Here is a 57,165-nt window from a genome sequence, read left to right as displayed (position 1 = left end):
CCAGACACATATAGTCATTCATCTGCCCCATAGCGCCAAAGGCCGATTTGCGCCCCAGCCAGATTTTCGCGCTTTCTTCCGCCGACTGGCTTTCGCGCAGTTCGACCGGGTTGTGGCGTTTGGCAATCTCGATGATTTTCGACAGCTGGTAATCGATCTCAGCGTCCGAGCCTTCGACCTCGACGATCAAAAGCGCGGTGCACTCCGGATACCCCGCATGCGCAAAATTCTCACACGCCTTGATACAAAGCGTATCCATGAATTCGATCGCCACGGGCAGAATTCCGGACTTGATGATGTCCGACACGCATTGCCCGGCCACCTCATTGTCATCAAACCCCATCAGCACGGGGCGCGCGTCCTCGGGCTTGCGCAGAATACGCAGCGTTGCCTCGGTCACGACGCCCAACTGCCCTTCTGATCCGCAGATCACTCCCAGCAAGTCCAGACCACCTGCATCCAGATACGCACCGCCGATTTCGACCACGCTGCCATCCATCATGACCATTTTGACACCCAACAGGTTATTGGTGGTCACCCCGTACTTCAGACAATGCGCCCCGCCGGAATTCATTGCGATGTTACCCGCAATAGCGCAGGCCAACTGCGATGATGGGTCGGGGGCATAAAAGAAGTCTTCATCCTCGACCGCGCCTGTCACGCTCAGATTGGTGCGCCCAGTCTGAATCCGGATGAACCGGTTGTCATAGTCGGTCTCGAGAACTTCGTTCATCCGCGCGATGCCCAAAATCACGCAATCGGCCGTGGGAAGGGCGCCGCCCGCCAGCGATGTGCCCGAGCCGCGCGGCACAACCGGCACACCTTCGTCATGACAGATACGCAAGACCTCCGAGACTTCCTCCGTGGTCGACGGCAGAACCGCCAGCATTGGCGGGCATCTATACGCTGTCAGCGCATCGCATTCATAGGCCCGGGTTTCTGCCGGATCATGAATAACAGCGTCCGTTGGCAGGACCTGCTGCAACCGCTCAAGCACGCTTTGCTTTCGGGCAAGCACATCGGGATTTGGCCGGGGCATTTCCATCGCTGATCCTCCATTTGGTAAAATAATATTACCAATTTCTCCATCTGGCAAGTTCTGATATCCGGACGTACTGTCGCGGGCATGACCTGGATCGACCGCGCCCTGTTGTTTTCATCACTGGACTATGCCGCTGTTTTGTTGCTGCTCGGCGCATGGCAGTGGATCGGTTGGAAGATCGAACACCCGTCGCCGAACAAGCCATCGGTGTCGATGATGATGGATGACTTTCGCCGCAACTGGATGCGCGAGATGGTCACGCGCCAGCCCAGGATGTTCGACGCACAGGTCGTCGCCGCAATGCGTCAGGGCAGCACGTTTTTTGCCTCGACAACCATGATCGCCATTGGCGGTGGTCTTGCCTTGCTGGGGAACACAGAACGTTTGGCCGGGGTTGCCAGCGATCTCGCCATTGGCAGCGCGCCAGCCCTGGTCTGGGAGATCAAGATACTGGCCGTGATTTTACTGTTGGCCAATGCGTTCCTGAAATACGTCTGGGCACATCGGTTGTTCGGGTATTGCGCAGTGTTGATGGCCGCGGTTCCCAATGACCCGGAGGATCAGCAAGCTTATCCCCGCGCCGCACAGGCCGCCGAAATCTGCGTGACCGCTGCCCGCAGTTTCAACCGCGCATTGCGTGCCACCTATTTTGCGCTGGCCACATTGGCTTGGATATTAGGGCCTGTTGCGCTGATTTTGGGCACCGCTATTACCGTTGGGGTACTATATCGGCGGGAATTTGCATCGCATTCTCGTGCGATCCTTTTGACCCTGCCCCCAAACACAGAGTCGTGATTCCCATGGCATTCGCCAACCATTATGGTCAGCCCATGCGATATTTGATTCTCAGCGCCTTTCTGGCTGCACCCGCTTTTGCCGACCCGTCGGTTATCGAGAAGGTCTCGGCCAACCGAAGTGGCGAGACTTGGCGTTTCGATGTGACGATCAGGCATCCCGACACTGGATGGGATCACTATGCTGATGGCTGGCGGGTTCTTGATATGGAGGGCACTGAGCTCGGCATGCGCGTGCTGCACCACCCGCATGAGAATGAGCAGCCGTTTACCCGATCCCTAAGCGGCGTGATTATTCCGGAAGGTGCCACGCAGGTTCAAATTCAAGCGCGCTGCAATGTCGACGGCTGGAATACCGAAACGACGCTTGTCACGCTGAACTGAGCTTCAGAAGATCCCAAGGCTAAGACCCGCGGACATGGCGGCCCCGATCTCGCGACAAGAACCAAGTTGGTTTTCGGGGATGGTCTTTGCGGCCAAAATCGCCTCTGGTGATTGTGCGTGGGTGCAGATGATCAACGGCGGCTGCACCTCTTTCAAGCGCCAGCCGGTCGCGATCCGCGCCATTTGACGGGCTGCGTTTTCGCCGTCTGATCCGGCGCAGACCATCAGCGCATAGGGCCGCCCTTCAATGCGACCCAGCGCAGGGTAATAGTTGCGGTCAAAAAAGTCCTTCATCACACCCGATATCGCCGCAAGGTTTTCGGGCGCGCAAAAGATATAGCCATCTGCCTTCAGCAGATCATTAGGGCCTGCGCTATCAGCGGTTTTCAAAATGGTTTCTGCGTCATCCCGCGCGGCTTCGGCGGCCGCCTCGGCCATTTGCCGACTGCCGCCGGTGCGCGAATGGTAGACGATCAGAAGCTGCGCCATGTCAGACCCGGTGATACGGCCCACCAGAAAGTATGGTCGCGGCCCTGTAAAGTTGCTCGGCCAGCATCACACGGACCAGCATATGTGGCCAGACCATTGACCCGAGTGAGATCGAAAAATCCGCCTCGACCCTTAAAGACGGGTCAATCCCATCCGCACCGCCGATGACCAAGGCCAGATCCTGCCGCCCGGCATCACGCCAGCCACCCAGTTTCTGTGCAAAATCAGGCGAAGACATCACCCGACCGCGCTCATCCAAGGTGCAGATCACCGCGCCTTTGGGCACCGCTTTGCGCAACAGCGCCGCTTCGGCGCCCATGCCTGCGTTTTTCTTGTCCTCAACCTCGACCACGGACGCAGGTCCAAGGCCCAGCGCGCGGCCGGTTCGGTCAAATCGGGTCAGGTAGTCGTCAAGCAGGGTCTTCTCCGGTCCGGCACGCAATCGCCCGACCGCACAAATGCTGATACGCATGTCTCTCTCGCCTCCGGCCTTTCAATACAGGCCGGGATGGCGCCTCAGTTGGCTGAGGCGCTACCGCCCTGAGGCAGCCACATCTTTTCCAGCTGATAGAATTCGCGTACTTCGGGGCGGAAGATATGGACGATCACGTCGCCCGTATCGATCAGCACCCAATCGCCGGCATCCTTGCCTTCGACCTTCGAAGTGAAACCGAATTCCTGCTTGATGCGATCCGTCATCTTTTCCGCCATGGCCGAGACCTGACGTGTCGAACGACCGGACGCAATGACCATGTGATCCGCGACAGACGATTTGCCCTGCAGGTTGATCTGCACGACGTCTTCGGCCTTGTCATCGGAAAGTGAGGAAAGGATACGTTCAAGCAGCTTGTCGCTGATTGACTGAGAGTGGGCCATCATTTTGGCCCCATCATCGGCGGGCAAACCCGCCTGAGTATGTAGAGACAGGACATAGTCCTCCTTTGCTGCGCGCCGACAAATCCCCGGCGCAGGGGTACATATAAGGTAACAAGCGGATTGCAACATTTCAATGAAGGGCCACCGGGGACCAGACACGACGGATCATTCTTTGGCGAGTTGTTGCCCGTCTGCGTCGTCAGATTCTCCGCCTAGCAGGCGAACCTCACGCTGTGGGAAGGGAATTGAAATGTTTTCGGATTGGAAAGCATCCCAAAGCGCCAGATAGACATTGCCCCGGATATTGGTCAGCCCTTTGGTCGGATCACTGATCCAGAACCGCAAAACATAATCGACGCTGCTGTTGCCAAAACCGGTGATATGGCAGACAGGTTCGTGCTTGCCACCGCTGAGCACACGATTGACGGTTTTAACCGACCGGATGGCCGTTGCACGGACCTTGTGGGGATCGTCCCCGTAGCTTGTTCCGAAATCCAGATCCAACCGCACGAAACGGTCCGAATGTGACCAATTCACAACCTGATTGGTGATCAGGTCCTCGTTCGGGATCAGGTACTCGCGCCCGTCGCGGGTTACGACCGAGACATAGCGCGCGCCCAGCGCATTGATCCAACCAAATGTATCCCCAAGCGAGATCACATCGCCCGGTTTAATCGAGCGGTCCATCAAAATGATGATGCCAGAAATCAGGTTGGACACCACTTTTTGCAGCCCAAAGCCAATACCGACACCGATCGCACCGGACAAAAGCGCAATGCCGGTCAGGTCAAAGCCAAGCGTTCGGATTGCCGCCATGAAAACAGCGCCAAACAGCAATACCTGAATGCCTTTGGCCAGCAAGACCTGCATCGACGGCGAGATATCGTCATTACTTTTCAGGCCCCGCTCGGCCGCACCAGCCCCAATGCGGGCAAGGGTCAGTAGAACCCCGATCAGCAGAACGGCCTTGAGTATACCCAATGCTGTGATGTTCAGATCACCAATCGAGACGGCCACGCCATCCAGAAATCCGGCGACATCATCGGTCAGGCTCAACGCAATCAGCGTTGCATAGATCCACATGCTCCATTTGAAGATCCGCCTGATCGTCCGGTTGCGAACCAGTCGGGCCAGCAGCGCGATGACCAGCCACGCCACGGCAAGCGTAGCAAACACCCCGATCAAATAGCTGCGCGACGGCCACGTGACCTGCTGCATTATCAGATACAGACCCCAGGACAGGATCACAAAATAAACCAGCGTCAGGCGGCGCATCAGCTGAACCAGAATGCGCAAGCGCCATTTGGGCCAACCTGTCCGCGACCGAGCCCATGCCTCCCAGCTGCCCTGGGTCATCAGCTTCAGGCCGAAGGCCAAAACCCACAGAAACACGATGATGATGATTTGATACTGCCGCCAGCCCGGCGTGATGACCAGTTCGATCAGGTTTTGGAATTGCGAAGAAAAGGCCGCCGTCATGTTGGCGTAGAGGTCCGAAAGCGAGTCCGGTAGCAGATCCTGGTTCATGCACGTCTCCTGACGAACAACTTGGACAAGGCGCGCGTGTGATGCAACCCAAAGCCATAGGGACAAGCAGAATAGGGATTGAACCTTGATTGACGCGAACGCCCGATATATCTGGTGCGTATGAGAGTCTTTTTGGCCCCAGCTCCGACATTGCAAGACCGCACGCGCCTGCGTGAACGGTTCTTTGGGGCCGCCCGTACGATTCTGGCCCGCCTATAAGCGGCGCCCAGCCACTCGCCAGCTATTTCTCATTATCTCGGGAGAGGACCGATGTCCCCCAAAACACTCTATGACAAGATTTGGGATTCCCATGTCGCGCACGAAGCCGATGATGGAACCTGTTTGCTGTATATCGACCGCCATCTGGTGCACGAAGTCACCAGCCCGCAGGCCTTTGAAGGGCTGCGTATGGCGGGACGGCCAGTCCGTGCACCGGAGAAAACCATCGCCGTGCCGGATCATAACGTACCAACCACGCCAGACCGCGTGAATGGGATCGAAAACCCGGAATCGCGTATTCAGGTCGAAGCGCTGGACAAGAATGCCAAGGATTTCGGCATTCACTACTATCCGGTGCATGACGTCCGTCAGGGCATTGTTCACATCGTCGGCCCTGAACAGGGTTGGACTTTGCCGGGTATGACCGTTGTCTGCGGCGACAGCCACACCGCCACCCACGGCGCGTTTGGCGCCCTGGCCCATGGTATCGGGACATCCGAGGTTGAGCACGTTCTGGCCACGCAGACGCTGATCCAGAAGAAGTCAAAGAACATGAAGGTGGAAATCACTGGCAAACTGCAGCCGGGTGTGACCGCCAAGGACATCACTCTGGCCGTAATCGGCGAAACCGGCACAGCCGGCGGTACCGGCTATGTCATCGAGTATTGCGGTGAAGCGATCCGCGATCTGTCGATGGAAGGCCGCATGACCGTCTGCAACATGGCCATTGAAGGCGGCGCCCGCGCCGGTCTGATCGCGCCGGACGAGACAACCTATGAATACGTCAAGGGCCGCCCGCACGCGCCGAAGGGCGCGCAATGGGAGGCCGCTCTGAATTGGTGGAAGACGCTTTACACCGATGACGACGCGCATTTCGACAAGGTCATCACCCTGCGCGGTGAAGATATCGCTCCGGTCGTGACCTGGGGAACCAGCCCCGAGGATGTTCTGCCAATCACCGCAACTGTGCCCAGCCCCGAGGATTTCGAAGGCGGCAAGGTCGAAGCGGCCCGTCGGTCTATCGAATATATGGGTCTGGAAGCGGGTCAGAAACTCAGCGATGTGGAAATCGACACGGTCTTTATCGGGTCTTGCACCAATGGTCGGATCGAAGATCTGCGCGCTGCGGCTGCTATCCTGAAGGGCAAAAAGGTCAAGGATGGGATGCGCGCTATGGTCGTGCCCGGTTCGGGCCTTGTGCGCGCGCAGGCCGAGGAAGAGGGTCTCGCCGAGATCTTCAAAGAGGCCGGGTTCGAATGGCGTCTGGCCGGGTGTTCGATGTGTTTGGCAATGAACCCCGATCAATTGGAGCCGGGCGAACGCTGTGCCGCGACCTCAAACCGCAACTTTGAAGGCCGTCAGGGACGCGGTGGACGCACCCATCTCCTGAGCCCTGCAATGGCTGCCGCTGCGGCAATCACAGGACGGCTGACAGATGTCCGAGAGTTGATGTAAGCTGCTCTCATAAATCAACCTTTGAGGGAATTGAAATATGAGTGATTGGATCAAATGGCTGCTACTGGGGCTGCTATCTATCGCGTTCGGCATCTTTGTGCTGGGCGCGCCTCAGGTCGCATCGATTGCCGTGACGGTGGTAACCGGTGTGTTACTGCTGGTGTGCGGTGCGCTGCAGGTTGTTGGTGGGTTCACCGTTGCGGGAGCCGGCAACAAGATCCTGTCACTCATCATGGGGGCAGTGATGCTGTTTCTAGGCTGGTCCTTTCTGGATCATCCCTTGCAGGGAACGCTGACTCTGGCAACTGTGGTGCTGATCCTGTTTATGGCAGGCGGCATTGCGCGGATCATCCTGTCGTTCCAGATGCGCGGAACACAGTTTTTCTGGCCCACGCTGATCTCGGGCATCTTGTCGATCATCCTCGCAGGTATCATCTGGTCTTATGCAAGCAGCGACCCTGCCGCTTTGCTGAGCCTTCTGGGTATCCTGCTGGGCATCGAGATGCTGTTTAACGGGTTCGGATTGGTGTTTATGGCGTTCTTCGTGAAGAACGCACCCGACCAATTGAAAGAGGCTTAAACGCGAGGCTTGGGCGCGGCCCTCTCTCGCAGGAGTGTAGACATGGAAAAGTTTGAAAAAGTCCACGGGGTGGCCGCCCCAATGCCATTGATCAATATCGATACCGATATGATCATTCCGAAGGTGCACCTGAAAACCATCAAACGGTCCGGCCTTGGCGTCGTGCTGTTTGACGAGATGCGCTATCACGATCACGGCGGTGAGAACGAAGAGTTTGTCCTGAACAAACCTGCCTACCGCAGCACCGAGATTCTGGTGGCCGGTGACAACTTCGGCTGCGGATCATCGCGTGAACACGCACCTTGGGCGATCAAGGATTTCGGCATCAAGGTTGTGATCTCGACCAGCTTCGCCGATATCTTCTTCAACAACTGCTTCAAGAACGGCATCCTGCCGATCGTGGTCGAAGAAGACCATCATGCTGTTTTGATGGACGACGCGCACAAGGGTGAAAACGCCCGTATGACCGTACACCTCGAAGATCAGCAGATCACCACTTCAGATGGCGTTGTGATCGAATTCGACATCGACCCCCATCGCAAGCATTGCCTGATCCATGGTCTGGACGATATCGGGCTGACGATGGAAAAAGACCATCACATCGACAAATTCGAAGATCACGCAAGCCAAGCCCGCCCCTGGGTCTGATTCTTGGGGACGAATCTGTGGACACTCAACCTGACGGGGTCGCCGAGGCGGCCCCGTTCGCATTCTAGGGGTTAAACCCGATACACCCACAACATGTAGTGAGTCGAATCTTTTACACGTCGAATTTACGACGGCAATGATGCAAAGCCGCACCACTTTTGCCATCATTTTGCCCGAAATCAGGTGTCTTCTGCGCCATGGCTTGAGCGAAATGTCGCTTATCGCCAATGTGTCGTTAGACAGGCAACCGCCAAGAAAAAATCGGCGGAGACAAGTTGGAAAGTAAGTCGGCAGAGATCGGCTACTCCGGTTTGAAAAAAGGGTTCGGAATTGTGATTGCGCGCACATCAGGGGCGGCGATACGTGGAATATTGGTGGCACTCATGGTGCTTACCCCCGCGTTGTACCTCCCAGTATCATCGACGAACGGGACCGAGATCGTGGTCTTTCTCGCGATACTTGCGTTTATCTTGACATTTGCCGAATACAACTCTGCCTTTCCCAGCTTTATTGAATTTCGTGATGCGCCGCCGGTGAACCGGCTACGATTCGTTGGTCTGATGTCGATGATCACGTTCCTGACGCTGATCTGTAAGAACGCTTACGCGCCGACAGAACTGACCACGTTCTTCTATTCAATGGGTCTGTCCGTCGCCAATGTGGTCGACTTCCCGTATTCGCCGGTTCGCCTGATTGTTTTGATGCTGCCAGCCGACTCAAGCCTGGCGCTTGTTGAGCTGGTTCGCATCACGGCCAGTGTTGCTTATGTTGCCGCCTTGGTGACGATCGCCAGCTTTGCATATGCCGTCAAGTTAAAGGGGTGGCCCACGGGCAACGGAGCCTTCAACGTGTGGACCAATTTACCGCTGTTTGACCCAACCAAAGGTGGGGATGTCGTGGCGCGCCTGCAGCGCGATGGACGTTTGAACATCTGCATTGGCATCTTGCTTCCTTTCCTTATCCCTGCCGCGATTGAGATGCTGACGAATTTCGCCAACCCAATCTCGCTGAGCAATCCTCAGACCTTGATTTGGACGCTAAGCGCGTGGGCCTTTTTGCCCGCCAGTATGATCATGCGGGGAATGGCGACACTGCGTATCGCAGGTTTGATCGTTGAAAAACGCCGCGCCTATTCCACGAACGAGACAACTCAGGCCGCATGATCCGCTCCCTTGTTCTGTGTTTGCTGCCCTTTGCGGCGCAAGCAGATGTAATACGCGTCGCCACCTTCAATACCGAACTCAGCCGAAAAGGTCCGGGGCTTTTGCTGCGGGACATTCAGCGCGACGACGCACAAGTCCAGGCTGTTGTCGCGGTGCTGGTGGCTGCGCAGCCAGACATTGTGGCGCTGCAGGGCTTCGACTGGGACATGGATGGCCTCGCCCTGACCGCTTTGTCCGAGAAACTGCGCGAATCCGGACTGGATTTCCCCCATCACTTTGCGGCCCAGCCGAATTCGGGCTTGGAGTCTGGCCTTGATCTGGATGGGGATGGTCGCACGCAGGGTCCTGGCGATTCGCAAGGCTGGGGGTTGTTTACTGGTCACGGCGGGTTGGCCGTGCTCTCAAAACACGAAATTCTGCGCTCCGACATCCAGGATTTTTCTGACCTGCTATGGCGTGACCTGCCCGGAGCCGAATTGCCAACGGTAAAGGGTGAACCTTTCCCTTCGAACAAGGCCCAGGCCGCGCAACGCCTGTCCTCTACCGGGCATTGGGTGGTCCCAATCGCCACACCGATAGGTCGCCTCAGCCTTATGACGTTTCACGCCAGTCCGCCGGTCTTTGACGGACCCGAAGACCGCAACGGACTGCGCAACCGGGATGAGATTCGACTGTGGTCATTGCTGATGAACGGTGACCTCGGACCTATGCCCGAAGCCCGTTTTGTGGTCGCCGGGGATGCCAATCTGGACCCGGATCAGGGCGATGGTCGCAAAGACGCAATCCGATCTCTTCTGGCCAATCCGCACCTGCAAGACCCGCAACAAAGGGGCGCGGCTGGCGCCCTGACAACGGTTCACTGGAAAGCCGTTGGACAGATGCGAGTGGATTACGTCCTGCCGTCGGTCGACCTAAAAGTCGTTGATGCGGGCGTCTTTTGGCCGGCACCCGGCACCGACCTGCGGGACAGTGCCGAAAGCGCCAGCCGTCATCGTTTGGTCTGGGTGGACGTAACTGCGCGCTAGCCCGCTCAAACCGCCACTGCTTTGGCCGCGCGAGACGGCTCTGCCAATGTCTCGGGAATTGCGGATCGCAAGACATCATCCAACCCAGTGTGTTGAACCTCCCCCAGTAGCTCGGCCATCAGGCTGCCATCCAACCGATGCGGTACATCCCACAGATACCGCATCTCAAGCAAATGCGGGGCCAGTCGCCAGAATGGTCTGGCAAGGTGAAGGGGCCACCAGCTCATCTGTTTGATCGTTACGGTCTGAGCGGTGACTCGAGACAACGCCTGAGCTAACTCCGCTCCTGTCAGAGTGTGCCCGGTGAAGGGGACGTCACAGAATCGAGGCAGGCTATCACGCATCTCGGCCAACGCGACGGCTGTTCGCGCCAGATCTGGAAGGTAGGCCCAGGCATGAGGGATCTCTGGGTTGCCGGGATAAACCAACCGACCACGCGACAGGTGTTTTATCATGACCCGATCAAACCAGTTCGCCGAGGCGGAGGTATCAATGAAATCCCCCGCCCGCAGGATAATCGTTCGCACCGATGAGCTGCGGTAAGCCTCTTCCATTTCTATTCGGATACGACCCAGCGGGTTTGTCGCCAGATGCGGTGTGTCACCCGACCAGGGGCACGGCGTATTGGCACCAAACACGTAAACGTTCCCCGGAACAATGACGGTTGCACCGGTTTTCGAGGCAACGTCGATCACCTGTTGATGCAGTTTTGGCACCAAAAGCGCCCAGTCCGGATAGAGCGGATTCCAGGCATTGACGATGACATCTGCCCCTGTCGCTGCTGCTTCCAGCACGTCGGTCTTACGGTCAAATTTGCGAACCGGCCAACCTGCATTGCGAAAAGCCAAAGCAGCGTTGCGGCCAAAGCGGCCTGATGCGCCCAAAATTAGAACGGTCTGTGTCATGACATCCTCCTGTTGGCAGAGAATGTAGCCATTCAGGCAAATTAAGGAATTGCCGGTCGGTGTAGATTGTGTATTCATTTTTGAATGGACAGAACCTTAACACACGCGGACTGGTCCCTGATTCAGAGCTTTCTGGCCGTTGCCGAAACCGGATCACTGTCCGCTGCGGCACGGCAGCTGGATCGCAGCCAGCCAACATTGGGACGACAGGTCCAGGCGCTTGAGGCCGAGTTGGGCGTGTCCCTGTTTGATCGGCACGCCCGGGGGCTGAAACTCAGCGAGGTTGGGTCCCAGCTTTTGCCGATGGCACAACAGATGCACAGCGCCATGAGTGCGTTCAGCATGACCGCAGCGGGGCAGTCGCAGCAATTGGAAGGCTCTGTTCGGATCACAGCGTCTGTCTTTGCCTCACACCATCTTTTGCCGTCTATTCTAGCGGGCATACGCCGGCAGGAGCCAGCGATTCAGCTCGAACTGGTGGCCACCGATGCCAGTGAGAACTTGTTGTACCGCGAGGCGGATATCGCTGTACGCATGTACCGCCCCGAACAGATGGATATCGTGTCCCGTTACATTGGAGATGTCCCGCTGTGCTTTTGCGCGGCCAAATCCTATCTGGACCGGGCGGGCCGACCTGAAACCCCAGAAGACCTGTTCAGCCACGATCTGGTTGGATTTGACGCCAACAAGCAGATCATCGAGAAGATGCGGGAAAAGGGTTGGCCAGCCAATCGCGATATTTTTGCCACCCGCTGCGATCTGCAAAGCGCTTATTGGGAGCTTATCCGGGCGGGCTGCGGTATTGGTTTCGGTCAGGTTCAGGTCGCCCAAGCAGATCCCAAAGTAGAAGTCGTGCGCCTGGACGTTGAAATTCCGGTGCTGCCGGTCTGGTTGGCCGCGCCTCAGGCCATGCGCCAGACCCCGCGCATCCGCCGGGTGTGGGACCTACTGGCTGAAGGGCTAAAAGCCAGCCTGTAGGCATTTTTGGCAAGATTGATGCCATGCGGCGACCAAACCGTCGCCAACCTACGCTTTCGGAGTGAATCGGTTAGATCGTCTCATTGACCCGATGCGGCACAGACGCTAGGGCCATTGCGACAAAACGCAAGGAGACCCTTCATGTCCAACCCCTCGCTCCTCATCCTGCCCGGAGATGGAATTGGCCCCGAAGTCATGGCCGAAGTGCGCAAGATCATCGACTGGTTCGGTGCCAATCGCGACCTACAGTTTGATGTAAGCGAGGACCTTGTGGGCGGTGCGGCTTATGACGCTCATGGCGCTCCGTTGTCGGATGAGACGATGGCAAAAGCTCAGGAAGCGGATGCCGTTCTGTTGGGGGCCGTTGGTGGCCCTAAATACGACGATCTGGATTTCAGCTTGAAACCGGAACGCGGCCTGCTGCGCCTGCGCAAGGAAATGGACCTGTATTCGAACCTGCGCCCGGCGCAATGCTTTGACGCGCTGGCCGACTTCTCATCGTTGAAGAAAGACATTGTCGCTGGTCTCGATATCATGATCGTGCGCGAGCTGACGTCAGGTGTTTATTTCGGCGAACCGCGCGGTATCTTCGAAGAAGGCAACGAACGCGTCGGGATCAACACCCAGCGCTACACTGAGTCCGAAATCGAACGCGCCGCGCGCTCGGCCTTTGAACTGGCGATGCGCCGGAACAAGAAACTGTGCTCGATGGAAAAAGCCAACGTGATGGAATCCGGCATCCTGTGGCGCGAGGTCGTAACCCGTGTCGCTGCCGATTATCCCGAGGTTGAGCTTTCGCACATGTATGCTGACAACGGCGCCATGCAGCTAGTCCGGGCGCCTAAGCAATTCGATGTGATCCTGACTGATAACCTGTTCGGTGACATCCTGTCTGATTGTGCTGCGATGCTGACTGGCAGCCTGGGCATGCTGCCCTCTGCAAGCCTTGGTGCGCCGATGGCCAATGGTCGCCCCAAGGCGATGTACGAGCCGGTGCATGGGTCTGCGCCCGATATCACCGGACAAGGCAAGGCCAACCCGGTCGCCTGTATCCTCAGCTTTGCCATGGCACTGCGCTACAGTTTTGACGAAGGCGCAGAAGCTGACCGTCTGGAAGCCGCTGTCGAGAAAGTGCTGGCGGACGGAGTGCGCACTGGCGATCTTCTGGCTGATGAAGGTGTCGAGCCGGTCTCGACCACTGAAATGGGCGCTGCAATCATCGCGGCTCTGGACGAAAGTCTTTAAGACCTGTTTGGGAGGTGCGGCGCACCTCCCAACCCTACGCGAACATTAGTTCCCGCCGAATATATCCTTCAACAGACTGTCGACTGCCTTGGCAAATCCGCCACCTTGTCTCTGGCGCGGCTGGCTGGGCTGGGACACCTGCACCGGCGGTGCGGGCGCCAGCATTGGCAGCGGCGTCGGGGTCATGCCTTCGGTGACACGCAGCATCGTTTCCCGCCAGATTTCCGCAGGCAGACCACCCCCGGTCACACCTGACAGCGGCGTATTGTCGTCATACCCCATCCAAACACCCGTCACGTAATCGGCCGTAAATCCGATGAACCAGGCGTCGCGCGCAGCCTGGGTGGTCCCGGTTTTGCCAGCAACTTGCCAGCCGGGCAATTTGGCGCGCCCGCCGGTCCCCTGGGACACGACACGCTCCATCATCCAGGTCAGTTGCTTGGCGGCCTCGTCCCGGATCACCCGCTCTCCAATCCCTGTCGTTGTCACCATGACCGGCTTGTCATCCCCCAGCAGCTTAAGCTCGGTCAGACCATAAGGCTCCACAGCCGAGCCACCATTCAGGATCCCTGCATATGCCCCGGTCATCTCAATCAGCGTGCTTTCAGATGCGCCCAGCGCCAGCGCCAGACCCTGCGCCAGATCGCTGGCAATGCCGAACTCATTGGTGACTTTGCGAACGTTCTCCAGCCCCGAAATCTCGGCCACTTTCACTGCTGGAATGTTCAGCGAGTTCTTCAACGCATCGGCCAGCGACACCCGGCCATAATACTTGTTCGTGTAATTCTTGGGGCACCACTGACCAGACCCGGCGATGTTCCAACATGTGGGCTCATCCATCACTGTATCCAGCGGGGAATACCCCAGCTCAAGCGCCGTTGCATAGACGAAGGGCTTGAAGGATGACCCGGTCTGTCGCAGCGCCTGCGTGGCACGGTTGAACGCACCGGACACACGCGTCTTGCGACCGCCGACCATCCCGCGTACCGCCCCATCCGCCGACATCACAACAATCGCAGCCTGTGCCTTCGACCCTTCGCGCACCTTTTCCTGAAAGATGAATTTCAGCGCCTCTTCTGCGGACTTCTGAATACGCTGATCCAAAGTGGTGCGGATCACCACATCTTCGGTCGTATTGCGCGTAAAGAACTCTGGCCCGCTGGCCATCACCCAATCTGCAAAATAACCCCCGGCTCGCGCCGCAGCAGCTTCGGACAATTGTGCCGGCCTGCTGCGGGCTTCGCTTGCCTGGGCGCCCGATAGATAACCCTGAGTTTCCATCAGGCCCACAACAAGCCGCGCGCGGTCCTGGGATCGCTGCAGGTTGTTTGTGGGCGCATAACGCGTCGGTGCCACCAGCAGACCAGCAAGCATCGAAGCCTCGGCAGGTGAAACTTCGGCGGCGGATTTACCAAAATAGCGCTGGCTCGCAGCTTCGAACCCGCGCGCGCCTGCACCTAGGAAAGCGCGGTTCAGATAGATGGTCAGGATCTCATCCTTGGAGTATTTGACCTCCATCGCCATTGCGTAAATGGCCTCTTTGCCTTTGCGCCACAGCGACCCTTGCCGACAATCGGATTCATACGCGCCCTCGGACTCCCACTGGTCAGGTTCATAGGGCACGCCAAGACACAGTAGTTTCGCCGTCTGTTGCGTGATGGTCGAGCCGCCATGGCCAGACAACGGCCCCCGCCCTTCGCTGAGGTTGATGCGCACAGCGCTGGCCACACCACGCGGGCTGATCCCGAAATGACGGTAAAATCGTTTGTCTTCGGTCGCGACGACGGCGTTCTTCAGGTGGGGTGAGACTGTGTCAGCTGTGATTACCCCGCCGAACTGATCCCCGCGCCAGGCAAAGACCTTGCCGTCACGGTCCAGCAGCGTCACCGACCCGCGCGCGCGCCCGTCTAACAGCGCGTCGACATCCGGCAATGTGGTATAGACAATGCCCACCGCTAGCGCGACCAACATGCCTACGATAGCCCCGACGCGCCATGTCAGGCCCCAGATCAATCGCCATATCCAGCGGAAAAGACGGCGAAAAATACCACCGCCGTTGCCGCCAGAGCGTTTGCGTGTTTTCTTCCGTGCGGTCTTGCGCGTTGTTGTCTTGCGCGCGGTCGACTTCTTGCCCGCCGGTTTCGCAGCACGCTTGGTCGCCGTGGGCTTGCGCCTCTTCGACGGGTATCTTTTATCCGCGACCAATGTCGATTTTCGACGTCTGGACTCAGTCATGCTCAAACTCTGCCCGATTATGCTTTTGCGCCACCATACTCCGGTGATCCGGGTATGTAGAGGTCAGAAATTCCGGAATTTTCCCTCTCACTGACGATTAAATTTTAATCTCCTCGCGCAATTTGTGCAAAAAATGTGCAATTTTGCGTCATTTCACGGCGCTTTTACGTCCCGCGACCGTTCCCTACGGCGGCCTGTCACGCTCTTTTTCTGCAGGTGCAAACAAACCGGCCCAGCCGGGGAAGCAGAGGGGAATGACGTGAAACTGATTATTGCGACAATCAAGCCGTTCAAGCTGGAGGAGGTGCGCGAAGCACTGACCACAGCCGGGGTGCGCGGCATGATGGTGACTGAAATCAAGGGATTTGGCTCGCAATCTGGCCACACGGAAATTTACCGTGGGGCCGAATATGCCGTGAACTTCGTGCCCAAGATCAAACTGGAAATCGTAGTGCCCGCCACCATGGCCGACCAGATCGTCGAGACGATCACCAAGAACGCCAAAACCGGCAAGATCGGTGACGGCAAGATTTTTGTCCTCGATGTCGAGCAGGCGCTGCGCGTGCGGACCGGGGAAACCAACGAGGAAGCGCTGTAGGCGCCCTTACTCCACATCATTCGAGGACTGACAATGAACCCGATGAAATCTCTCATCCCTGCTGCTGCGATCATCGTGTTGCCGCAGATGGGTCTCGCGCAAGAGGACGCCGCAACCGGCGAAGCTGCGCTGCATACACAATACATCTTCACCACCTTGCTGTTCTTGATGGCGGGTTTTCTGGTGTTTTTCATGGCCGCTGGTTTTGCCATGCTCGAAGGCGGGCTGGTGCGGTCAAAGAACGTTGCCATGCAGATGATCAAGAACGTGGCGCTGTTTTCCTTTGCCGCGATCATGTACTGGCTGATCGGCTTCAACCTGATGTACCCCGGCGATGCCTGGACCATCACAGGCTGGGTCGGCCCGTTTTTCTCGACTACATCGCTGGATTCTGTGGGCGTAGACCCAGCCGAAGCGGCGTTGGACTACGCGTCGATTGGCTCGGACTTCTTTTTCCAACTGGTATTTGTTGCCGCAACCGCCTCGATCGTATCGGGTGCTGTGGCGGAACGGATCAAACTGTGGCCCTTCTTGATCTTCGTGATCGTGCTGACCGGTGTGCTCTACCCGATTTCCGGCTCGTGGCAGTGGGGCGGCGGCTGGTTGTCCGAAGCAGGCTTCTCTGACTTTGCTGGCTCAACTGTTGTGCATTCGGTCGGTGGCTGGGCCGCTCTGGCGGGCTGTCTCATCCTTGGCCCGCGTATCGGCAAGTATAAGGACGGCAAGGTCCACCCGATGCCCGGTTCAAACCTGGCGCTGGCCACTTTGGGGACGTTCATCCTTTGGCTGGGCTGGTTCGGCTTTAACGGCGGTTCGCAGCTGGCGATGGGCACGGTGGGCGACGTATCTGATGTGTCGCGCATCTTTGCCAATACCAACATGGCCGCAGCAGCGGGCGCAGTCGCCGCGTTGATCATGACCCAGCTTCTGTACAAAAAACCCGACCTGACCATGGTGCTGAACGGCGCGCTGGCCGGTCTGGTGTCGATAACCGCCGAGCCGCTGGCCCCGACCCTGTTCGGTGCCCTGTGGATCGGTGCAGTTGGTGGTATCATCGTGGTCTTTGCGGTTCCGATGCTGGACAAATTCAAGATCGACGACGTTGTCGGTGCCATCCCGGTTCACCTGTTTGCCGGTATCTGGGGCACCATCGCCGTGATTTTCTACGGTGAGGCCAGCCTGGGCACACAGTTGATGGGCATCGCGGCCTATGGAGTGTTCACCTTTGTCGGCGCACTGATCCTGTGGTCGATCCTGAAGGCCACCGTCGGCATCCGCGTCAGCGAAGAGGACGAGATCAACGGTCTGGATATGGCCGAACTGGGTATGGAAGCCTATCCCGAGTTTTCCAAAGGCTAAGACCTGAAACAATGCAACAAAAAAACCCGGGCATTCTCGCCCGGGTTTTCCTTTTGTTGCTGAAGAGATCAGCCTTTAAACGCCAACTTCCACAATCGCCTTGGCCAGAATCGGCACTGTTGTCGCATTCAAGCCGGCGATGTTCAGGCGGCTGTCACCGACCATATAGATGCCGTGATCAGCCCGCAGCTTCTCGACCAGTTCCGGGGCCGCGCCAAGGCGCGAGAACATGCCGCGATGCTGCGCGACAAAGCCGAACCGGTCCGAGCCGCTGTGGCGTTGTAGCTCAGTCGCCAGTTGCTGTCGCAGGCCCAGCATCGACAGGCGGATCTCTTCCAACTCGGCCTCCCAGTCGGCCCGCAGGGCGGGGTCGGTCAGGATCGTGGTGACCACGCGCGCGCCGTGATCGGGCGGGAAGGAATAGTTCTGGCGGTTCAGAAACGCCAATGTGCTTTGGTTCAAAGCTGTCTGCCCGGCGTCGGCGCTGATCGCCATCAAAAGGCCGGTGCGCTCGCGATAGACACCAAAATTCTTGGAACAGGAAGCAGCGATCAGGCATTCCTTGACCGATGATGCGATCAGACGGGTCGCCTTGGCGTCTTCCTCAAGTCCATCGCCGAAGCCCTGATAGGCAATGTCGATCATCGCCACGAGGCCAAGCTCGTTGATAACGCTCACGACCTCTTGCCACTGCACAAGGTTCAGGTTGGCGCCGGTCGGGTTGTGGCAGCAGCCATGCAACAGCACAACATCGCCAGCTTTGGCGGTTTTCAGATCGGTGATCATGCCGTCGAAATCGACGCCCCGGGTTTCACTGTCGAAGTAGCGATACTGGACCTTCTCCATCCCCAGATAGTTCAGAATCGACAGGTGGTTGGGCCAGGTCGGGTTCGACACGAACACCCGGGCCGAGGGGTTGGCCATGCGGATCATCTCAAACGCCTGACGGCAGGCGCCTGTACCGCCCGGAGTGGCCACGGCGGCGATGTTGCCGCGCGGAACCGATATGCCAAGGATCAGACCGATCATCGCATCCGCATAAGCGGGATCACCAGCCAGACCGGTATAGGCCTTGCTGTCCTGCTCCTCCAAAATGCGCTTTTCGGCGGCTTTCACCGCGCGCATCACAGGGGTGATGCCCTCAGCGTTCTTGTAGACGCCCACGCCCAAGTCGATCTTTTGATCGCGCGGGTCTTCGCGGTACATCTGCATCAACGCCAAAATCTTGTCGGCAGGCTGCGGTTTGAGGTTTTCGAACATCAGGTCTCTCCGGTAGCGACGGGCAGGGTTGGGAACGCACCCCATTCAGCCCAGGAGCCGTCATAAAGCGAGTGATCTTTCTTGCCCATGCGTTCAAGCGCAAGGCTGAGGATCGCAGCCGTCACACCCGATCCACAGGATGTAATGGCCGGTTTCGACAGGTCCACACCGGCGGCCTCGAACACACTCCGGCAGTCGTCGGGTGACTTCATCGTGCCATTCTTGTTCATAAGCGTGCCAAAAGGCACATTGCGGGACCCAGGGATGTGGCCCGAACGTAAGCCTTCGCGCGGCTCTGTGTCCTTGCCGGCGAAACGACCCGCCGAGCGGGCATCGATGATTTCATGGTCAGCCAGCTTGGCCGCGGCAGAGACCTGCGTCACATCCCGCACCAAGTGGTTTTGAACACGCACCGTCATATGGCGGTCCCGGATGACCGGGGGCAGATCCTCGATTTCACGCCCTTCAGCCGCCCACTTGGGCAAGCCACCGTCCAGAACGGCGATGTTTTCCTGTCCCATCAGGCGGAACAGCCACCAAACGCGCGCGGCCGACATAAGACCGGCACCATCATAGACCACGACCTGATGACCATCGCCCACGCCCATTGCCCGAAGGCGCGACATGAACTTTTCGACCGGTGGCGCCATATGCGGCAACTCGGACCGATGATCGGAGATGTCGTCGATATCGAAAAACCGAGCGCCGGGGATATGACCCGCGTCATACTCGGCCTTGGCGTCACGCTGCTGTTGCGGCAGATACCACGACCCGTCCAGAATCCGCAGATCCGGATCTTTCATATGAGCGGCCAGCCATTCGGTAGACACCAGGGTTTTTGGATCGTCCAGCATCAACGCCTCCCCTTAACACGCAGGGTTTCCCTATACTTGGGCGGATGCGTATTCAAGGCTGGATGGAACTGTTAACGTTCTCATTCGGCGCGGCGTGGCCTGAAATGCTGAATAATCCCGATAAAGCTAATTGCGATCCAGAAACTCTCGATCAGCATCGAAGCTAGGTTGAAGTTCTGCAGAAGGGAATAGACGATCAGAATGGACCCCATCAGGTTAACAACCGGAAAGGCCAGATCATCGGAGTTCATCATACGCATCTGAGTTGCGAAATAGGCCCCGACCACAACCAACGCACCAAACGACCCGATGGCATCTGCCCAGGTCAGCGTGTCAAAAAAAGCAGCCATCCGTAGCCCTCATTATCAATTCAGCAATTGGGAATTTGGTTCAGGTCACCGGCTCTTGGGCAGCCGTTTGCCCGTAGTGATGCATATTCAGGAACATCGCGCCTGTTTGCCCGGCGCGGTACCCGTGTGCGACATCGGCCGAGAATCGCAAACCTTGCCCCGCCTGCAACGGGACCCATTCATCATCGCGCAAAACGTCGAGGGCGCCATCAAGGACAAAAACCTCTTCGGTCACTCCGGCAGCATGGGCCGGCGATTCGTGGCATTGGTTCGGGGTCAAGGCGACGTGAAAGGTCTCGGCCCCCAGAACCGGATCAAAGGGAAAGACGATTTTGACCTCGATACTGCCCGGAAAAGTCACCGTTCGAAACACACCCGCATCTGAGGAATCACGCAAAACAGACGTTCCAATCAGCGCAGAGAGAGGCAGCTGAAACCCTTTGGCGATCTTCCACAAAGTGGCAATTGTCGGGCTTGATTCGCCACGTTCGATCTGACCCAGCATCGCCTTGCTGACCCCTGTCAAATCTGAAGCTTTCGACAGACTCAACCCCGAGGCTGCCCGAACATCCCTCAATTTTAGCGTGATTTCGCCTGTTTCAGCCGATGTTTCCATGCCAGTGCCCTGCGAATTTCCTTGTACGTTATAACGCACATATGGTACGTGCGCTATAACATACGCACCCAAATACCGTAGGTAGGGCAAAAGGGAAACAGCATCATGCCATTGTACCGATCCAGAACCTCCACCCATGGCCGCAACATGGCCGGTGCCCGTGGCTTGTGGCGCGCCACTGGTATGGGCGATGACGATTTCGGCAAACCGATCATCGCCATCGTCAACTCGTTCACCCAGTTCGTACCGGGCCATGTCCACCTGAAGGATCTGGGCCAGATGGTCGCGCGCGAGGTTGAGGCCGCGGGCGGTGTCGCCAAAGAGTTCAACACCATCGCGGTGGATGACGGCATCGCCATGGGCCATGACGGCATGCTGTATTCTCTGCCTTCGCGCGAGGTAATCGCGGATAGCGTCGAATATATGGTCAACGCGCATTGTGCTGACGCGATGGTCTGCATTTCGAACTGCGACAAGATCACCCCGGGCATGTTGATGGCCGCGATGCGCCTGAACATTCCGGCGATCTTTGTTTCGGGCGGCCCGATGGAAGCTGGCAAGATCGACATCGCCGATCTGGATGCGAAAAAGATCGATCTGGTCGACGCGATGGTGGCCGCCGCTGACGACAGATTCACCGACGAGCAGGTCCAGCATATCGAGGAAAACGCCTGTCCTACCTGCGGATCATGCTCGGGCATGTTCACCGCGAACTCAATGAATTGTCTGGCCGAAGCGCTGGGTCTGGCCCTGCCGGGCAACGGCTCGACTCTGGCGACCCATGCGGACCGTAAAGAGCTGTTCCTGGAAGCCGGGCGCAGAATTGTCGAAATCACTAAGCGCCACTATGATTTGGATGAGAAAGGCTTCTTGCCGCGCGAGATCGCCACATTCGAAGCGTTTGAGAACGCCATGAGTCTGGATATCGCCATGGGTGGATCGACCAATACGGTCCTGCACCTGCTGGCCATCGCCTATGAAGGCAATGTCGATTTCACCATGACTGACATGGACCGGCTCAGCCGAAAGGTGCCATGTCTGTGTAAGGTCGCGCCCAATACCGAGAACGTGCATATGGAAGATGTCCACCGTGCGGGCGGCATATTCTCGATCCTAGGAGAACTGAGCCGTGCCGGATTGTTTCACGATGATTGCAGCACGGTCCACTCGCCCACGATGGCCGAGGCCATCGCCAATTGGGATATCAAAATCGCCAACAACCCAAGGGCCCAGGATCTGTTCAAAGCTGCACCGGGCGGCGTCCGCACCACACAGGCGTTCAGCCAGTCCAACCGGTACAAAGAACTTGACACAGACCGCGAAGGCGGGGTGATCCGCTCTAAGGAGCATGCGTTTAGTCAGGATGGCGGCCTTGCTGTCCTGTTCGGCAACATCGCCCGCGATGGGTGCATCGTGAAAACGGCTGGTGTCGACGAGAACATTCTGAAGTTCACCGGCTCGGCCTATGTGTGCGAAAGCCAGGATCAGGCTGTCAGCGATATTCTGACGGGTAAGGTGAAAGAGGGGGATGTTGTCGTCATCCGCTACGAGGGTCCGCGCGGCGGACCAGGGATGCAGGAGATGTTGTATCCGACCTCGTACCTGAAATCCAAAGGCCTCGGCAAAGCCTGTGCCCTGTTGACCGATGGCCGTTTTTCGGGCGGCACGTCGGGCTTGTCGATCGGTCATGTTTCCCCCGAAGCCGCCGAAGGTGGCGAGATTGGACTGGTGCAAACCGGCGACAGGATCGAAATCGATATCCCCAACCGCACGATCCATCTTGCGGTATCTGATGAAGACCTTGCGGCGCGGCGCAAATCTCAGGACGAAAAAGGTTGGGTTCCTGCGGCACCGCGAAAGCGCAAGGTCTCTACTGCGCTCAAAGCCTATGCCAAGCTGACGACCAGCGCGGCAAAAGGTGCCGTTCGAGAGCTTTGAACAGTCCGACCCGCTGTCACAGCGGGTCGGTTCCTGAAGTATTCAAACCCAAACGCTCCCGGGCCCAACCAGAGGAGATGGCTCGCAAGAGACATTGACGATGGGCGGGAGAGTTCGCCTGCGATCAGTCGCCCAATTTGGCGTGAACCTCGTCCAGATCAATCTCGCCAATTGGCATTTTGTTGGAGGGGTCATGAAAATCGTATTTGAACAGCTCGAAATCCTGTTTGTAGATCTCATAGACCAGATGCATCGACAGGTCGTCGAAATAATCTTCGACAGCATGCGCTCGCTTGGGCCCGTGCCCTTCAGATTCGTTGAAGCGAGGAATATCTGACAAGGCTATCGCATGCTGAGTGTCGGTTTTGTCCAAAACACCTTGCATGCCGTCATTGAATTTCTCGGTCCAGAAGATTCTATCATACTGCCCACCATTCACGATGAAGGTCGAGACGTGGCCCGACATGGCAGACCAATGAATGTCCGGATCCATGGGCCTGCGCCACCGGATCGTGTCGCGCGCAAACAGCAAAAATCGGCGGAAACTGGCGATCTGGTCGAATTCACCTTTGCCATCGTCGCCACCAACTTCGATCCCGTAGTTGTAAATCAGCGTCGGCACCAGATTGCCCCGGTATCTTTTACCGTTGCGCTGGATGCCACAGATCTTGTCGAAAAATGAACTCAGGATTCGCGTGTAAGGATTGCGCACGCAAGTGAAGGAAAACGATGCGTGATTGCGCACGTTTGTGGAAATCAAGCCCTGACTCTGATCAAACGCCCATTTGTGCATACCGCCTTTGGCATCATGAATGTCGCCGTCAAAAAACTGACCATGATCCGAAAAATACATGATCTGACCAATGGTCGAGCAAGCACATTTCGGCACCACACGGTAAACCATGCTCTCGCTCTCGGTCATCCAGGTACCGGGAAAACCCATCTGCTGCGCCTCCTTACTGGCCGGGTCTAAATTGGACGTGCCAGCATTTGAGACCAAAGAACCAAAAATAATCTGTTTATTCAATCGTTCATCCTCAGTATCACGGTTGGAAACGGGCAGAAACGGAAATTGCGTAAACGTCATGGCAAAGATTGCCTATATTTTGCTGTGCCACAAAGACCCCGATGCGATCATAGCGCAGGCGGAGCAGCTAACTGCGGTCGGGGATTGCATGGCGATTCACTTCGACGCCCGCGCCAATGCCGCGGATTATGATCGCATCCGCAGTGCGCTGAAGGACAATCCGAACGTCACCTTCGCCCTCAAGCGCATTAAATGTGGCTGGGGGGAATGGTCGCTGGTTCAAGCCACGCTAAACGCCCTGCAGGCCGCAGTTGACGCTTTTCCCCGCGCCACGCATTTCTACATGCTTTCCGGTGATTGCATGGCAATCAAGACAGCTGAGTACGCGCATCAGTTCCTTGACCAGAACGACATGGACTTCATCGAAAGCCATGACTTCTTCGAGAGCAATTGGATCAAGACCGGTATGAAGGAAGACCGCCTGATCTATCGGCATTATTTTAACGAACGCACACAAGGCGGCCGGTTCTACGCGTCTTTCGAGATGCAGAAACGGTTCAGTCTGACCCGGGACATCCCCAAAGACATTCAGATGATGATCGGCAGCCAATGGTGGTGCCTGCGCCGCAGAACCATCGAGATGATTCTGGATTTTCTGAACCAGCGCCGCGATGTGATCCGGTTTTTCTCGACCACCTGGATCCCGGATGAGACGTTTTTTCAAACACTCGTTCGCCACCTGATCCCCAAAGGTGAAATCGAAAACCGCACACCCACCTTCCTGATGTTCTCGGACTACGGAATGCCTGTCACGTTCTACAATGACCACTACGACATGCTGTTGGGGCAGGACTACTTGTTCGCCCGCAAGATCAGCCCCGAGGCGCATGAGCTGAAGGACCGACTAGGGGTGCTATACGCCAGCGAGGGTGTTGATTTTCCAATTTCGAACGAGGGCCGCAATCTGCATGCGTTCCTGACAGGACGGGGGCGTGTTGGTCGCAGGTTTGGCCAGCGGTTCTGGGAGACTGAAAACACACTGGGACCAGAGCGTGAGTTGTTTCTGGTTGTCTGCAAGAAGTGGCATGTTGCCAAACGGCTGGTGGATCAGATTGCGTCTGAAACGGATATTCCGTGTGTCGAATATCTGTTCAACGAACAAGATACCCCGCTGCCGGATCTTGGCGGGATCGAGACGACATTGACGAAACGGTCCAGACACAGGCGGTCTGTCGTTCGCATGTTGTTCGAAGGGTTTGCGACGGACCGGCTGGTTTTATGCCTGGATCCCGCTAATCTGGACATCATCCGCGATTTTTGCAGTGACAAAGCCAAAACGCGAGTGCTGGAGATCGAATGCGAATACTCGGACGAGTATTTGATCGGCCACGCGCGGCGCGTCGGATTGGCCGGTGAAAACAGCCCGTCAGAAACCGTATCGCGCCTGTTGCCCACACTCCGCAATGATCTGGCGTATGAATCTGAACAGATCCGCAACGCCGAGTTTGACGGCTATCTGCGCATTCGCGAAACAGCGGGTCGCGCTGAAAACGAAGCGATCATCAGCAAGTTTTTGGGGATAGCGCCCGAAAAAGCCCAGGCTGTGATGCGGCTGGACTATCTGTTTTCCGATTGACCGCGAGACTTCCGGCGGCGTGAGGTCACGCCGCCCGAAGTTTCTTCAGATATCGAATTTGACACCCTGCGCCAGTGGCAATTCGGCCGAGTAATTCACCGTGTTTGTCTGACGACGCATATAGGCCTTCCACGCATCCGATCCGCTTTCGCGCCCACCGCCGGTTTCTTTCTCGCCGCCAAACGCGCCACCAATTTCAGCGCCCGAGGGACCGATATTGACGTTGGCGATACCGCAATCCGAACCAGCGGCCGTCAGGAATTGCTCGGCCTCGCGCATGTTCAGGGTAAAGACACAAGACGACAGACCCTGAGGCACGTCATTTTGAATTTCCAAGGCCTCATCAAAATCGTCATAGCCCATGACATACAGGATCGGGGCAAACGTCTCGGTCTTCACAGTGGCGGATTGTCCGGGCATTTCGACAATAGCCGGTTCCATGTAAACGCCAGCAGGTACACCTTCGGTCACACGATTGCCGCCGAACACTGACCCGCCCTCGGATTCGGCGGATTTCAGGGCTGCGGTCATTGCAGCACCCGACGCCTCATCCACCAGCGGTCCGACCAATGTGCCTTCTGCCAGCGGATCACCGATCGGCAAACCGGCATAGGCCTTTTTCAGGCGCGCGACCAACTCGTCTTTGATCGAGTTGTGAGCAATCAGCCGGCGCAATGTGGTACAACGCTGTCCTGCGGTGCCAACGGCGGAAAACACAATGGCGCGCACAGCCATTTCCAGATCGGCAGACGGGCCGACGATCATCGCGTTGTTGCCACCCAGTTCCAGAATGCACTTGCCAAACCGCTGCGCCACGATTGGGGCAACCGCACGGCCCATACGGGTGGAGCCGGTGGCGGAAATGACCGGCACGTCCTCGCTGGCAACCAGCGCCTCGCCCAGCGCAGCGCCGCCAATCAGCGTTTGCAACAGACCTTCTGGCGCATCACCAAACCGGACCAAAGCACGCTCAAAAATCTTCTGACAGGCCATCGCGGTCAGCGGTGTTTTCTCGGACGGCTTCCAGATCACCGGATCACCGCACACCAAAGCCAAAGCTGCGTTCCAGGACCAGACCGCAACCGGGAAGTTGAAGGCCGAGATCACACCTACGGGTCCCGTAGGATGCCAGGTCTCCATCATCCGGTGGCCAGGGCGTTCCGAGGCGATGGTCAAACCGCAAAGCTGGCGCGACAGGCCGACGGCGAAGTCGCAGATATCAATCATCTCCTGCACTTCACCCAGCCCTTCGGAGGTGATCTTACCCGCCTCCCAACTGACCAACGCACCCAGATCGTCTTTGGCTGCACGTAATTCTTCGCCCAGCAGCCGGATAAGTTCACCCCGGCGCGGGGCTGGAACAATGCGCCACGCCTTGAAGGCCGCCTTGGAGCAGGCAAATACCGCGTCCATGTCGCTGATCGGTGTTTCATGTACTTCGGCCAGCAAGTCGCCGTCGATGGGCGAGGTCACCCGCAATGTGCCGCCGGTCAGTTCCGCTGCGGTCATGTCCAGTTTTGCAAAGATAGTTTCTGCAGTCATTACAACGTCTTTCATGTCTCAAGCTGCCTTGTTTTGTTGGGTCACATCGCCAGCGCGGTACAGCTGGCCAAACTCGGTGTTCAGGAAATCGGAAAGCTTGACCTGTTCTTGCCGAACAAAGCCGCTGGCCGGTAATGCGCCGGTGCGCATCAGATCAACCACGCCCAGCACCCCCGCGGCGGTGGTGACCTGGATAGCGCTCCAAACTTGTCCGTTGATCGTGCGGGCAAAGGACTTGTTGATTAGAGATTTCTCTCGCAGCTCGCCGTCGATCTGGCCTTTGGCGGTGCAATAGACCAACACAACGTCCTGATCGGTGCGTGGCAGGGCAGATTCGAAAATCTCTTTCAACAGGTCGCGACGGTTTTCGAGGCCAAGATCCTTGAGCAGCAGCTTCAAGATATCACAATGCCCTGGGTACCGGATCGAGCGATAGGATACGGCGCGTGCCTGCCCGTCCAACGTTTCAGGCAAGGTGCCCAGACCGCCTGAGGTATTGAAACACTCGTATTCTACGCCGTCATGGCCCAGAACTTCGTAATCCTCCAGCGGTGCTGTTTTGACCAGCTTAGCATTCACGATGGCATCGCAAGGATTGCAGTATTCATTGATCAGCCCGTCGGTTGACCAGGTCAGATTGTATTTCAATGCGTTGGTCGGATAGAGAGGCAGCGCCCCCACACGCATATGCAGGCTGTCGATTTCATCGAATTCCGCCGCAAGCGACGCGCCAGAAATCCCCACAAAGCCCGGCGCCAACCCGCACTGCGGCATAAACGCCGTTTCACTGTCATCGGCAAGGGCACGGACGGCGTTGGTGGCGGCCACATCCTCGGTCAGGTCAAAGTAATGCGCGCCCGCGTCTTTGGCCGCCTTGGCGATTGTTGGTGTTAGAAAAAAGGGCGCAGCAGAAATCACCGCATCAAATCCGGTCAGACCTTGCGCCAGCCCATCCGCATCCTTGGCGTCGATCTGTTTCGTGGCGACGCCCAATTTGGCGATCTCGCCCAGCGCTTTCAGATCATGATCCGCGACTGTGACGCTGTAGTTTGGTGAGCCTCTCAGCAAAGTGGCAATCATCTGCCCGATTTTGCCAGCCCCAACGACACATACATTCCACGACATTGCGTGCCTCCTTTTCCTGTTTTTTGAAAGAATGAAGCAGCAAGCGTCCGTTTCAGAGGGCCAATCTTGACGAAATCAACTGTTGATTCGTCTAAATGACGGATATATTGACAAATTGACTGCGCCTGTTATTCGAGCAAGCCCCAAAAGACAATTGGTTCAGGCATCACGAAATGCCTTGAGTGTATCGGACCTGATCCACCCAAGGCTTTCTATTGTTCTCGATCTAACGCAGGGCTTGGCTTAAAGCCTTTTCCCGTCCTCGCCAAAGGACAGCACTTTGGCCTGATCAAAGCTGATACCAACTTCCGCTCCGGGCAAGACGTCGTGCTGGCCAAAGGCACGAACCGTAAAGGGCTTGTCAGTGCCAATATTGATCATTGCATTTGTATCCGCGCCCAGCTTTTCAACATGGATCACAGTGCCGTTTATCTGCCCGGTCTGACCAAGCTGAGCGTATTCCGGGCGAATGCCAACAAACGTCCCTTTGTTGCCACCAATCATATCCGCAGGCACAAAGTTCATCGCGGGCGATCCGATGAATTCGGCGACAAAGCGATTGGCCGGGTCGTTGTATAGTTCCATCGGGCTGCCGATCTGCTCAACTTGGCCATCGCGCAAAACAACGATCTTATCGGCAAGCGTCATTGCTTCGGTCTGATCGTGGGTCACGTAAATCATGCTGGCGTCAAGCTGACGGTGAAGATTGGCAATCTCGACCCGTGTATTCAGGCGCAGCGCCGCGTCGAGGTTGGACAGCGGCTCGTCAAACAGGAACAGTTTGGGATTGCGCACAATTGCGCGCCCAATGGCGACCCGTTGACGCTGTCCGCCGGACAGCTCGGCCGGGCGACGGTCCAGATAGGGTTCCAGCGACAGCATCCGGCTGGCCTCAGCGATCCGCCGCTCGATCTCATCCTTGGGATGACCCGCCTGTTTCAGGCCCAGCACCATGTTGCCCCGCACGGTCAGATGCGGATAGAGCGCGTAGGATTGGAACACCATGGCGATCCCGCGCTTGGCGGGTGGCACGTCATTGACCTGCTGGCCGTCGATTTCAACCGTGCCGGACGAGGCGTCTTCCAGCCCGGCAATCACCCTAAGAAGGGTTGATTTACCGCACCCCGACGGGCCGACAAACACGACGAATTCGTTTTCCTCAACGGTCAGATCGATGTTCTTCAGAACGTCCACCTGTCCAAAGGACTTGCACACATTGCTCAGCGTCAGGGCGGTCACGTCATGTCTCCTTCAGGTCGACCGGCTGGCCGGTTCGTATACTTTCGTCAGCGGCAAGGCAGATGCGCAGCGATTGCACTGCGTCGCTCATATGGCGAGTCAGGTCGATGTCTTGGGCAATCGCCTGCAGCATGTAGGCCTGCTCGGCGTCGCACAGCTGTTGATGACCCGGTTCGCCGTCCATTTCGATCAGGGTGTCTCCGTCAGGTCGATGGACCAGAATGCCCCCAACCTTGGTGTGGCCGTCCACATCATCCGAGTCACCCTTGTTGCCTTCGGTGATCGACACGGCACCGTTGGGTGAGACGATGTCTTTCACGAAGAACGCCGTTTCAGACATCATCGGGCCCCATCCGGCCTCGTACCAACCGACCGAGCCATCTTCGAACACCACCTGGAACTGGCCGTAATTGTACATATCCGGCGCAATTTCGTCAGACAGGCGCAGACCCATTCCGTTCACACGTATGGGCAGCGCATCTGTGATCTGGCACATCACATCGACATAGTGGACGCCACAATCGACGATGGGGGAAGTGGTCTGCATCAGCGCCTTATGAGTTTCCCATGTCGGGCCAGTCGATTGCTGGTTCAGGTTCAGGCGAAAGACATATGGCCCGCCCAGATCGCGCGCCTCGGAAATCAACCGCATCCAGGACGGGTGGTGGCGCAGGATGTACCCAACGACCAGCTTACGATTGGTCTCAACTGCTTTGGCCACAACACGACGAGCATCCTCAACCGTCGTTGCCAGCGGCTTTTCGACGAACACATGCGCGCCGGCTTCCATCGCCGCGCAGGCATAATCAGCATGGCTGTCCGAATAGGTCGCAATCACAGCTAGGTCCGGTTTGGTCTCGGCCAGTGCGATGTGGAAATCGGTGTAGACTGGATAGCCCCGCAGGTCGGCGTGACTGACCTCACCTGATCGGTTCACCACGCCAACAATTTCCGCGTCGGAATGGTGGTGATGCGCCAGCGCGTGGCTAAGGCCCATATTGCCCAGACCCGCGATCAGAACCCGGATCATTTGACCGCCCCTGAGGTGATGCCGCGGATCAGTTGCCGCGAGAATATCACGTACAGAACCATGACCGGCAGGATCGCCATGCTCAGCGCAGACAGAACCGCGTTCCAGTCCGTGACGAACTGTCCGATGAAGACCTGGCTGCCCAGTGTCAGCGTCTTGGTTTCTTCTGCCGGGGCCAGGATCAGCGGGAACCATAAGTCGTTCCAGATCGGGATCATGTTGAACACCGCCACAGTTGCCATGGCCGGACGGACCAGCGGCAGAACCAGCCGGAAGAAGATGGTGTATTCGCTCAGCCCGTCAATGCGGCCTGCGTTTTTCAGATCGTCACTGACCTGGCGCATGAACTCGGACAGGATGAATACGGCCAGCGGCAAACCTTGCGCGGTGTAAACAAGGATCAACGCCATCAGCGAGTTCACAAGCCCCGTTGCCACCATCATATCAAGGATCGCAACCGTGCCGATACGGATCGGAATCATGATGCCCAGCGCCAGATAGAGACCCATCAAAGTATTGCCCTTGAACCGATATTCGCTAAGCGCAAAAGCCGCCATCGCCCCAAACAACAGGATGAAGAACAGCGATGCCACCGTCACGATCATCGAGTTCTGGAAGTACAGGAAGAAGTCCCCCTGTTTCATCACCGTCTGGTAACCGATCATCGAAAACGTGTCGGCGTCAGGCAAAGCCAGCGGCTCGCGAAAGATCGCCTTACGGGATTTGAAGCTGTTGATCACGATCACAAAGACCGGGAACAGCGCGATCAATGTGTACAGGATCAGCGCGCCGTGCATGGCGGCAATATTGAACGGATTTCTGCGGGCTTTGTTCATGATCATTCCCTCAGAACTGATACCGGCGAATGCGGGTCTGGATCAGGAACAGATACATGCAGACCCCTGCCAGGATGATGAAGAACATACCGGTTGCGATGGCCGACCCCATATGCGGATCCCCCAATTGCAGCTGGAACCCGAAGAAGGTGCGGTACATGAAGGTGCCAAGGATATCGGTCGAGAAATCCGGCCCCGCCAGCGCGCCCTGTGCGGCATAGATCAGGTCAAACGCGTTGAAATTGCCAACAAACGTCAGGATCGAAATGATGCCGATCGATGGCAGGATCAGCGGCAGTTTGATTTTCCAGAACGCGGCCAGACCGGTGATACCTTCAACCTCGGCTGCCTCCAGAATTTCTTCGGGAATCGACAGAAGCGCGGCATAGATCAGCATCATCGGGATACCGATGAATTGCCAAACCGAGACCAACGCCAGCGTGGTCAGCGCGTATTCTTCCTTGCCCAACCAGGGCGCATAAAGGGATTTCAACCCGATCGCGGACAACATGTCCGGCGCAATACCCCAGATTGGAGACAGGATCAGTTTCCAGGCAAAGCCAACGATCACAAATGACAGGATTGTCGGGATAAAGATGGCGGATCGGTAGAAGGCCGCAAATCGCAAACGCGGGTGGGACAGCATGGCAGCCAAAACGATCCCGATTGGATTTTGAACCAGCATATGGATGAAGAAGAACCAGAAATTGTTCCCCAAGGCATTCCAGAACGCATCAGACCACAGCGGGTCCCCAAACAAGGTGCGGAAGTTGTCCAACCCGACAAACACGCGGGTCTGATCGACCTCGGTATACAGCGCCAGGCGCAATGTATTGAAAAGCGGAAAGACCATAACGGCCGAGTAGACGAGCACTGCGGGCGCAAGAAAAACCACGATGTGCCATTTGATACGGCTGCTGCCCATAACGTGCCTCTACGGTTCGGAGTGGTTCCGGCCTTCTGGCCGGAACCGGTTTCAAGTGAGTGGTGGATTATTGATGAGGCGCGTACCAGGTAGCCAAGCCATCCTGCAGCCGCTTGCCTGCATCCTCGGGGCTTTCTTCACCTTTGATCACCTGAACCGAGGCGTTCCAGGTTTCGTTTTCAAGGTTCGGCGTTCCGCGCGACAGGATTTGATAGGTCGAACGGATGGTCGACCCACACTCGCCGCGCCAGCTGACGAATTCCTGAGCCAGCGGGTCCTCCATGGCCACATTGAAATTCGACAGCGAGAAGAAGCCCGGCAGGGCGTTTGCATAGATCGTTGCAAATTCTTCTGACCCAACCCAGTCAAGGAAGGTCCGGGCAGCCTCGGCATTGGGAGAGGCGGCGTTCATACCAATGGCAATGTCCGTGTGATCCGAGATATAGCAATCGTCGCCTGCATTCGGAACCGGCGGCTTGAAGGCACCCATCTCGAAATCAGCCAGATTGTTGAAACCGCTGATTTCCCAGCTGCCCGCTGGATAGACGGCGGCCCGACCCAGTGTGAACAGGTTCTGACTGTCGGGATAGGTCTGTGCTTCATACCCGTCGCCCAGATACTCACCCCATTTGGCCAACTGGCGATAAGGTGCAACCCATGCATCATCCGTCAGCTTCTGCGAGCCGTCGATCAAAGCCAGACGGCCTTCTTCGCCTTTCCAGTAGTTCGGGCCAACGTTGTTATAGCCCATCGTGGCCGCTTCCCACTGGTCATTGGTGCCCATAGCCATCGGGATGTAGTTACCGTCTTCTTTGATCTTGCCCAGCACTTCAAAGAATTCCGCCTCGGTCGCCGGAACGGACAGTCCCAATTCGGTGAAAGCGTCTTTGTTGTAGATGAAACCATGGATCACAGACGCCATCGGAACACAGAATGTGGCCGAGCCATCATCGGACTGCCATGCGGATTTCGCGACGTCCGAGAAATTGGCCATACCACCGAGATCAGACAGGTTGGCCAGATGACCGGCGTCATAAAGACCCAAAGATGTATCAAACGGTCGGCAAGTGATCAGATCACCGGCAGAGCCCGCATCCAGCTTGGCATTCAATACTGCGTTGTATTCTGCCGGGGCAGATGGTGAGAATTTGATCTTGATATCCTGGTTTTGCGCTTCAAAAGCCGGAATGATCTTTTCCTGCCAAAGCGCCAGGTCATCATTGCGCCAGCTTTCGATTGTCAGAACCGTTTCAGCTTGCGCTGCACCGGCCAGGGCCGATGACGCCAGCAAAATTGCGCTTAGCGATGTCTTTTTCATGGTCTTCTCTCCCTAGTGTTTATTTTCGTTCACAGTTGTTCAAGCGCAGGACGCAGATGCCCACCCGACCGGGTCAGCATCTGTTCCGCCTGCGTTACAGTGGTTGCGCCTGCCGCCAACAAAATGGCCTGCTTCAAATTGCCTGCGGCGTTATGCAATGCCAGGCTCGCCTCGGCATCAGAAACACCCGCAATCTTTTTGATTATACCTTCGGCGCGTTGGCGCAATTTGCGATTGTCCGCGACAACATTCACCATCATGCCGTCGTGTACATGACCCAGCCGAATACCCATCAGCGTCGACATCATGTTCAACGCCACCTTTTGTGCAGTGGCGGCCCCCATTCGGGTGGATCCGGCAATCAGCTCTGGTGGTGTGTTCAGAAAAATTGCGCAGTCGGCCTGCTCGAATAGAGGGGCGCTTTTGTTGTTTGCTATGCAGATAATCTTGGCACCGGCATTGCGGGCGTGGCGCACAAAATCAAGCGGAAAGGGGGTGGAGCCGCTGGCGGATATGGCAATCACCGCATCCCCCGACCTAACCCCTGCCGACGCCGCCTTGGCTGCATCGGCATCATCCTCGGTATGGCCCGGCATTTCCGCACCAGTCGGAATCCCGCCAGCCATTGAAATTGAGATGGACTCGGGAGACAGGCCGTAAGTGCCTGGCAATTCCGCGCCATCAGCAAGACCCATCAACCCTGAAGATCCGGCAGCAACATAGTGAATGCGACCACCATTCTGGATCGCTTCCGCAAGAAGTGAGGCGCCCCGAGACAGCTCGGCCAGACAACCGTCCAGACCGCTCAACGCAGTCTTTTGTGCGTCCAGCAGACAAGCGAGCACGTCGGCATCGGAACGCAAGTCCAATCCCTCAACTCCCTCACCCAGCATTTCAGTTTGCGGCAGCATGTGATTCCCCTCTGGTATGCCATATAATACCTATGCAATACCTTTTGTCTACACAGGTCTTGATATTTTCCCTATTTTCGCAGTCTTTTCCACATTTCACTGATATTTCTCTGCAAAGGTCTTTTTTTCGATCAAAAGGTATTGTAAAGGTATCTATATGGTTGAGTCCTTCCCATATCTCATTGCAATTGACGGCGGCGGCACGCGCTGCCGATTTGCCATGACCACACCCGCAGGCCTGCTGCAGGTGACGTTGGGCAGTGCCAACGTGTTCTCGAACCGCGAGTCGGCGATCCAAACATTGGAAGCCGGTCTGACCAAGTTGATGGATCTGGCGGGCCTGCCACAGACCGCCCTGGCGGACATTCCCGTTTATGCAGGCCTTGCTGGCGTCACAGACTCGCAGGTGGCATCCGAGGTTGCAAGCCGGTTGCCGTCACGGGTTGCCGAAGTTGAGGATGACCGCAGATCAGCAGTTGTCGGCGCATTGGGGTCACAGAACGGTTGTCTGATCGGTGTCGGGACTGGATCGTTTCTGGCGCGCCAACTTGACGGTCAAATCAGGTTTATCGGCGGCTACGGCCCGGTGATTGGCGATGAAGCATCAGGCCACTGGCTTGGCAAACAGCTGTTGCGATCCGTGTTGCTCGCCATGGATGGAATTCAGCCCCACAGCCCATTGACGCAAGACATCAGCACGCGTTTCGGCGATGATCCCGCACAAATTGTTGCGTTCTCGGGTGCTGCACGCCCCGCAGAAATCGCAGATTTTACGCCCGATATCATTTCCGCTGCCAAGGCGGGGGACCTAACGGCGCAGGGTCTTATGCAAAAGGGCGCTGGTTACCTGTCCGATGGTCTGCGCGCGCTTGGTCATTCTGACGGGGATCCAATCTGCGCCGTTGGCGGCGTTGCGGCTTGCTATCAGGACTACCTGCCGACCGAGATGGCCGCAGCCCTGACAGAGCCGGACGGAACAGCAATTGATGGAGCGCTGCAATTGGCGCGCCGGTTGGCAGAACGCGCAAAGGTGGGTGCAGTATGACCACAGAGACCATCGAAAACTTTCTAAAGTCCGATGACTGGATGCAGGACGCCGCCGGACCCCGGTACGTGCGACTGCGCAAGCGGATCGAAGAGAGCATAGAAACAGGTCTTCTGGGCGAAAGCGCGCCGCTGCCTGCGGAACGAGAGATTGCCAACCTGACAGGCTTGTCCCGGGTGACGGTGCGCCGGGCAATGCAGGATCTGGTCGACCGGGGCATCATCGTCCAGCGTCAAGGGTCAGGCAGTTTCGTCGCGGACGGAACTCCAAAGGTGGAACAATCCCTGTCCCGACTGACATCTTTCACCGAAGACATGACGCGCCGTGGCCTGAATTCCTCCAGCGAATGGCTGGAACGCGGCGTTCACACCCCTTCACCGGAAGAGGTGATGGCCCTTGCACTGTCATCGGGTGAAGCGGTCGCGCGCATATCCCGCCTGCGGCGCGCCAATGATCGGCCAATGGCAATCGAACGCGCCTCGCTGCCGATCGATATCTTGCCGAAACCGCAGCTTGTCGAATCGTCTCTCTATGAAGTTTTAGGGCGTGATGGAAATCGGCCCGTTCGGGCATTGCAGAGGATTTCTGCAGTCAATCTTGAAAGCGAGGATTCCGAGCTTCTTGGCGTCGAGCCGGGGGCAGCCGGGTTGCGCATCGTGCGCACCTCATACCTGGCGAACCGCCGGGTTGTCGAATTCACCCGCTCTATCTATCGCGGCGATGCCTACGACTTTGTGGCAGAGCTACGTTTGGCCAACAGCTAGGACAAATTATGCAACAGCAGATCACCCGGATGCGCCGGGAAATCGACGAAATACCCGCAGCCGTTGAACGGTTGCTGACGCATGGGCAGGTCGATATCTCGGCTGTTGCCAACGTCGCGCGAGAGCTTGACCCGACCTTCATCGTGACAGTTGCGCGCGGCTCGTCCGATCATGTCTGCACCTATCTGAAATACGCATCCGAAATTGTCCTGGGTGTTCCAGTCGCCTCGGTAGGCCCCTCGATTGGGTCGGTCTATGATTCCGTCTTGAAGTTGCAAAGCGGGCTGTGTCTGTCTGTATCTCAGTCCGGGAAAAGCCCCGACATTCTGGCGATGGCACGCAATGCAGGGCGCGATGGGGCCATGACTGTAGCGCTGACAAATGACGCTCAGTCCCCTTTGGCAGAAGCCAGCACATATCCAATCGACATTCAGGCGGGCCCCGAGCTGAGCGTCGCGGCAACCAAAACCTTTGTGACATCGGCCGTGGCCGGTCTCTGGCTCCTGGCTGAGTGGAGCAAGGACGCGGCCCTGCTGTCTGCGATCCGGGCTTTGCCACAGCAACTGGACGCTGCCACCAAAATCAACTGGCCAGAAGTGCGGGCTGCAATTGGTGAGAGCTCGTCGCTGTTCACCTTGGGGCGGGGACAAGCTTTAGCCGTTTCGAATGAGGCTGCTTTGAAGTTCAAGGAAACCTGCCAACTGCATGCCGAAAGCTATTCGTCAGCCGAGGTTTTGCACGGGCCAGTGTCGATCGTACAAGACGGGTTTCCCGTTCTGGGTTTTGCGGCCGCAGATGCCGCAGAGCTGCCGCTGTCAGAGGTCGCCGACGCGATCAGCGCCAAAGGCGCGCGTGTGTTTGCGACGACTGACAAGGTGAAGCAGGCGGTCAGGGTGGACCATGTGCGCACAAACCATGCCCTGACAGATCCGTTAAGCCTGATTGTCTCATTCTACTCTATGGTCGAAGCCTTCGCAGCCTCTCGGGGGATCGATCCCGACGCGCCGCGCCATCTTAAGAAGGTCACTGAAACCGTATGAGCACCGCGCTTCAAGCCATCACCGGGGCCAATATTCTGACCACGGAAGGCGTGGTCCAAGACCACGCGTTACTCCATCGCGACGGTCAGATAGAGGCTGTGATGCCGGTTTTGAAGATCGGCCCGGACGCTGAGGTCACGAATGTCGAGGGTGGCCTTTTGGCGCCCGGATTTGTCGACCTTCAGGTCAATGGCGGCGGTGGCCTGATGCTAAACAATGCGCCTAAGATCGAGACTCTGCGCGTGATGGCAGAGGCTCATGCCAGAATTGGGGCCACCTCGATCCTGCCCACGTTAATCACAGATACACCCGAAGTGACGAGACGCGCAGTAACGGCGACAATTTCCGCAATAGCAGAAGGTGTTCCGGGCATCCTGGGCCTGCATCTTGAGGGGCCTCACCTGTCTGTGTCGCGGAAGGGGGCGCATGACGCCGCGCTGATACGTCTGATGGAGCAGTCAGATCTGGACATGCTTCTGGAAACTGCGGCGCAGCTGCCAGTTCTGAAAGTCACCGTGGCGCCAGAAAGCGTATCCAATGCCCAAATAAGGGCGATGGCAGACGCTGGCATCCTGGTGTCGCTGGGCCATACAGATGCAAGCTTTGATGCCTGTCAGGCGGCCGCGAACGCGGGCGCGCGCTGCGTCACACATCTGTTCAATGCGCAAAGCCAAATGGGAAACCGTGAACCCGGCACAGTCGGGGCGGCCCTGGCGTTGGGTGGTTTATCCGCTGGCTTGATCGCAGACTCGATCCATGTGCATCCAGCCTCGATGAAGAATGCGCTCAGCGCAAAGCAGAGGCCGGGCTTCGTGTTTCTGGTCAGCGATGCGATGGCAACTGCAGGATCGGATATCCAAAGTTTCACGCTGAATGGGCGGGAAATTCACCGCAGCGGTGATCGGCTGACGCTTGCAGACGGAACGTTGGCTGGGGCCCATCTTGAGTTGCTGGATGCCGTGCGGAACATCTCGGAACTGGTTGATCTGGAGTTGTCGCAGGCGCTGGAGATGGCGAGCCGCCAGCCCGCTGATCTGATCGGGCAGGATCAACTTGGAAGAATTTGTCCCGATGCCAAGGCAGACATCTTGCACATTGGCGCCTCCGGGACGTTGGAAAAAGTCTGGCAGGGTGGCCGCAAGCTGGCGCTTTAACTTTCTGATCTGCCCAAAGTTTTTCGGCCTCAAGCCGTTGCCTGGTTCGAAATGCGGGCAGCCCAACAGATAAACTGATGGCACCAGGCCCATCGCAGGCGGCGTGGAAGCGTTAATCAAACGTTTGGGATAAAATGAACGAACTGCAAGCCTCGGTCAGATCCCTGAACCGCGCCCGCTCGCGCACATACAGATATACCTGCCTTTTGTCCGGCAGGTCCGCGAGCGGCCGAAAGGCAGTCGAGTCTGGAATGACCTGCGCAACGGTCTGCGGCAACACAGTGGCCCATTGGCCGGTCCGTACCATCGTGATCAGTGAATGCGTATTGTGTATGGCGATTTCCGAGCTTTCCAGCACGGCCTTGAAATCAGGAGACTGGATAAAGTCACACAATGCGTTTCGAATAAAACGCGTGGTCAACAGGTCTGAAATTCTGGGTGACTCGGCCCGTGTTATCAGCGGGTGGTCCGACGCCGCCACCAGACCAAAGCGATCTTCAAACAACGGGACCGCCCTGACCCCGTTCAGCGGATGTTCGCCGGATGCAATTCCGATATCGGCCTTGTCCTCAGCAACTGCGTCCAGAACCTGTTGAGTGTCTGCGTCGCGCAGCTCAATCTTCAGGCCGGGGAATCGGGTTGTCATGTGATCCAGCAAGGCCGGAAACACCAGCGCCCCGACGGACGGAACAGATACAACCCGGATCAACCCATGTTCGGCTTTTGCTGCGGCCTCGATACTTTGCACCGCCTGATCGAATTCCCGCACCTGTTTCAGCGCCAGATCAAACACTTGCTTGCCCATCGGAGACAGGGTGTTCTTTCTTTCACCCTCAAACAGCTTTTTGCCCAGATGATCTTCAAGCTGCTTCAACGTCATCGAAACTGCAGACTGCGTGCGGCCAAGCCGATCTGCCGCTTCACCAAGGTTGCCCGTCTGAGCGACTGTACAAAAGCAGCGCAGCATCTCAACTTTGATCGCCATACTTCAAACTTTCTGAATTTACTTCAAGTTATTTGAGTTTGACTGATACGCCCTGCAAAATCCATCCTATCCTAAATTGAAATTGCGAATTTGGGGCCTGACGTGACCAAACTGAACCTGATTGCTGGCGAATGGCTGGCTGGCGAAAGCGAAATTGAAAACCGTAACCCTTCGGATCTGAGTGATCTGGTCGGCATGTTCGCGCAAGCCAGTGCCGATCAACTGGACGCGACGCTGGATCAAGCACGCACCGCGCAAGCCGAGTGGGAGGCTTATGGCCCCGAGCGCAAGCAAGCCGTGCTGATGAATATTGGCAACGAGCTGATGTCGCGCGCCGAAGACCTGGGCACGCTGCTGGCCCGCGAAGAAGGCAAACCCAAGGCTGAAGGTAAAGGCGAGGTTTATCGCGCCGGTCAATTCTTCACCTATTACGCCGCCGAATGCCTGCGCCAGATCGGTGAGAATGCCGACAGCGTGCGCCCCGGAGTTGAAATCGACGTGCGCCGCGAGGCCGTTGGTGTTGTGGCAATCATCAGCCCGTGGAACTTCCCGACCGCGACCGCATCTTGGAAGATCGCTCCAGCGCTTTGCTATGGCAACGCGGTGGTCTGGAAACCCGCCAACATCACCCCGGCCTCGGCTGTGGCCCTGACCGAGATCATCGAGCGTCAGGACATTCCCAAAGGTCTGTTCAGCCTCGTCATGGGTTCGGGCCGGTCCATCGGTCAGCGTCTGGTCGAAAGCCCCAAGGTCAATGCGATCTCGTTCACCGGTTCGGTTCCGGTTGGCAAAGGCATCGCGTCCGCCGCCATCCAGAACCTGACCAAGGTTCAGATGGAAATGGGGTCGAAAAACGCACTGGCCGTGATGGACGATGCCGATCTTGATCTGGCCGTGACGCTGGCATTGGGTGGCGCCTTTGGCGGCACCGGTCAGAAATGTACCGCGTCTTCGCGACTGGTCGTGCACGCGGGCATCCATGACGCCTTCGTTGAAAAACTGGTTGCCGGTGCTCAGGCGATGAAAGTCGGCCACGCACTGGAAGAGGGCACACAGTTGGGTCCCGTCGTCAGCCAGCAACAGCTGGGCGAAAACCTCGCCTATGTCGATCTCGGTAAATCTGAGGGTGCAGAACTGGCTTGCGGCGGTCTGCGACTGGATATGCCGCATGACGGTTTCTACATGTCGCCCGGCGTGTTTTTGAACACCAACAACGACATGCGCATCAACCGTGAAGAGATGTTCGCACCCCTGACCAGCGTCATCAAGGTGGGCAGCTATGACGAGGCGCTGAGCGTCGTCAACGACACCAATTTCGGTCTGACCTCGGGCATCGTGACCCAAAACCTGGCCCGCGCCACCCATTTCCGTCGCAATGCACGGACCGGAGTGGTGACCGTCAATCTACCGACCGCAGGCACTGACTATCACGTGCCCTTCGGTGGACGCGGCGACAGCTCGTACGGGCCTCGCGAACAGGGCAAAGCAGCGGCCGAATTCTATACCACTGTCAAAACTGCTTACATCAGCGCCGGAACGCCAGTCTGATGCGGATCGACGGGCTGCAATATGTCAACTGGTCGGAAAAGATTTTCCGCCAACTGCGCGAAGGCGGCGTGGATGCCATCCACGTCACCATCTCGTATCACGAGAACTTTCGTGAAACGGTTCTGAATTTCGAAAAATGGAACCGCTGGTTCGAGCAATATCCGGACCTGATCATGAAAGGTCAGTGGGCCAGTGACATCGACACGGCCGGCAATACTGGCCGGACCGCCGTGTTCTTTGGGTTCCAGAACCCCTCGCCCATCGAAGACGATATTGGTCTGGTTAAAATTCTGCACACGCTGGGCGCGCGGTTCATGCAGCTGACCTATAACAACCAGTCGCTGCTGGCGACCGGTTGTTATGAGGCTGAAGACACCGGCATCACCCGCATGGGCAAGCAGATCATCAAAGAGATGAACCGTGTTGGTCTTGTCGTCGATATGAGCCATTCGGCGGACCGGTCTACCATCGAAGCCGCCGAGCTGTCCGAGCGTCCGATCGCCATCACACACGCCAATCCCTACGAATGGTCTCCGGCCCTGCGCAACAAGCGCGACGAGGTCATCCGTGCGGTGACGGAAAAAGGTGGGATGCTGGGCTTTTCGGTCTACCCTCATCACCTGAAGGACAAATCCGCCTGCACGTTGGAAAGCTTCTGTGAAATGATCGCCCGCACCGCCGATAAATATGGTGCGCAGCATTTGGGGATTGGCACCGATCTGTGTCAGGACCAACCCGACAGTGTGGTCGAATGGATGCGGGTCGGACGTTGGACCAAGGAAATCGACTATGGCGAAGGCTCGGCCAGCGCGCCCGGCTTCCCGCCGATGCCAGACTGGTTCAAGGACAACCGCGATTTCGGCAACATCGAATCCGGCCTGCGCAAGGTCGGTATGAATGAGGATGAGGTTGCAGGTATCATGGGCGGCAACTGGTATCGGTTTTTCGATCAGAATTTTGGACCGCAAAACGTATGACTGAACCGCGCCCGCATATCAAACGCCGCGACCCTGCCATGGTGATGCGCCTTTCGCGGCTGGGCTCGCTGCATCAATGCCGGCTCAGCTTCATGCGGCAACTGACCCGCCGTATGGCGCAGGAAGAATGGGTGTTCTCCCGCCCTAAGTTCGAGATCAATGACAAAGGCGTAGGCTATGCGGTCTACGCCGCGCAAAGCCCCAGCCACGCCTATTCGCTGGTTGCCTTCGCCCATGATCTTCCGCCCGAACAACGCTCGGACCGGGTGATCGCCGAGGCCTGGGATGCCACTTTTGCCCTGTTTGACGGCATTCCGAGCGATGACGACATCGAACGCCTGTCGCAGAATGTGCCGCTGCAAGAGGCCGGGCGCGTCAGCGAAAGCGAGCTGTCCCTGTCCCGCGCCAACCGGTCCGTTCGGTTGTGGGCTCATGTTGTTGACCGCCTTGCGGCCGGGCAACAGCCCGATCTCGATCAGATTCACAAGGTCGGCTATCTGATGCGGACCACAGCCGTCTATGGTTCGGGAAAATTCGGCGCCGCAGATCGGGAAAAGATCGCTGATCGCGCCGAAGTCAACAGCCCATTCCAAGCCGAGATGCTATCGGTCTACCTGACCCGCACATTTGTACGTGATCTGGTACAGCATATGGCGCAGGTCAAAGGCGGCGACGCCACGGCCAAACTGGACCCGGACATCGCCCGCTGGCTAGGGATTGGAAACTCAACCGGGTTGGGCATGGCCCCCTTCATCGTCAACCATCCAATCCTGTTCAACAACTGGATCATGGTACGCGAAGAGGCCATTTCCCGTGTCCGTTCAATCGAAACCGCGTCGGCGGAAGAGGAGAGCGAGTTTCGCAACATCTTCAAGCGCAGCAAGCTGTCAATGTCGTGGTGGCGTTCGGAACATCCGGTTCAAATCGAAAAGCTTGCTGCGCTGAACGCCGATCTGACTTCCATTTCGACCTATCTGGATCAGGAAGAATTACAGAACAACTACCCATGGGACCGTTTGGTTCGCTGGTCCGAGGCGACGCTGAGCCAGGAAGGGCAGGAACTGATCGCCTCACTGATCCTGGAACCTTACGGGGATCTGGTAGATGGGCTTTCATCTTGCATGGCCGACAACAACTCTGATGCGCATGTGATCAATGGCGCGATGCCAGTCGCTGAGGTCCGTTCGCTGTTCGAGCAGAGTTTTGGGTGGGCAATGGATCTGGATTGGACAGCACCTGAGAATTGCGCCCGGGCCTGGTACGTTTCGGAAGAAAAACTGGAACCAAGACTGGGAGAACGGTTCAACGAGCCTATCGCCGAGTATGAACAACCTCTCGCCCCGGCTCGGGACACCGTTCGCGCGCATAAGGCGCTGGCAGGATGGAACGGCAATGCTCCGATCGCCGAGTTCCTGCTGCGGCATCCCGAACACCGTCACGCGGTGCGCCGTGCGCAGATGGCCACCGTGGCGCCTTATGGTGAGATTCACGACAACACGATCAGCGCTGTCGTTCTGCCCATAGATATGCTGAGGGCAAAGCTGTCCTTCTTTGGCGCAACGCATTTCGATCCGCGTTCGGACCGCTGGGTGCGGATTTGCATGTATTCCGGCGCGCCCTACCCCGAGGATCTGACCAACGAAAACGCAGATCTGTGGGTTTACCCCGAGGTTCAGCAATGAGTTTTTCTCTGAACGAGGTCGAGGCCACCGCAAAGCGCGCGACCCGGGGTGCCGGATACGCCTGGGGTATCGCAGAAGAAGCCGGAAAAGCAACGCGATGGCTATGCGCCCAAGGGCTGAATGGGCCGGCTGAATTGGCGAAACTTTTGGGTTTGGGCTTCGCCGGATCATTGGACCAGCACATGCCAAAGGACCTGACCGGAGAATGGGCAGGCGAACAGGATCTGTGCCCCCTGACCTGCGGCGCGGCGCTATCAGATTACGCCGAAATGTGGCGGGCTGGCCCGTTGCGATTACAGCATGTTGCTGTGCCGCTTTTGCTGCTTCCTTTTGTTGCCAATGCGGTGAAGCGTCAGAACGGCGTCGCTACGATCACACTCGACGGCATCAATGCTGTGACAGATGGCGCGCAGCTTTCCTGTCCTGACGTTGATATGAGCCGGGTCGACAGCGTGATTGTAGCCATGGGCGGCACGCTGGAGACGAAAAAACCCCGGCAGACACGCGCTACCCCTGATCCGGCCAGTTGGGATGTTCTCACCAACTTTGCCTTCCGGACCTACGCCCCCGCAACCGAACAATCCCGGCTTCTGGGGGCCGGGGCGGGTCTGTCCGATAATGACTGAAGGATACTCTGATGACTGAATACAAAACGCTCTCACTGGCTGAAATCGAAGACCTGTCCTTCAATGCCCTGGTCGCTGCGGGAACCAGTGAAGAAAACGCGCGCCCGCTGGCTGTTGCAACGGCCGCAACCGAGGCTGACGGCATCGCCAGCCATGGCCTGGCTTACATCCCGATCTATTGCGAGCATGTTCAATGTGGCAAAGTTGACGGCCAGGCCAAACCGTCGTTAGAGACACCTCGTCCCGGCGTTGTCAGGGTCGATGCGGCCACCGGATTTGCACATGCGGCTATCGATCTAGGGTTCGATTCTCTGATCCCTGCGGCGCGCGCCCAAGGCATCGTCGCTTTGACAATCAACAACAGCTACAATTGCGGGGTTCTGGGCTATCACACCTATCGTCTGGCGCAAGCCGGGTTGGTTGGGCTTGGGTTTACCAACGCACCAGCATCAATTGCCCCGTCCGGAGGATCACGCCCCGTTGTTGGAACCAATCCGTTTTCCATCGCCGCACCGGGCACGGATGGGCAACCCGCCCTGCTGATCGACCAAAGCGCCAGCACCATTGCCAAAAGCGAGGTGATGAAACATGCCCGCGAAGGCAAGGCGATCCCAATTGGTTGGGCACTTGATCCGGACGGTAACCCGACAACCGATCCCAGTGTTGGACTGAAAGGCAGCATGGCGCCTTCGGGCGGCTACAAAGGCGTCGGCATCGCCTTGTTGACAGAGATTATGGCGGCTGCACTGACCGGAGCGACACTTGGAATGCACGCCTCGCCGTTTTCAGGAACGGCAGGAGGGCCACCCAAAACCGGGCAGTTCTTCATCGCAATTGACCCCGCCACAACGTCCAACGGCCTTTTCCCGACTGCGATCTCTGATCTTGTCGACGCGATTCGTTTCCAAGACGGCGCGCATTTGCCAGGTGACGGACGTCGGGCAAACCGGTTGTCTGCCCGTAAAGACGGCGTCTCGGTCAACACCGCTACCCTCGCCAAAATCGAAGCGGTTCTGGAGTCAGGCAAGGCGTAGCCCGTCACGGGACCCAAGATCGACTGTGATATCCGCTGTTCTATTCCAGCGGTCATTGGGTCTCTCCCCGCGAAAAAACGGGGAGGGCCGCTTGTTTTTTCAAAACCTTATTACTATTGTCAGGTATTGAAAATGGCGGTTATGGCGCCTTGATGTTTTGAGCAGCCCAACACAATGATGCAGGCAGTCAGTTTCATACCAACGGATGCAACACGTGCCCCCTCATCGCCTATGATGACGAGCCGGTCGTTGCGGATCATCAACCATCTGCGGTTGGTTGCACTGGAATGCCGGTCTGCGTCGCGGGTCGATTTGGATCATGCCTGTGCCTTGCTGCTGGCAGATCCTGCGGATGCACAGATGCGCCATGCGGAAACATTGATGCGGGGCTTTCGTCAGGCGGTGTCCAGACGACCGGTGTTCTACCGTCCGGGTACTGTAGACCTCTCCTTTGATGAAGTCTGGCTAGGACGGTTGTTCGAGGCGATCGAACGTAAGGATGATGACAGCTTCCGTTTCTTAATCCAATCCCGGGTTCCGCGCTGGACGCAGCGAAATCTGGCCTTCCTGACACGGTCGATTTCAGAGCAATTCCATAAAACTTAGAATTATTCTAAAAAGTTCTTGGAAAATTTCTATGATCCTCTAAATATGGATCAGGCTGCTGTTTTTTTGGTGAAACAGCATGGCAACCAGCAGAACTAAGGTGAATTTTATGACTCAGACAGCTATTGACCTGACCCCAGACTCGCGTGCCGCAATTGCTGACGCGCTGAATCAATCCGTCGCAGAAACCGCCGTGACCACGATGTTGGCGCAGAATTTTCACTGGAACGTAACAGGCATGGCCTTTGGCCCGCTACATGAGCTGTTCCAGAAAATCTACGAAGACCATTTTGTCGCGCAAGATGATTTGGCCGAACGTGTCAAAGCATTGGACGCGCATGCCGAAGGTACGCTCGCCGGGATGCTGAAACGCTCGAAAATCAACGAGCATGAAGGCGACGCATCAGACAAAGAGATGGTCAAGGTCATGCTGGACGCGCAGGAAACGCTGGCCTCGACCCTGGCCGGTTGTGGTGAGCTTGCCGCCGGGCACGGTGATACTTTGACCGAGGACCTGTGCATCAGCCGCGGTCAGACTCATGAGAAGTTCGCGTGGTTCCTACGCTCTCATCTGCGCTGAATTAGACTGCCAGGGTGAATTTGACCTTGGCTTTCTTCTTCTTCAACTTTTTCAGATAGGCCGGTCCCCAATGGGTGTACCGGCCCATTTTTTCCTGCTGACAGACGAGCATCTGAACAAAGGCTTCCTGCTGATCAGGGCGCTTGATCGACTTGAACAGCTTTTTCTGGCTTTTCGTCATAGAGCACCCGATGCAATGCCCCTCGCGGCGGAATTTGCAAACGTCGATACGGGGCGACGGGACTTTCTTGCTCATGAATGAAACTCGCTGGAACGACGGCCAAACTGGCGACTCGGCTGGTGATTTGGCCCCTGTAGTGACCAAAATAGGCGGCGTTGTCGAGATCGCCAAGACGTGTGGCGAAAGACGCCTGATTGTGACCTCTCAAATGGGCAGTAATTGGTGCACAGTCGTGCGCGCGCCAACCCGGATCACGGATGGGTAACCGCATTCGGTCGATCAATCAGAAACTCTGAACAGCTTGCTGAGTACCCGCTTATTGGGAAAGCGGTAAATCATGAGGCCCGGCGATGCGCTCTGACAGAATGCTGTTCCGCATATCTCGGTTTTTACGCGCCCGATGACCGATGCAAGTCTAAGCGACAAGCTGGTGATCATATGTGTACCAAATGGACGGGTCCAAAACCTGTTCCGGGCTGAGGGCCTGACCGATGATAGAAACCATCGTGCTATCGATCCGGTGACCTTGCGGCCCGCGATTGCGGCCCGGTTGATAGTCGCGGCCATTGCGGTCCATCCACATCTCCCAGATACGGTCAACGTTACAGTGGTTAAGAAAAAACGCCGGATCATTGGGTGACGTTCCGGGTCCCATATCGCCACCGATCCAAACATGAACACGGTTGTGCAACTGTGGTCCCTGAACCCATCCTTCAAGTACGTTGCGATGACTGATGACGCTTTGGTTCCACGGGGACTGGTCATAGGTCGGTTGGGTAAGCGCGGTATCGACCTGCGCTTCGGTTGGCAGGGTTCGGACGCGCGGATCAAGCCCTGCCGCGCGCTGAATGGGACGTGGGGTTGTCGAGACAAGCCGCCCCGTTCTTGCATCCTGAACAAGCCGCACGCGCATGTCGGCGATAGGTCCGGACCGGACGGCCCCTCGGGCCTCGCCGATATAATCCCGCGACCACAGGTCTGTGCGCCACTGGTCTGCGACAGAAAGTTCTCCGTCGGCAGCCCAATCCCAATACGGCAAGCCAAAGTCCGGGTCGCCAAGAACCTGCTGCAGGTTCTGTTCAAGCCGGATGAGATACATCCGATGCCAGGGTAGAAAGATCGGACCGCTATGGGCGGCGTTGCCGACCGACAACGGGATCGACATGGCCAACACATGCCAGAAAACAAAGAGGTCGTAGATCGAAAGCTCTTGGTCGATGCCGACAATATCAAGCGGTAGATTGTTGTTCCTCAGGAAAGCGGCAATGTCCCGGCCGAAGATCCCCGAGTTGGGTTGATCCAGCGCCGCCATACCCTGAAGGAATTGATCGCGCACAGTTTCACTGACAAGGATGTTTTCTCTGGTACCGGCCATCAGTTGTGCCCCCCGTGATCTGCGTGACCATCGTGGTTGTCGTGCCCCACCCCAAGTTCATCTCGTTCCATCGGCGCCAGGCGCGACGCATCGATAATGGACCGCGCAAGGTCGATTGCAGACGGGAACGAATAGTTTGGCAGGCCATGGCAATGAACGGTTCCGTCATCCAGTACCATTGTGTGTAAGGTCAGGGGTTCATCGTCGATTTCGATGCGATACGTGGTTCGGATTTTGATTTTTTTACCGCGATGAAGAGCGGTTCTTGTCGATGTAAAAGACTTTTGATGCCCATGATGACTGGTGTCCTGCGAGTAGCCGGTGGGAAGGTGAAGGGTGCTCAGATCCACCTCTGGCCTGTCTTCATGTTGCGTATGCTTATCAGCCATCACGGCACCTCCTTGATTGCATTGACCTGCTTGGACGCGGATTTGAAGGTTCAGAAATCCACGCCTTCCAAACGAACTTAAGACGCCACGAATAAGGCCTGACCTCATTTGCGACGGTTAGGGGACGACCCGCAGATCACCTTTCAATCGGAAATCGATCGGGGTCTTTGAGATACTCAACAATTGCCACCTTCTCATCATGCGTGAACGGCGTGTTCCAGAACACATGACCTCCATTGCCATTTCCCGTCACTGTCGTGTCAAAGCGGAAGGCGTTGTCCTGGTCCGTACTGACAAACCCAAGGCGTTCGGCATCCAATGTGCGGTCACCGACGAAGAATACCTGCTCACGCTCGTCCGGGGGAGAGATCACCTGATAGACCGTCCGAACCGAGCCGTTGTGCAGATATGGCCCTGTCGCCCAGACACCCACCAATGGGCTGGCTTTCAAGGCGGCCCCCTTGAAGGGTGGCTCATATCCGCATGGCTTGGGCGTTCCTGTCTGTGCATTGCGTAAGGCACAATCGGCGTGATCTGCTGGCCGCAGACGCATTTTCGCAGCGGCCTGACTGCCTAGCGCTTTCTGGACCACTTCCCCCACAACGACTTCCAGCAGACGAACGGAAGGCACGACGGGTTTCAATCTGTCCGGCTCTGGCAGATTCTGGAGCGATCCGGTTTTCGCCCAACGCTGAGTGAAAGCCCGTGTATACTCACTATCAGTGCCCGCTTTTTGAACCGGAATTGCGTCGACCTCAATGAACTGATCTCCGCGTAGATTCTCGCTCGGATCACTCATTCGATATGGCGGCGCATTGTGGCATTCCTCGCAATTCGCCGCAAAGAGATCACGACCCTGTTCAGCCAAAGCCGTGTCGATTGGGCCCAGCAAATCTTCTGGCCACGCCGGCGCGGTCAGATCCTTGATCCATGTCTCATACAGCTCTAACGCGGCCTTATCCGCAGACGACTCAAACTGTTTTTCCGGCGTGAAATCGACGCTTCCGAACACACCCAAAGCCTGACCTAGGTTGCGCGAGAACGGGTCCGACACCGCAAGATTCCACTGCACGAATTCCAGCTGGTCTGCCATCCACAAAGGCGGATAGCTGGTGGGCGCGCGCGGTGTCGCCAGGTTTTCCAGTACACCAAGGTCTTTGACTGCGACCGCGTTGACGATCTGGGTGAGTGCGTCCACACGGCCGGGGCCTGAAGGGTGCAGCGGACTGCGTTGCGCCATCTGCCCTGAGAAATCTGAGGCGAAACCCAGAAACTGCGGAACAAATTCTTCCGGATCACCCAACGCAGAGGGATCTGTCAGGGCAAGGTTTTGCATGAATGCCTTCAGCCGCTCAGACGGTTTGGGACCCGTCGGATCAGTCAAATCCATCTGCCCGGTCTCTCGCACAGCTTTCGCCAGTTCTGCTGCGAAGTGGTCGAAATCAAAACTGGCGGGCGCGCCATCAATCCGAAAAGCTTCACCCTCGATGATCACATCTGCGGAATGACATGACGCGCAATTCAGGCTGACTTGCGGACCGTTGTCGGTTTGTGTCGCGGCAAACCCGACCGGCAGCCCATGGGGGTTGCGCGCATCAACAGGCGAGGGCAACAAACCATAGCGAGCCAGATTGCCGGGCGTCGCAAACCGCCCCGTCCCATCACTGGTCTCTAGTGCCAAAAACCAGCTGAGCGGCATGATTTCGCCCCCCTGGCTGGTGTGGTAGTATTGCCTACGAATTCCATCCGACCAGCCCTGATCGAAAAACTGCGTGTGGTCCTCTGCCAGACAGGGCTGATCAAGGTTGGTCCAGTCCCCTTCGTTCAGGCACGCCACAACCTCGGCAGTTTCACGTGCTGTACGGCGCACCACCGTGGCATGGGCCCGTCCGTCCGTGGCGGGAAACCCCGGGAACCACCCAAAGGCACGAATATTCCAACGATCAAACCGGTCACCCATCCCCTCCGGACTGCGTGGCAGATCGTCCTGCGCCATCTGTTCCTCTGCAGCAATACGCGCTGCAACAGTTGCAGGATCGGCTGCGGCGTCCAACTCGCGGCGGGTTTCTGTGTGGCAGCTGACGCAATCTGTGTTGAAGAAATGCGACGCGGCAGGATCGGCGATGACAGCCGAAATCTCTGCAGCATTTTGCGGGCTGTTGCCGCCGGCCCCAAACAGCGTGCTGGTGGATACACCATCGTCAGCATCTGGCTGGGGAAGACCAAAAACCGGCAACACGAAATTCGCCAGGCAATCCACCGGCAGGCGATTTCGCGTCAGTCCTGGCGGAACGACCCCGCCATTTTCCGAGTCACCCAAAAAACTGAGCATCTGTTGGAAGTTTTTAGGTGCGGTCACATCATCCGGTTGGGCGATGGCCGGGCTTGGCACCGGGGTGAAGCCACTGCCTGCCCGTTGAAGGGCCAGAAAAACCCAAGGCTCGGGCGCACCGGGTGGCAATCCAGCTATCGAGACCGCCGACAGCCGGTCCGCGCTTAAGTGCGTTTCCAAAAAGCTGCTGAGGCGCGCTGTCAGTACCTCTGCCGCTGCCGGAGTGTCGAATGCAGGATGCACACCCAAGGGCGTGCCCGCAGTTGCGACGCCCATCCCGGCCAGTTCGTCCCGGATGGCGGCAAGATCATCAATAGCAGCCTGAAAATCATCAATATCCGTCTGATCCGGCAAAATCCGGAAAGGACAAACCGGAGGAGCCTCGGACGCATCCGCTCCAAAAGTGTAGACCAGATGCACGGCCTCATCCCTGATTGGCGCCCCGCCTGAGTTGAAATCAACCGGTTGCACGACCAGCCGGATCTGCAAGTTGCGCCCAAACGGACGGAACGCTGCCTGCAAACCCGGCGCGCCCGGATCGATCCGTATCGAGGCCACATGCAACTGATCCCGGCGATCTGTAAAAATACTGGAATCGATGGTTTCCACCGCAGTGGGCATCGCATTGACATTCGAAATGACTGCACCGGCGATCGCCGCCAGATCGGTTGGAAAAACGGCGTCGGGCAGAACAACCCGGGGATCATCTGCTCTTATCGGCGCCTCCAAAAGGATAGACACATCGTTCTGGGAGAAATCGTCAGCGGCGGCGATTCCTGAAAAAAACACAAAAATAGTAAGGAAAATGCGACCCATGTCCGCCCCCCAATAAAATCAATATCGTAAAAAAATACCTTCTGACTGTAGCACAAATAGACATCAATCGGGCAGAAAATATGGTTTCACGCCCAAGACGATAAGCCAAACCGGCATGACCGACTGAACGGTCACTGCAACAGCCGTTCCCCGGTTTCGTTTGGGCCACTATTTGACAAGAGCCCAGTTCTTGCGAAAATGGCGGAATTCATAGGAGAATGACTGAGACAGGTGGAATGATGAAGCGTCGACGCTTTGTGACCCGCATGATCCCAACCACACTCTGGGCCAGTGCTGTTTTGCACGGCCAGTCATTTAGTGGCGAGGCAAAGAACATCGAACAAGCCAACTATCAGTACCTGAAAACAAACGAGGCCGAGACCCTTGCAGCCTGGTGCAAGTCCATCGTTTCAGGTGCCGACGTAGCTGGTGTGGCGCAATTTGTTGATCAGAGCCTCGCTGGACCCCCCGCAGCATCTCTCCTGCTGTTAAGGTATCTTGATGCGAGTGACATGGCGGGGTTTTATCGTAGCGGCATCGCCGGAATTGATGCGGAAAGCCATCACCGCTTTGATCTGCCGTTTTTGAAACTGTCACCTGACCAGCAGAAAGATATGATCGCCGCAGCCGTGGCGTCGAAAATGAAGATCTGGACCGATCCCGATCCGAATTTCTTCTACTTTATCTCACGAAGTGATGCGGTCGACGTAGTTTATGGAACAGAAAGTGGATTTGCCGAAATCGGGATTCCCTATCTGGCGCACATCCCACCTCTGCAACCTTGGTGAAGAGATCCCTGCCAAGAGCGTGACCCAAAAGACGGGGAGCTGATGAAGAAAATCTCACATGAATTGGTTGACGTTGTCATTGCCGGCTCTGGTATCGCCGGCAGTACAATGGCGGCCGAGCTGGGTGAGGCAGGGTTCAATGTGCTGGTTCTGGAGGCCGGACCGGAGCGTAAGCTTTCGGATATGATCAGTTCGCAGATCTGGTCGCGGCGCCTTCGCTGGGCGGGGCCGGAGGTTCGCGAAACGGGCGATTTGGTAGGCGCTGCAAATTTCGCAATGGGTTGGGGCACTGGCGGAGCAGGCTTGCATTGGTACGCGAACTGGTACCGCTTGCACCCTGATGATTTTCACGTTCAATCATTGTATGGACGCAGTCTGGACTGGCCCATCACCTACGCGGATTTGCGACCGTGGTATGACCATGCACAGACCTATTTCGGCGTGTCCGGGGAGGCTGATCCCCATGCTCCGGCAGGTGCTCCTTACCCGATGCCCGCCATTCCCATCTCAAGGCAATCATCAGCCATAAAAAAAGGATTTGATACGGAAGGGTTGAAACTGACGGCCAATACTCTTGCGATCAACAGTACGCCCTTCGACGGGCGGCCCGGTTGCCTGCTGGACGGCTGGTGCGATTCCGGGTGCCCGGTTGGCGCATTGGCAAACCCGCTGGTTCTGCAATGGCCGCGCGCCAAGAAAGCGGGTGTTGAGCTGCGCCATAACGCCTATGTGACGCGCATTGAAACCGACCCGTCCGGAACGTTGGCGACCGGAGTTGCCTATCTTGACGAGCGTGGTCAGGAGAATTTCCAACCCTCCAAAGTCGTAATTTCCGCCTGTCATACAATTTGGAACGCACGGCTCTTGTTGCTGTCATCCAATGATAAGCACCCGGATGGACTGGGTAATGGCAGCGGATCCTTGGGGCAGTATTTTACGTCTCATGCGCTGACGACGATCCACGGGCTGTTTCCTCAGGGAACCGAGCCGCATCTGGGTGTTTCGGGGGCCAACACACTTTGTCTGGAAGGGTACGACAACAAGCAGCCAGAAGATGGCGCGTTTGGCAGTCGGGCCTGGCTCGTCGGTCAAGCAGCAAAACCAAATGATCTTCTTGGAACGGCACTGGCAAAACCCGGGTTGTTTGGCGATGCTTTGGATGAGTACATGCAGAAAGCCAGTACGCATTACGGCAATATGACAGTTCTGTGCGAAGAAGACAGCATCCCGGAAAACCGCATCACGCTCGATCTATCGCGCCGTGACCGTTTCGGGTTGCCGCAAGCCAATGTCACCAACTCACTTCCGCAGGAAAATACTGCCCGATCAGAATTGGCCAAGGCCGAAGGATTGCGGGTTTTCCATGCTGCTGGAACCAGCGAAGCCTGGGCAGGTGCTCGGAGTCCGATGCACATGATGGGTGGCACGATCATGGGAACCGACCCATCCATGTCGGTTACCAATTCATTCGGGCAGGTTCACGAGATCGACAATCTGTTTGTGGCAGGCGCAAGCCTATTCCCTACCTCCGGTGCGCTTAATCCGACAGCGACATTGGCTGCGCTGGTCTTTCGGACGGCGGATTACATTCGCACCAACAGATCGGCGCTATTGCGTTGACGCTACGATTGGGCGTGGACAAGGTGGCTTTGTTTCTTGCGTTCGGGGCTTGTTATCGGAGATCAGGCTGCCCCCTGAGGGAGAAGCCTATACAATTGAATTGGTTGGAGAACTGGCGGGTTTGCTTGCGTTGGGGGTGTCTTGTAACGAACAAAGCCGCCCTGGGGCGGCTTGTTCGACAGTAATGGTTGCGGGAGTAGGATTTGAACCTACGACCTTCAGGTTATGAGCCTGACGAGCTACCGGGCTGCTCCATCCCGCGACATTTTTTGTGACCTATCGCTTACGCTACTTGAGGTCTTTGGCTGGTCTGGCGCCTATTTGGCGAGTTGAGACCGTTGGTTGGCCTATTGCTTGCGCTATTTGAGGCCGGGGTCGAATAGGTATTCTATCGTTTTGAGAGAATGTGGGATTTTTCTAGGTTTGGCGGTGACCTACTCTCCCGGGGCTTAAGCCCAAGTACCATTGGCGCGGCAGCACTTAACTTCCGGGTTCGGGATGGGACCGGGTGTTTTGCTTGCGCTATGACCACCAAACCGAGGAAAATCCCCGTCGCTCTTTTTGCGCAGCAAAAAGGCGACGCGCGGCAGGCAGCGTCTTTATCGCAGATAAAGGCGCGTTGCCGCACGGTTGTGTATCAATCAACACCGCAGCTAGGTGCTACGAAGTTATCCATGTTTAATGAGGTGTATGTTTTTGGCTTATTTGTTCGCCTACCGCCTCTACTTGAGGCGGTGGGTTGTCTTTCCATTACTGGATCAAATCAAGCCTATCGGGCGATTAGTACCGGTCAACTGAACGCATTACTGCGCTTACATCTCCGGCCTATTGACGTGGTGGTCTTCCACGGCCCTCAGGGAGACCTTGTTTTGAGGGGGGCTTCCCGCTTAGATGCCTTCAGCGGTTATCCTGTCCGATCATAGCTACCCAGCACTGCCGTTGGCACGACAACTGGTCCACCAGTGGATCGTTCACCCCGGTCCTCTCGTACTAGGGGCAACTCCTCTCAAGTCTCCTACACCCACGGCAGATAGGGACCGAACTGTCTCACGACGTTCTAAACCCAGCTCACGTACCTCTTTAAACGGCGAACAGCCGTACCCTTGGGACCTGCTCCAGCCCCAGGATGAGATGAGCCGACATCGAGGTGCCAAACACTGCCGTCGATATGGACTCTTGGGCAGTATCAGCCTGTTATCCCCGGCGTACCTTTTATCCGTTGAGCGATGGCCCTTCCACTCGGGACCACCGGATCACTATGGCCGTCTTTCGACTCTGCTCGACTTGTCAGTCTCGCAGTCAGGCTGGCTTCTGCCATTGCACTCAACGAGCGATTTCCGACCGCTCTGAGCCAACCTTCGCGCGCCTCCGTTACGCTTTAGGAGGCGACCGCCCCAGTCAAACTACCCGCCACGCAGGGTCCCGGATCCGGATAACGGACCGCGGTTAGACATCAAGAGTGCGAAGGGTGGTATCTCAAGGGAGGCTCCACCGCGACTTGCGTCACGGCTTCAAAGCCCACCACCTATCCTGCACATCACAATCCTGATGCCAGTGCGAAGCTGTAGTAAAGGTGCACGGGGTCTTTCCGTCTAACCGCGGGAAGCCTGCATCTTGACAGGCAATTCAATTTCGCTGAGTCGATGTTGGAGACAGCGGGGAAGTCGTTACGCCATTCGTGCAGGTCGGAACTTACCCGACAAGGAATTTCGCTACCTTAGGACCGTTATAGTTACGGCCGCCGTTTACCTGGGCTTCAATTCAAGGCTCTCACCTCTCCTTTTAACCTTCAGGCACCGGGCAGGCGTCAGACCCTATACGTCGTCTTGCGACTTCGCAGAGCCCTGTGTTTTTAATAAACAGTCGCCACCCCCTGGTTTGTGCCCCCAGCCCCTAGTTGCCTAGGAACCGGGCCTCCTTCTCGCGAACTTACGGAGGTATTTTGCCGAGTTCCTTCAACATCGTTCTCTCAAGCGCCTTGGTATGCTCTACCAGTCCACCTGTGTCGGTTTAGGGTACGGTCTTATAGGAGGGCTATTTCCAGGAACCTCTCAGCAGCCCACTCAATCCAATAAGGATGAACTACCTCTGAGATCCGTCACCACTCCACGGCCTAGGAATATTAACCTAGTTCCCATCGCCTACGCCTTTCGGCCTCGGCTTAGGGGCCGGCTTACCCTGCTCAGATTAGCTTTAAGCAGGAACCCTTGGACTTTCGGCGAGAGTGTCTCTCACACTCTTTGTCGCTACTCATGTCATCATTCTCACTAGTGATCTCTCCACCGGATGGCTCACGCCCCGGCTTCATCGAAAAGACTCGATCCTCCAAGGTGCCCCGAAAGACACTAAAGAGGATAAGTCTTATGTCACACTACGCTCTGCTACCATGCCTTACGGCATCCTAGACTTCGGCTCATGGCTTGAGCCCCGTTACATCTTCGCCGCAGGACAACTTATTTAGACCAGTGAGCTGTTACGCTATCTTTAAAGGATGGCTGCTTCTAAGCCAACCTCCTGGTTGTTTTGGTCGTCCCACCTGCTTTCCCACTTAGCCATGAATTGGGGGCCTTAGTCGTAGGTCAGGGTTGTTTCCCTCTCCACTACGGACGTTAGCATCCGCAGTGTGTCTGCCATCTAGTACTCCCGGGTATTCGGAGTTTGGTTAGGATCAGTAAGCCTGTGGGGCCCCATTACCCATCCAGTGCTCTACCCCCCGGGGTATTCGGATGACGCTCTACCTAAATAGATTTCGCAGAGAACCAGCTATCTCCGAGTTTGATTGGCCTTTCACCCCTAGGCACAGCTCATCCCGATCCTTTTCAACGGATGTGGGTTCGGTCCTCCAGTAAGTGTTACCTTACCTTCAACCTGGCCATGCCTAGATCACTCGGTTTCGGGTCTGATCCCACGAACTCATACGCCCTATTAAGACTCGCTTTCGCTACGCCTACACCTAACGGCTTAAGCTTGCTCGTGAGACCAAGTCGATGACCCATTATACAAAAGGTACGCCGTCAGCTCGCAAGGAGCCTCCGACTGATTGTAGGCGTTCGGTTTCAGGTACTGTTTCACTCCCCTCGTCGGGGTGCTTTTCACCTTTCCCTCACGGTACTGGTTCACTATCGGTCAGCAAGGAGTACTTAGCCTTCGAAGGTGGTCCTCCGATCTTCAGACAGAATTTCACGTGTTCCGCCCTACTTAATACGTCCATCAGAGCTTAGAATACGGGGCTGTCACCCGCTATGGCCATGCTTCCCAACATGTTCTTCTCACTCATCTGGCTCGGCTGGTCCCCGTTCGCTCGCCGCTACTAGGGGAGTATCAATTGATGTCCTTTCCTCCGGGTACTTAGATGTTTCAGTTCCCCGGGTTTGCCTTTATAACCCTATGTATTCAGGTCATAAATACCTGGTTAAGCCCATTATTGACTGGCAGTGCCAACAATAACAAACTTTCAGGTGGGTTGCCCCATTCAGAAATCCATGGATCAAAGC

At 56.9% G+C, this 57,165-nt stretch carries 52 protein-coding genes, 1 tRNA gene and 2 rRNA genes (2 of these 55 running past the window's edge); 27 read left to right on the top strand and 28 right to left on the bottom strand.

Annotated elements, in window-relative coordinates:
- Nucleotides 1–1,045, bottom strand: partial view of an FAD-linked oxidase C-terminal domain-containing protein gene (locus D9K61_RS02445; protein ID WP_120631662.1) — the 5' portion only. 404 nt of this gene lie to the left of the window's left edge; 1,045 of the gene's 1,449 nt are visible here — the first part of the coding sequence; it begins with the start codon at nt 1,043–1,045; the stop codon falls past the left edge of the window.
- An 81-nt stretch (nt 1,046–1,126) separates the two neighbouring features.
- Here D9K61_RS02445 and D9K61_RS02440 point away from each other — a divergent pair, with 81 nt between their 5' ends.
- Nucleotides 1,127–1,837 (top strand): DUF599 domain-containing protein, encoded by a 711-nt coding sequence (locus D9K61_RS02440; RefSeq protein ID WP_120631661.1) that lies wholly within the window; start codon nt 1,127–1,129, stop codon nt 1,835–1,837.
- Nucleotides 1,838–1,872: 35 nt separating this feature from the next.
- Nucleotides 1,873–2,220 (top strand): hypothetical protein, encoded by a 348-nt coding sequence (locus tag D9K61_RS02435; protein ID WP_120631805.1) that lies wholly within the window; start codon nt 1,873–1,875, stop codon nt 2,218–2,220.
- A 3-nt stretch (nt 2,221–2,223) separates the two neighbouring features.
- Here the strand turns inward: D9K61_RS02435 and D9K61_RS02430 are convergent, their stop codons facing one another.
- The 4 genes from D9K61_RS02430 to D9K61_RS02415 form a co-directional block, all read right to left on the bottom strand.
- The gene (locus D9K61_RS02430; RefSeq protein ID WP_120631660.1) at nt 2,224–2,709 is read right to left on the bottom strand and encodes a flavodoxin family protein; all 486 of its coding nucleotides are present in this window, start codon (nt 2,707–2,709) and stop codon (nt 2,224–2,226) included.
- Between the two features lies 1 nt (nt 2,710).
- Nucleotides 2,711–3,181 (bottom strand): 23S rRNA (pseudouridine(1915)-N(3))-methyltransferase RlmH, encoded by a 471-nt coding sequence (gene rlmH / locus D9K61_RS02425; RefSeq protein ID WP_120631659.1) that lies wholly within the window; start codon nt 3,179–3,181, stop codon nt 2,711–2,713.
- Between the two features lie 44 nt (nt 3,182–3,225).
- Nucleotides 3,226–3,588: a ribosome silencing factor gene (gene rsfS, locus D9K61_RS02420; protein ID WP_120631804.1), complete on the bottom strand. Its 363-nt coding sequence runs from the start codon at nt 3,586–3,588 to the stop codon at nt 3,226–3,228.
- Between the two features lie 162 nt (nt 3,589–3,750).
- Complete coding sequence (locus tag D9K61_RS02415) at nt 3,751–5,112, bottom strand: mechanosensitive ion channel family protein (RefSeq protein ID WP_120631658.1); 1,362 nt, start codon at nt 5,110–5,112, stop codon at nt 3,751–3,753.
- A 270-nt stretch (nt 5,113–5,382) separates the two neighbouring features.
- On the opposite strand from D9K61_RS02415, the gene leuC reads away from it, so the two are divergent.
- The 5 genes from leuC to D9K61_RS02385 all read left to right on the top strand — a co-directional run bounded on the left by leuC (nt 5,383) and on the right by D9K61_RS02385 (nt 10,202).
- On the top strand, nt 5,383–6,786 hold the full coding sequence (gene leuC, locus D9K61_RS02405; RefSeq protein WP_120631656.1) for a 3-isopropylmalate dehydratase large subunit: 1,404 nt from the start codon (nt 5,383–5,385) through the stop codon (nt 6,784–6,786).
- A gap of 37 nt (nt 6,787–6,823) precedes the next feature.
- Nucleotides 6,824–7,366, top strand: a complete 543-nt coding sequence (locus tag D9K61_RS02400; RefSeq protein ID WP_120631655.1) for an HdeD family acid-resistance protein — start codon at nt 6,824–6,826, stop codon at nt 7,364–7,366.
- 42 nt (nt 7,367–7,408) lie between these two features.
- Nucleotides 7,409–8,014 carry a 3-isopropylmalate dehydratase small subunit gene (gene leuD, locus D9K61_RS02395; protein WP_120631654.1) on the top strand — a complete coding sequence of 202 codons (606 nt, stop codon included), beginning with the start codon at nt 7,409–7,411 and terminating at the stop codon, nt 8,012–8,014.
- Nucleotides 8,015–8,346: 332 nt separating this feature from the next.
- Nucleotides 8,347–9,177: a hypothetical protein gene (locus tag D9K61_RS02390; RefSeq protein ID WP_120631803.1), complete on the top strand. Its 831-nt coding sequence runs from the start codon at nt 8,347–8,349 to the stop codon at nt 9,175–9,177.
- Nucleotides 9,174–10,202: an endonuclease/exonuclease/phosphatase family protein gene (locus tag D9K61_RS02385; RefSeq protein ID WP_120631653.1), complete on the top strand. Its 1,029-nt coding sequence runs from the start codon at nt 9,174–9,176 to the stop codon at nt 10,200–10,202. Before D9K61_RS02390 ends, D9K61_RS02385 begins: the two co-directional genes overlap by 4 nt.
- 5 nt (nt 10,203–10,207) lie before the next feature.
- On the opposite strand, the gene D9K61_RS02380 is transcribed toward D9K61_RS02385, so the two are convergent.
- Nucleotides 10,208–11,107: an epimerase gene (locus D9K61_RS02380; protein ID WP_120631652.1), complete on the bottom strand. Its 900-nt coding sequence runs from the start codon at nt 11,105–11,107 to the stop codon at nt 10,208–10,210.
- An 84-nt stretch (nt 11,108–11,191) separates the two neighbouring features.
- Between D9K61_RS02380 and D9K61_RS02375 the strand changes: the two genes are divergently transcribed.
- A complete protein-coding gene (locus D9K61_RS02375) occupies nt 11,192–12,085 on the top strand; it encodes a LysR family transcriptional regulator (RefSeq protein WP_120631651.1) in 894 nt (297 codons plus the stop codon).
- Between the two features lie 141 nt (nt 12,086–12,226).
- Nucleotides 12,227–13,330 carry a 3-isopropylmalate dehydrogenase gene (leuB, locus tag D9K61_RS02370; protein ID WP_120631650.1) on the top strand — a complete coding sequence of 368 codons (1,104 nt, stop codon included), beginning with the start codon at nt 12,227–12,229 and terminating at the stop codon, nt 13,328–13,330.
- A gap of 45 nt (nt 13,331–13,375) precedes the next feature.
- Here the strand turns inward: leuB and D9K61_RS02365 are convergent, their stop codons facing one another.
- Nucleotides 13,376–15,565, bottom strand: a complete 2,190-nt coding sequence (locus tag D9K61_RS02365; protein ID WP_120631649.1) for a transglycosylase domain-containing protein — start codon at nt 15,563–15,565, stop codon at nt 13,376–13,378.
- A gap of 259 nt (nt 15,566–15,824) precedes the next feature.
- Between D9K61_RS02365 and D9K61_RS02360 the strand changes: the two genes are divergently transcribed.
- Complete coding sequence (locus D9K61_RS02360; RefSeq protein WP_120631802.1) at nt 15,825–16,163, top strand: P-II family nitrogen regulator; 339 nt, start codon at nt 15,825–15,827, stop codon at nt 16,161–16,163.
- Between the two features lie 33 nt (nt 16,164–16,196).
- On the top strand, nt 16,197–17,522 hold the full coding sequence (locus D9K61_RS02355; protein WP_120631648.1) for an ammonium transporter: 1,326 nt from the start codon (nt 16,197–16,199) through the stop codon (nt 17,520–17,522).
- Between the two features lie 75 nt (nt 17,523–17,597).
- On the opposite strand, the gene D9K61_RS02350 is transcribed toward D9K61_RS02355, so the two are convergent.
- The 4 genes from D9K61_RS02350 to D9K61_RS02335 form a co-directional block, all read right to left on the bottom strand.
- Nucleotides 17,598–18,782, bottom strand: coding sequence for an amino acid aminotransferase (locus D9K61_RS02350; protein ID WP_120631647.1), 1,185 nt, complete (start codon nt 18,780–18,782; stop codon nt 17,598–17,600).
- Complete coding sequence (gene sseA, locus D9K61_RS02345; protein ID WP_120631646.1) at nt 18,782–19,636, bottom strand: 3-mercaptopyruvate sulfurtransferase; 855 nt, start codon at nt 19,634–19,636, stop codon at nt 18,782–18,784. Before sseA ends, D9K61_RS02350 begins: the two co-directional genes overlap by 1 nt.
- A gap of 80 nt (nt 19,637–19,716) precedes the next feature.
- Nucleotides 19,717–19,986, bottom strand: a complete 270-nt coding sequence (locus tag D9K61_RS02340) for a hypothetical protein (RefSeq protein ID WP_120631645.1) — start codon at nt 19,984–19,986, stop codon at nt 19,717–19,719.
- Between the two features lie 40 nt (nt 19,987–20,026).
- Entirely contained in the window at nt 20,027–20,602 is a 576-nt protein-coding gene (locus tag D9K61_RS02335; RefSeq protein ID WP_120631644.1) for a helix-turn-helix domain-containing protein, read from the bottom strand.
- 105 nt (nt 20,603–20,707) lie between these two features.
- Here D9K61_RS02335 and ilvD point away from each other — a divergent pair, with 105 nt between their 5' ends.
- A complete protein-coding gene (gene ilvD / locus D9K61_RS02330) occupies nt 20,708–22,540 on the top strand; it encodes a dihydroxy-acid dehydratase (RefSeq protein ID WP_120631643.1) in 1,833 nt (610 codons plus the stop codon).
- A gap of 124 nt (nt 22,541–22,664) precedes the next feature.
- On the opposite strand, the gene D9K61_RS02325 is transcribed toward ilvD, so the two are convergent.
- Complete coding sequence (locus D9K61_RS02325; RefSeq protein ID WP_120631801.1) at nt 22,665–23,483, bottom strand: sulfotransferase family protein; 819 nt, start codon at nt 23,481–23,483, stop codon at nt 22,665–22,667.
- Nucleotides 23,484–23,625: 142 nt separating this feature from the next.
- Between D9K61_RS02325 and D9K61_RS02320 the strand changes: the two genes are divergently transcribed.
- The gene (locus tag D9K61_RS02320; RefSeq protein ID WP_120631642.1) at nt 23,626–25,203 is read left to right on the top strand and encodes a DUF5928 domain-containing protein; all 1,578 of its coding nucleotides are present in this window, start codon (nt 23,626–23,628) and stop codon (nt 25,201–25,203) included.
- A 45-nt stretch (nt 25,204–25,248) separates the two neighbouring features.
- On the opposite strand, the gene D9K61_RS02315 is transcribed toward D9K61_RS02320, so the two are convergent.
- From D9K61_RS02315 to D9K61_RS02280, 8 genes are all read right to left on the bottom strand, one after another.
- Nucleotides 25,249–26,760 carry an aldehyde dehydrogenase family protein gene (locus tag D9K61_RS02315; protein ID WP_371688444.1) on the bottom strand — a complete coding sequence of 504 codons (1,512 nt, stop codon included), beginning with the start codon at nt 26,758–26,760 and terminating at the stop codon, nt 25,249–25,251.
- A gap of 3 nt (nt 26,761–26,763) precedes the next feature.
- On the bottom strand, nt 26,764–27,870 hold the full coding sequence (locus tag D9K61_RS02310) for a saccharopine dehydrogenase family protein (protein WP_120631641.1): 1,107 nt from the start codon (nt 27,868–27,870) through the stop codon (nt 26,764–26,766).
- Between the two features lie 243 nt (nt 27,871–28,113).
- A complete protein-coding gene (locus D9K61_RS02305) occupies nt 28,114–29,109 on the bottom strand; it encodes an ABC transporter ATP-binding protein (protein WP_120631640.1) in 996 nt (331 codons plus the stop codon).
- A gap of 1 nt (nt 29,110) precedes the next feature.
- The gene (locus D9K61_RS02300) at nt 29,111–30,139 is read right to left on the bottom strand and encodes a Gfo/Idh/MocA family protein (protein ID WP_174235072.1); all 1,029 of its coding nucleotides are present in this window, start codon (nt 30,137–30,139) and stop codon (nt 29,111–29,113) included.
- The gene (locus tag D9K61_RS02295; RefSeq protein WP_120631798.1) at nt 30,136–30,975 is read right to left on the bottom strand and encodes a carbohydrate ABC transporter permease; all 840 of its coding nucleotides are present in this window, start codon (nt 30,973–30,975) and stop codon (nt 30,136–30,138) included. The genes D9K61_RS02300 and D9K61_RS02295 overlap by 4 nt, the downstream gene beginning before the upstream one ends.
- A gap of 10 nt (nt 30,976–30,985) precedes the next feature.
- Nucleotides 30,986–31,900, bottom strand: coding sequence for a carbohydrate ABC transporter permease (locus tag D9K61_RS02290; protein WP_120631639.1), 915 nt, complete (start codon nt 31,898–31,900; stop codon nt 30,986–30,988).
- Nucleotides 31,901–31,967: 67 nt separating this feature from the next.
- Entirely contained in the window at nt 31,968–33,218 is a 1,251-nt protein-coding gene (locus tag D9K61_RS02285; RefSeq protein ID WP_120631638.1) for an ABC transporter substrate-binding protein, read from the bottom strand.
- A 29-nt stretch (nt 33,219–33,247) separates the two neighbouring features.
- Nucleotides 33,248–34,129, bottom strand: coding sequence for an N-acetylmuramic acid 6-phosphate etherase (locus D9K61_RS02280; protein ID WP_120631637.1), 882 nt, complete (start codon nt 34,127–34,129; stop codon nt 33,248–33,250).
- A 157-nt stretch (nt 34,130–34,286) separates the two neighbouring features.
- On the opposite strand from D9K61_RS02280, the gene D9K61_RS02275 reads away from it, so the two are divergent.
- Genes D9K61_RS02275 through nagA form a run of 4 tightly spaced genes read left to right on the top strand, consistent with a single transcriptional unit; the run spans nt 34,287 to nt 38,132 of the window.
- The gene (locus D9K61_RS02275; protein ID WP_120631636.1) at nt 34,287–35,174 is read left to right on the top strand and encodes a BadF/BadG/BcrA/BcrD ATPase family protein; all 888 of its coding nucleotides are present in this window, start codon (nt 34,287–34,289) and stop codon (nt 35,172–35,174) included.
- Entirely contained in the window at nt 35,171–35,938 is a 768-nt protein-coding gene (locus D9K61_RS02270; protein WP_120631635.1) for a GntR family transcriptional regulator, read from the top strand. The genes D9K61_RS02275 and D9K61_RS02270 overlap by 4 nt, the downstream gene beginning before the upstream one ends.
- An 8-nt stretch (nt 35,939–35,946) precedes the next feature.
- A complete protein-coding gene (locus D9K61_RS02265) occupies nt 35,947–36,978 on the top strand; it encodes an SIS domain-containing protein (protein WP_120631634.1) in 1,032 nt (343 codons plus the stop codon).
- Nucleotides 36,975–38,132 (top strand): N-acetylglucosamine-6-phosphate deacetylase, encoded by a 1,158-nt coding sequence (gene nagA / locus D9K61_RS02260; RefSeq protein ID WP_120631633.1) that lies wholly within the window; start codon nt 36,975–36,977, stop codon nt 38,130–38,132. Before D9K61_RS02265 ends, nagA begins: the two co-directional genes overlap by 4 nt.
- Nucleotides 38,133–38,244: 112 nt before the next feature.
- Here the strand turns inward: nagA and D9K61_RS02255 are convergent, their stop codons facing one another.
- Nucleotides 38,245–39,117: a LysR family transcriptional regulator gene (locus D9K61_RS02255; protein ID WP_120631632.1), complete on the bottom strand. Its 873-nt coding sequence runs from the start codon at nt 39,115–39,117 to the stop codon at nt 38,245–38,247.
- A 102-nt stretch (nt 39,118–39,219) separates the two neighbouring features.
- Between D9K61_RS02255 and D9K61_RS02250 the strand changes: the two genes are divergently transcribed.
- From D9K61_RS02250 to D9K61_RS02220, 7 genes are all read left to right on the top strand, one after another.
- Nucleotides 39,220–40,665: an aldehyde dehydrogenase family protein gene (locus D9K61_RS02250; protein ID WP_174235071.1), complete on the top strand. Its 1,446-nt coding sequence runs from the start codon at nt 39,220–39,222 to the stop codon at nt 40,663–40,665.
- Nucleotides 40,665–41,642, top strand: a complete 978-nt coding sequence (locus tag D9K61_RS02245; RefSeq protein WP_120631630.1) for a membrane dipeptidase — start codon at nt 40,665–40,667, stop codon at nt 41,640–41,642. Before D9K61_RS02250 ends, D9K61_RS02245 begins: the two co-directional genes overlap by 1 nt.
- Nucleotides 41,639–43,324: a hypothetical protein gene (locus tag D9K61_RS02240; protein ID WP_120631629.1), complete on the top strand. Its 1,686-nt coding sequence runs from the start codon at nt 41,639–41,641 to the stop codon at nt 43,322–43,324. The genes D9K61_RS02245 and D9K61_RS02240 overlap by 4 nt, the downstream gene beginning before the upstream one ends.
- Entirely contained in the window at nt 43,321–43,950 is a 630-nt protein-coding gene (locus D9K61_RS02235; RefSeq protein WP_120631628.1) for a DUF3726 domain-containing protein, read from the top strand. Before D9K61_RS02240 ends, D9K61_RS02235 begins: the two co-directional genes overlap by 4 nt.
- Before the next feature lie 11 nt (nt 43,951–43,961).
- On the top strand, nt 43,962–44,984 hold the full coding sequence (locus tag D9K61_RS02230) for an Ldh family oxidoreductase (protein WP_120631627.1): 1,023 nt from the start codon (nt 43,962–43,964) through the stop codon (nt 44,982–44,984).
- 174 nt (nt 44,985–45,158) lie between these two features.
- Complete coding sequence (locus D9K61_RS02225; RefSeq protein ID WP_120631626.1) at nt 45,159–45,590, top strand: hypothetical protein; 432 nt, start codon at nt 45,159–45,161, stop codon at nt 45,588–45,590.
- Between the two features lie 109 nt (nt 45,591–45,699).
- Complete coding sequence (locus D9K61_RS02220; protein ID WP_120631797.1) at nt 45,700–46,170, top strand: Dps family protein; 471 nt, start codon at nt 45,700–45,702, stop codon at nt 46,168–46,170.
- 1 nt (nt 46,171) lies between these two features.
- On the opposite strand, the gene D9K61_RS02215 is transcribed toward D9K61_RS02220, so the two are convergent.
- On the bottom strand, nt 46,172–46,426 hold the full coding sequence (locus D9K61_RS02215; RefSeq protein ID WP_120631625.1) for a DUF1289 domain-containing protein: 255 nt from the start codon (nt 46,424–46,426) through the stop codon (nt 46,172–46,174).
- On the opposite strand from D9K61_RS02215, the gene D9K61_RS02210 reads away from it, so the two are divergent.
- Nucleotides 46,425–46,616 carry a hypothetical protein gene (locus D9K61_RS02210; RefSeq protein WP_120631624.1) on the top strand — a complete coding sequence of 64 codons (192 nt, stop codon included), beginning with the start codon at nt 46,425–46,427 and terminating at the stop codon, nt 46,614–46,616. The two genes, D9K61_RS02215 and D9K61_RS02210, sit on opposite strands and share 2 nt — an antisense overlap.
- 150 nt (nt 46,617–46,766) lie before the next feature.
- On the opposite strand, the gene D9K61_RS02205 is transcribed toward D9K61_RS02210, so the two are convergent.
- The 3 genes from D9K61_RS02205 to D9K61_RS02195 all read right to left on the bottom strand — a co-directional run bounded on the left by D9K61_RS02205 (nt 46,767) and on the right by D9K61_RS02195 (nt 51,263).
- Complete coding sequence (locus D9K61_RS02205; RefSeq protein ID WP_120631623.1) at nt 46,767–47,726, bottom strand: tyrosinase family protein; 960 nt, start codon at nt 47,724–47,726, stop codon at nt 46,767–46,769.
- Complete coding sequence (locus tag D9K61_RS02200) at nt 47,726–48,115, bottom strand: hypothetical protein (protein ID WP_162946710.1); 390 nt, start codon at nt 48,113–48,115, stop codon at nt 47,726–47,728. The genes D9K61_RS02205 and D9K61_RS02200 overlap by 1 nt, the downstream gene beginning before the upstream one ends.
- A gap of 136 nt (nt 48,116–48,251) precedes the next feature.
- Nucleotides 48,252–51,263 carry a di-heme-cytochrome C peroxidase gene (locus D9K61_RS02195; RefSeq protein WP_120631621.1) on the bottom strand — a complete coding sequence of 1,004 codons (3,012 nt, stop codon included), beginning with the start codon at nt 51,261–51,263 and terminating at the stop codon, nt 48,252–48,254.
- Between the two features lie 218 nt (nt 51,264–51,481).
- Between D9K61_RS02195 and D9K61_RS02190 the strand changes: the two genes are divergently transcribed.
- Both D9K61_RS02190 and D9K61_RS02185 read left to right on the top strand, forming a co-directional pair.
- Nucleotides 51,482–52,051, top strand: coding sequence for a gluconate 2-dehydrogenase subunit 3 family protein (locus D9K61_RS02190; protein WP_120631620.1), 570 nt, complete (start codon nt 51,482–51,484; stop codon nt 52,049–52,051).
- Between the two features lie 42 nt (nt 52,052–52,093).
- Complete coding sequence (locus D9K61_RS02185; protein WP_120631619.1) at nt 52,094–53,671, top strand: GMC oxidoreductase; 1,578 nt, start codon at nt 52,094–52,096, stop codon at nt 53,669–53,671.
- A 185-nt stretch (nt 53,672–53,856) separates the two neighbouring features.
- Here D9K61_RS02185 and D9K61_RS02180 read toward each other — a convergent pair.
- The 3 genes from D9K61_RS02180 to D9K61_RS02170 form a co-directional block, all read right to left on the bottom strand.
- Nucleotides 53,857–53,933: transfer RNA gene (locus tag D9K61_RS02180), tRNA-Met, on the bottom strand.
- A 159-nt stretch (nt 53,934–54,092) separates the two neighbouring features.
- Nucleotides 54,093–54,207: ribosomal RNA gene (rrf, locus tag D9K61_RS02175) — 5S ribosomal RNA — on the bottom strand.
- Between the two features lie 223 nt (nt 54,208–54,430).
- Nucleotides 54,431–57,165: ribosomal RNA gene (locus D9K61_RS02170) — 23S ribosomal RNA — on the bottom strand (it continues 96 nt past the right edge of the window).

The sequence above is a fragment of the Ruegeria sp. EL01 genome (assembly GCF_900313035.1).
GTDB lineage: Bacteria > Pseudomonadota > Alphaproteobacteria > Rhodobacterales > Rhodobacteraceae > Ruegeria.
Note: the sequence above shows the minus strand (reverse complement) of the source record. Positions and strands in the feature narration are given on the sequence as shown.

What these genes read in the sequence shown, in the direction of transcription:
- D9K61_RS02430 (WP_120631660.1), bottom strand. Translation starts at nt 2,709, where the DNA reads ATGGCGCAGCTTCTGATCGTCTACCATTCGCGCACCGGCGGCAGTCGG.
- D9K61_RS02280 (WP_120631637.1), bottom strand. Translation starts at nt 34,129, where the DNA reads ATGCTGCCGCAAACTGAAATGCTGGGTGAGGGAGTTGAGGGATTGGAC.
- rsfS (WP_120631804.1), bottom strand. Translation starts at nt 3,588, where the DNA reads ATGATGGCCCACTCTCAGTCAATCAGCGACAAGCTGCTTGAACGTATC.
- sseA (WP_120631646.1), bottom strand. Translation starts at nt 19,636, where the DNA reads ATGCTGGACGATCCAAAAACCCTGGTGTCTACCGAATGGCTGGCCGCT.
- D9K61_RS02335 (WP_120631644.1), bottom strand. Translation starts at nt 20,602, where the DNA reads ATGGAAACATCGGCTGAAACAGGCGAAATCACGCTAAAATTGAGGGAT.
- D9K61_RS02190 (WP_120631620.1), top strand. Translation starts at nt 51,482, where the DNA reads ATGACTGAGACAGGTGGAATGATGAAGCGTCGACGCTTTGTGACCCGC.
- D9K61_RS02325 (WP_120631801.1), bottom strand. Translation starts at nt 23,483, where the DNA reads ATGGGTTTTCCCGGTACCTGGATGACCGAGAGCGAGAGCATGGTTTAC.
- D9K61_RS02285 (WP_120631638.1), bottom strand. Translation starts at nt 33,218, where the DNA reads ATGAAAAAGACATCGCTAAGCGCAATTTTGCTGGCGTCATCGGCCCTG.
- D9K61_RS02350 (WP_120631647.1), bottom strand. Translation starts at nt 18,782, where the DNA reads ATGTTCGAAAACCTCAAACCGCAGCCTGCCGACAAGATTTTGGCGTTG.
- D9K61_RS02270 (WP_120631635.1), top strand. Translation starts at nt 35,171, where the DNA reads ATGACCACAGAGACCATCGAAAACTTTCTAAAGTCCGATGACTGGATG.
- D9K61_RS02300 (WP_174235072.1), bottom strand. Translation starts at nt 30,139, where the DNA reads ATGATCCGGGTTCTGATCGCGGGTCTGGGCAATATGGGCCTTAGCCAC.
- leuC (WP_120631656.1), top strand. Translation starts at nt 5,383, where the DNA reads ATGTCCCCCAAAACACTCTATGACAAGATTTGGGATTCCCATGTCGCG.
- D9K61_RS02340 (WP_120631645.1), bottom strand. Translation starts at nt 19,986, where the DNA reads ATGGCTGCTTTTTTTGACACGCTGACCTGGGCAGATGCCATCGGGTCG.
- D9K61_RS02195 (WP_120631621.1), bottom strand. Translation starts at nt 51,263, where the DNA reads ATGGGTCGCATTTTCCTTACTATTTTTGTGTTTTTTTCAGGAATCGCC.
- D9K61_RS02200 (WP_162946710.1), bottom strand. Translation starts at nt 48,115, where the DNA reads ATGGCTGATAAGCATACGCAACATGAAGACAGGCCAGAGGTGGATCTG.
- D9K61_RS02355 (WP_120631648.1), top strand. Translation starts at nt 16,197, where the DNA reads ATGAACCCGATGAAATCTCTCATCCCTGCTGCTGCGATCATCGTGTTG.
- leuD (WP_120631654.1), top strand. Translation starts at nt 7,409, where the DNA reads ATGGAAAAGTTTGAAAAAGTCCACGGGGTGGCCGCCCCAATGCCATTG.
- D9K61_RS02320 (WP_120631642.1), top strand. Translation starts at nt 23,626, where the DNA reads ATGGCAAAGATTGCCTATATTTTGCTGTGCCACAAAGACCCCGATGCG.
- D9K61_RS02315 (WP_371688444.1), bottom strand. Translation starts at nt 26,760, where the DNA reads ATGAAAGACGTTGTAATGACTGCAGAAACTATCTTTGCAAAACTGGAC.
- D9K61_RS02310 (WP_120631641.1), bottom strand. Translation starts at nt 27,870, where the DNA reads ATGTCGTGGAATGTATGTGTCGTTGGGGCTGGCAAAATCGGGCAGATG.
- D9K61_RS02440 (WP_120631661.1), top strand. Translation starts at nt 1,127, where the DNA reads ATGACCTGGATCGACCGCGCCCTGTTGTTTTCATCACTGGACTATGCC.
- D9K61_RS02375 (WP_120631651.1), top strand. Translation starts at nt 11,192, where the DNA reads ATGGACAGAACCTTAACACACGCGGACTGGTCCCTGATTCAGAGCTTT.
- D9K61_RS02400 (WP_120631655.1), top strand. Translation starts at nt 6,824, where the DNA reads ATGAGTGATTGGATCAAATGGCTGCTACTGGGGCTGCTATCTATCGCG.
- D9K61_RS02235 (WP_120631628.1), top strand. Translation starts at nt 43,321, where the DNA reads ATGAGTTTTTCTCTGAACGAGGTCGAGGCCACCGCAAAGCGCGCGACC.
- D9K61_RS02205 (WP_120631623.1), bottom strand. Translation starts at nt 47,726, where the DNA reads ATGGCCGGTACCAGAGAAAACATCCTTGTCAGTGAAACTGTGCGCGAT.
- D9K61_RS02240 (WP_120631629.1), top strand. Translation starts at nt 41,639, where the DNA reads ATGACTGAACCGCGCCCGCATATCAAACGCCGCGACCCTGCCATGGTG.
- ilvD (WP_120631643.1), top strand. Translation starts at nt 20,708, where the DNA reads ATGCCATTGTACCGATCCAGAACCTCCACCCATGGCCGCAACATGGCC.
- D9K61_RS02230 (WP_120631627.1), top strand. Translation starts at nt 43,962, where the DNA reads ATGACTGAATACAAAACGCTCTCACTGGCTGAAATCGAAGACCTGTCC.
- D9K61_RS02380 (WP_120631652.1), bottom strand. Translation starts at nt 11,107, where the DNA reads ATGACACAGACCGTTCTAATTTTGGGCGCATCAGGCCGCTTTGGCCGC.
- rlmH (WP_120631659.1), bottom strand. Translation starts at nt 3,181, where the DNA reads ATGCGTATCAGCATTTGTGCGGTCGGGCGATTGCGTGCCGGACCGGAG.
- D9K61_RS02290 (WP_120631639.1), bottom strand. Translation starts at nt 31,900, where the DNA reads ATGGGCAGCAGCCGTATCAAATGGCACATCGTGGTTTTTCTTGCGCCC.
- leuB (WP_120631650.1), top strand. Translation starts at nt 12,227, where the DNA reads ATGTCCAACCCCTCGCTCCTCATCCTGCCCGGAGATGGAATTGGCCCC.
- D9K61_RS02215 (WP_120631625.1), bottom strand. Translation starts at nt 46,426, where the DNA reads ATGAGCAAGAAAGTCCCGTCGCCCCGTATCGACGTTTGCAAATTCCGC.
- D9K61_RS02225 (WP_120631626.1), top strand. Translation starts at nt 45,159, where the DNA reads ATGATGCAGGCAGTCAGTTTCATACCAACGGATGCAACACGTGCCCCC.
- D9K61_RS02265 (WP_120631634.1), top strand. Translation starts at nt 35,947, where the DNA reads ATGCAACAGCAGATCACCCGGATGCGCCGGGAAATCGACGAAATACCC.
- D9K61_RS02245 (WP_120631630.1), top strand. Translation starts at nt 40,665, where the DNA reads ATGCGGATCGACGGGCTGCAATATGTCAACTGGTCGGAAAAGATTTTC.
- nagA (WP_120631633.1), top strand. Translation starts at nt 36,975, where the DNA reads ATGAGCACCGCGCTTCAAGCCATCACCGGGGCCAATATTCTGACCACG.
- D9K61_RS02185 (WP_120631619.1), top strand. Translation starts at nt 52,094, where the DNA reads ATGAAGAAAATCTCACATGAATTGGTTGACGTTGTCATTGCCGGCTCT.
- D9K61_RS02220 (WP_120631797.1), top strand. Translation starts at nt 45,700, where the DNA reads ATGACTCAGACAGCTATTGACCTGACCCCAGACTCGCGTGCCGCAATT.
- D9K61_RS02255 (WP_120631632.1), bottom strand. Translation starts at nt 39,117, where the DNA reads ATGGCGATCAAAGTTGAGATGCTGCGCTGCTTTTGTACAGTCGCTCAG.
- D9K61_RS02415 (WP_120631658.1), bottom strand. Translation starts at nt 5,112, where the DNA reads ATGAACCAGGATCTGCTACCGGACTCGCTTTCGGACCTCTACGCCAAC.
- D9K61_RS02210 (WP_120631624.1), top strand. Translation starts at nt 46,425, where the DNA reads ATGAATGAAACTCGCTGGAACGACGGCCAAACTGGCGACTCGGCTGGT.
- D9K61_RS02295 (WP_120631798.1), bottom strand. Translation starts at nt 30,975, where the DNA reads ATGAACAAAGCCCGCAGAAATCCGTTCAATATTGCCGCCATGCACGGC.
- D9K61_RS02385 (WP_120631653.1), top strand. Translation starts at nt 9,174, where the DNA reads ATGATCCGCTCCCTTGTTCTGTGTTTGCTGCCCTTTGCGGCGCAAGCA.
- D9K61_RS02365 (WP_120631649.1), bottom strand. Translation starts at nt 15,565, where the DNA reads ATGACTGAGTCCAGACGTCGAAAATCGACATTGGTCGCGGATAAAAGA.
- D9K61_RS02435 (WP_120631805.1), top strand. Translation starts at nt 1,873, where the DNA reads ATGCGATATTTGATTCTCAGCGCCTTTCTGGCTGCACCCGCTTTTGCC.
- D9K61_RS02275 (WP_120631636.1), top strand. Translation starts at nt 34,287, where the DNA reads ATGGTTGAGTCCTTCCCATATCTCATTGCAATTGACGGCGGCGGCACG.